Below are 57,362 nucleotides of genomic sequence, written 5' to 3'. Positions count from 1 at the left end.
CATTCGCAGCGGGCGGCCGGCCCAGCTGGTCCAGCGCACCGGCACCGGACGCCGGGTCATCGCCCAGGCCCATCCGGTATTCGAGGGTGACCGGCTGGTGGCGGTGGTGAGTCGTTCCATGGACCTGACCGATTTGCAGCTGCTGCAGCAGGAGTACGCGCTGTTGCAGCGCCGCTTCAGCGAGCACTTGCGCCGGGGCCATGCGTTGGAGAGCGACAGCGAAGCGCTCGAGGCCGAGCTCGATGATCTCGAGGTGAAAAGCCAGTTGATGCGCGAGGTGGCGCTGCTGCTCAAGCGGGTCGCGCCCACCGACGCCACGGTCTTGATGCTGGGCGAGTCCGGGGTGGGCAAGACCGCTTTCGCCCGCCAGCTGCACCGTTGGAGTTCTCGCCGCGATGGCCCCTTTATCGACGTCAACTGCGCCGCCATCCCCGAAAGCCTGTTCGAATCGGAGATGTTCGGCCACGAAAAGGGCGCGTTTTCCGGCGCGGCCCCCGGGGGGCGCAAGGGGCTGATCGAGCAGGCCGAGGGCGGCACCCTGTTTCTCGACGAGATCGGCGAGCTGCCCCTGGCGGTGCAGACCAAGCTGCTCAAGACCATCCAGGACGGCAGTATTACCCGGCTTGGGGACAGGGCCCCGCGACGGGTCGACTTTCGCCTGGTGGTGGCCACCAATCAGGACCTGTCGGCACGGGTCGAGCAGGGCCTGTTTCGCCTGGATCTGTACTACCGGCTGAACGTGATTCCGGTCACCCTGCCGCCCCTGCGCGAGCGCCGCGAGGATATTCCCGGCCTGGTCGAGCGCCAGCTACAGCGCCTCAATCGGCGTTATGGACGCGACAAGATGCTGGCGCGAGACGTGTGGCAGGCGCTGATGGGCTGGGACTGGCCGGGCAATGTGCGTGAGTTGGAAAACACCCTGGAAAGGGCCTGGTTATCCAGTGACGATGTCATCCAGGGCGATCTGCTGGTGCCGTCCACGGGGGCCTCGGTAGGGCAGCTCGGCGGGCAGCAGCGTGAAGCGCAGCAGACGGCGGCGTCCCTCACCGGAGACTCCGCTGCGCTGGCTGATGGCGCTATGTCACCCGCGACACCATCCGCACCAGGTGCAGCGCGACCCGAGCTGCCGCTTGCCCGGGGCGAGGGCCTGAAGGCCGCCCTGGCCCGGCGCGAGCGTGAGATTCTTGCTGACTGCTGCCGTGCCCTTCCCACCACCTACGCCATCGCCGAACACCTGGGCATCAGCCAGCCAAGCGTGGTGCGCAAGCTCAAGCAGCATGGGTTGAAGATTGGATGACCGGTAGCGGGGAGCCGAGTTCTGCGGCACTTACTGACGAAAGACGTAAAAGAACCCGACCCAGGTGGCCAGGATCAGCAGTGGCTTCAGCACCAATACCGCACCGCTGGTGGAGCCCCGTTCGTCGTGCTCGGTGTCGCTGGACTCCCCGGGCTGCATGGCGAGTACCACCGTCAGCAGCAGGTTGGCGCCGGGGACCAGCAGCATCAGGCTCCACAAGCCCGCCTGGCCCAGGTCGTGCAGGCGACGAGTGCCGTGGAGCACCAAGGGCTGAAGGCTGATGACAACCCACCAGATCCCCAGCAGGCCTGCCTTGATCGTCAATGCGTCTTCGAGGGCGGGGGTGGTGATGGTGGTTGCCCACAGGGCGGCATAGTAGAACGATAGCGCCAGGGTAGCGTTGAGGCAGAAGTCGAGACGGCTCTCGCGCCCCGCCAGGCTGTCGAACCAGTAACCCGGCAACACTCGCCTGAGCTCGAAGGCCTGGGGCGATGAGTGACCGGGGGCGACAGGGTCGTGAAATCCGGGAGCAGTAGGGCGATGCATCGGTATCTCGTCCTGTAGATCCAGCGTGATGCCGGTGTGCAGTTGAGGGAGACTGGTTCGATAAGCTGCGTCCTTCCGACTTGAATCCTACCCATTTTCTCCCTTGGTCTAGATAGGCGATCACGTAGTTTCTAGTACGAACCGCGTAAATAGTGCTGGTTCATAAGTCTGGTGGGCGACCTGCTTCCGAAGGATGGAAGCGTTCGGCCTCTGCCTGGTCCTTGAACACCAGGGTGCGGTAAGGGAAGGGAATCTCGATATTGGCCTCATCGAGCGCGCGCTTGATGGATGCCACCACCTGATCGCGGGAAGCGCGGATGTCGACGGGGCGGGACCCGGTCCACCAGGCCACCTCGAAGTCGATGGAACTGGCGCCGAAGGCCTTGGCGAAGACCTGCACCGCACGCACGTCGCTGCGCACCGAGTCCACCTCGGCGACCGCGCCCTGGATGATCTCGCGAGCCTGGTCCACGTCCTCGTCGTAGGCGACGCCAACGATGATGGAGGTACGCCGGATATCGCGGTTGGTGCGAACGATGACCGGCTGCTGGAACAGCAGGGCGTTGGGCACCACGATCATCTGGCCGTCGGTGCGGCGGATACGGCTGTCGCGCACCGTGATCTGCTCTACCTGACCTTCCACGTCGTTGGCCTCCAGGGCGATGTGGTCGCCGATCTGGAAGGGTTCTCGCCACAGGATCAAGAGGCCGGCGAGGAAGTTCTCGAACACGTCCTTGAAGGCGAAGCCGATGGCGATGGAACCGAGGCCCAGGGTGGTAAGGGCCTTGCCGGGAGTGACGGTGGGGAAGATCAGGGTGATGGTGATCAGAAGTCCCCCGAGCCAAAGACAGAGCCCCGTCAGCATGGTCAGGACATCGCGCAGATTGCGTCGGAGCTTGGCCTTGTCGGCCACCCGCGCCACCAGGGCGCGGCCGAATCTCGCCACCAGCCAGGTCACCAGGATCAGCAGCAGGCCGGCGGCCAGTCGTGGGCCAGCAGAACCAATGTCTGACAGGTAGGCCTGAACCTCTCCCAGCAGCAGCGACACGAAGGGTAGTTGTTCCAGTTCTTCCATCGCATCCTCCCGGGCCATGTTCAGGCGGCGGGCGCACTATCCTGCGCCCTTGTTGCTGAGCATAGCGGGGCGCCAGGCAAATCGCGCGACACCTGCCAACGCTGGCAGTCCGGATACCTCGTCGGTTCCGACTTGACCCTCTATTTATCATGATAAATACTTTTGTTCATCTGGAGGTGGCCGCGATACGCTCGCGGCGTCACTCCATCGCCAGGCCTTCTTCGACAAACGATCCAGAACGGTTCTTCCACAACAAGGACAACTCCATGAGTGCCCACGACCAGACGCTGAAAGAGCGCAAGAAGTGGTATCGCACGGTGCCAGACCCGATGGTGCTTATCTTCCTGATCCTGCTCGCCACCTATGCGCTGACCTTCATCATTCCCGCCGGCGAGTTCGAGCGGGTCATGCAGGATGGACGCACCCGCGTGGTGCCGGACTCCTTTCATTATCTGAGCGACGTGGCGGCGATCTCGCCTTTCGACATCTTCGTGGCGATTCCCAAGGGCTTGAACGCGGCCTCGCTGTACCTGTTCATCGTGTTCATCGCCGGCGGGCTGTTCCATATCCTTCAACGCACCGGCGCCCTCGAGAACGCCATCGGGGTGGCGGTCAATCGCGTCGGCGTCGAACGGCGTAACGTCATCATCACCGCCGGCACCTTCATCTACGGCTTCTTCGGTGTGGCCGTCGGCTTCGAGAACAATATTGCGCTGGTGCCCATTGCGGTGCTGATCGCCAGCGCGGTGGGCTGCTCCAGCCTGGTGGGCACCACCATGGCGGTGGGTGGCATCGGCGTGGGCTTTGCACTGTCGCCGATCAATCCCTATACCGTGGGCGTGGCCCAGGGCATCGCCGAGCTACCGACCTTTTCCGGCGCCTGGCTGCGCGCCTTGCTGGTGCTGACCTCATTGGGCCTGTTGTCCTGGTATATCTGTCGCTTCGTCACCCGCATGGACTTCGAGGAGCCCAACGACGCCAAGGCCATGAGCAAGTCGCTGGACGAGTACCACATGAGCAAGCGCGACAAGCTCACGCTGGTGGTGTTCGTCGGTGGCCTCGCCGCCATGCTTGTGGGGGTCTTTACCCAGGGCTGGTACATCAATGAGATTGCCGGCATGTTCCTGCTGATCGCCATCGTGATCGGCATCGTCAACGGCCTGTCGGCCAACGAGATCGTCAAGCAGATGATGGAGGGGGCATCCGGCGTGACGGCGGGCGCCCTGGTCATCGGCCTGGCCGCCTCGATCCAGGTGATCCTCAAGGACGCCCAGATCATCGACACCATCGTCTACGCCTTGAGCGGTCTGATTCAGGACATCCCGGGGGCGCTGTCGGCGATCATGGCCAGCGTCGTCCAGGGGGTGATCAATCTGTTTGTGCCATCCGGCTCTGGCCAGGCGCTGGTGACCATGCCGATCCTGGTGCCGGTGGCTGACCTGGTCGGCATGAGCCGCCAGCTGATGATCACCGCCTTCCAGGTGGGTGACGGCCTGACCAACCTGATCGTGCCGACCTCCGGTGGCACCCTGGCGATGCTGGCGCTGGGCCGGGTGTCCTACGAGAAGTGGCTGAAGGCTATCCTGCCCTTCATGGCGCTGGTCTACCTGCTTTCCTGGGGTGGGCTGGTGATCGGCCATATGGTCGGCTACTAGGTCGCGCCATGACACTGTCGCTGCTGCATGTTCATCCGGCTACCGGCACGGTAGCCGCCCTCACCGCCACCGGAGGTGTGGCGGTGGGAGGCTACGTTCACCATGTGTGGCGTGGCGTCGGCGCCTGCGTGACCCAGGGGCGGGTTACCCACCCCTGGTATCCCGACGGTGTCCGCCGGGCGCTGGAACAGGGGGAGGATGCCCGCGGTGCGCTTGCCCGACAGGTCTACGCCGACAAGGGGGCCTCGTTGCGCCAGTGCCTGGTGATGGATGCCCGGGGGCGCGCAGCGCTGCATAGTGGTGCCGACAACCTCGACACCGTCGCTTCCTGCTGCTACCCCGGCGTGGCCGCGGCGGGCAACCTGCTGGCCAGCGCCAAGGTGGTCGAGGCCCTGGCCCACGCCTTTGTCGATACCTGTTGTAGCAACGCCGACGCAGTACGCCAGGGCGCAACGCCCGAGTACCGCGACGACTATGAGGCGTACCTGCTCGAGGGACTGATCGACGCCCTGGAGGCCGCCCTGGCAGAGGGGGGCGACGTCAGAGGCACGCGCTCCGCCGCCCTGCGTATCGAGTCGTTCTCCCAGGCCCCCCTCGATCTGCGTGTCGATTGGTGTGAGGGCGATATCGCGGGCGAGTTGCGCGCCCTGGCCAGGCGTGTGCGCGCGCCAGCCTTTGCCGACTTTCTGGCGTCCCTGCCGCGTCGTTGACGCCATTCCTTCGTTATTCCGGTGCCTCAAGGCACCCGATCTGGAGATATCATGACCGCTGACCACGAGACCATGACGCTCGGCGCACAACTGCTCGAGCGCCTCGACGAGGCTGCGTGTTTCTCGGAGCCTGGTGCCGGCGTGACCCGGCTGTTCTGCTCGGAGCAACACCGCCAGGTACTCGAACTTATCGCCGATTGGATGCGCCGGGCCGGACTTGAGCCCGAACTGGATGCCTCCGGGAATCTGGTTGGGCGATGCGACAAGGCGCGCGCCGGCGCGCGTACGCTGATCATGGGGTCACACCAGGACACCGTGGTCGAAGGCGGCAAGTATGACGGCATGCTCGGCGTAGCGCTGCCGCTGCTGGCGCTGGAGCGATTGAAGAAGGATGGGATCGAGCTCGACTACGGCGTCGAAGTGGTGGCCTTCGGTGATGAGGAGGGGACCCGCTTTCAGTCGACGCTGATCGGCAGTCGTGCCCTGGCCGGTACCTTCGATCCTGCCAGCCTGGAGGCCAGGGATGCCGATGGCGTCAGCGTGGGCGAGGCGCTTCGGGCCTTTGGTGGTGATCCCGAGAAAATCCCCTCGTTAGCCCGAGATCCTGACTCGGTGCTGGGCTTCGTCGAGGTCCACATCGAACAGGGGCCAGTGCTGGAATGGCGCGATCACGCTCTCGGCGTGGTGACCTCCTTGACCGGGATCGAGCGTCACCGGCTGACGGTGGCCGGCAAGGCAGGCCACGCCGGCACCACGCCGATGCCGGGCCGTCGCGATGCGCTGGTGGGGGCTGCCGAGATGATCGCCGAGGTCGACCGCATCCTTAACGCCACCGAGGATTTTGTCGGGGTGGTGGGTAAGCTGGAGGTACGCCCCAACGCGGTCAACGTGATTCCTGCCGAGGTGGTGTTCACCCTCGAGCTGCGCTCTCCCCACGCCGAGGTTCGGCGTCGTGGTCGCGAGGACATTCTGGCCGCCTGCCGACAACTGGCACAGGCGCGCGAGTTGTCACTGACGGTGGAGACGACCTATGAGGCCGAGGCGGTGGCCTGCGCGGACTGGCTGATCGAGGCCTTGGGGGATGCCTGCCAACGGTGCGATGAGCCGGCTGATCTGCTGTTCAGCGGCGCAGGTCATGACGGTCTGGCGATGTGCGACCTGACCGGTATCGGCATGTTGTTCGTGCGTTGTACCGATGGCCTGAGTCACCATCCGGACGAAGCCATCACCGCGGCCGACGGTGAGGCGGCCACTCGTGTACTGATGCAGTTTCTCAAGGACCTGACTGTGAAGGCGCAATAGGCGTCGTCGAGACTCGCACCTCCGCAACTACTAGGCTCTGTCCGAAAAGTCGACGAGCGAAGGTTTGACAAGGCAAAAATCGGTGAGAAAGCGCAGTTTACGGGGTGTAAATGAGCATTTTGATCCGATTTTTAACGCCGTATTACCGAGCGCAGGCACTTTTCGGACGAGCCCTAGTGGTTAACCTTCGTTGAGAAACCCGCGTCTTACCTGCGCCTCGTTGTCGTGCATCACCGCCTGGGCTTCCAGCAGATGCTCGCGCATCAGGATGCGGGCGCGTTCTCCGTCGCCGGCCTCGATGGCGTCGAGCAGCCAGGCGTGATACTGGCAGCCGGCGGGACCGATATGATGGTCGCCGGGCTCGTACAGCCGCCGATAGACGGTAAGGTCTGACAGCACCTGGGCGGTGAAGCGGATGATGAAGGACAGCAAGGGGTTGCCGCCGGAAAGCTGCGCCAGTTGTTCATGAAAGTCCAGCGAGTCGATGTGCTGCTGGCGCTCGGCGTCCAGGTCACAGGCGGGCTCGGCGTAGCTCGCTAGCGACTGGCGCAGCCTGGCGATGTCTGAAGCCTCGACCTGCCCCGCCAGCGAGGCGACCAGTTCCGGTTCCAGCGCCAGACGGATCTGGTAGATATCGCGGATCGAGATGTCCTTGAAATAGAGATAGTGACTGAGCAGCGAGATGGCGCGGGACTCGCTCATTTCCCGGATAAACACGCCGCCGCCGGGGCCGGTGCGCGTCTCGACCAGCCCCTGGGCTTCCAGCACCCGGGTGCTTTCACGAACGGTGCCCTTGGAGGCGCCGAGAATCTCCATCAACTCCGCCTCACCGGGCAAACGATCACCCGGTGACAGCTCGCGTTCGACGATCCACCCCTTGATGGTCTCTGCCAATTGATAGGGTCGTCTGCGAGGTGTCGATCCAGTCATGATGGTCTCTCGTCGGTGATGAAAACACAGCATATCAGAGCGCATGACGGACTGGCCGCCACCTCGTCAGCCAGGGTTAGCGCGACTGTACGAGGAGACCCGGCAAAGATTTTGTGAATATTAGTTACATTTAGTAACAGTGTGGCTATTCTAGAAGGCTCAGGGTGAGGCTTGCCCCTGAAATGGCCTAAGCCGGCTGGGCCGCAGTGCCCGTGAGGCGTTAACGGGTGACTTTTCTGCCACTCTGTATACAGCGTTGGGTGGTGGTGGCGCCATCGACAATCTGTGGAGGCCTTTCGATGTCCTTTCGTGCTCGGCTGTTGCTGGTGATGCTGGTCCTGACCATCGGGATCCAGCTGGTCGTGTCATGGGCGGTACTCAGTGCGCTCAAGACGACCGCCATGGAGCAGGGCGAGAAGGAACTGGGCGTGGCTTCCGGCGTGGCGCAAGCCCTGCTCGATGGCTGGGGCCAGCAATTGCTGCACAGTGTGGATCTGCTGGTGGAAGATCCCCGTTTTCGCGAGGCCATCGACCCGCTCGACAGCGCGGTACGGGTGGACGTTCTTGGCGAGTACGCGGAGCGCATGGGTGCCAACCTGGTGAGCCTGCTCGATGATGAGGGCCGGGTGACGGTGTCGAGCCATCATGAGGCCGGGGCCACGGATGCTTTCCCCGACCTCCGGGATCAGGCGAGACGTACCGATGGGGCCATCACCCTGTTCATTCATGATGGCGAGGCCTTTCAGCTTGTCCTGCATCCGGTGCGGGGGACGACGTCCGCGGGCTGGCTGGTCATGGGGTTTCGCCTCGACGAGGACATGGCGACGGCGCTGTCGGCGCTGATTCGCAGCGACACCCATTTCGAGGTGCAGGTGGGTGAAGGTGAGGACGTAGGCCTTGTGGGGAGCGAGGGTCTGCGCCAAGCCTCGACGCTGTTCGAGGATGCAGAGGGGCGTATCCAGCTCGTGGTAGAACGTTCCTACGAGACTCTGCTGGCCGACTATCAGGCGATAAAGCGCCAGTTGGCTATCATCCTGGCGATCAGCCTGGCGCTGATGCTGGTGGCCGCCATCTTGATCGCTCGAGGCGTGAGTCTGCCGCTGTTGCGGCTGGTAGGGGCGACCAAGAGTGTGGGGCGAGGGGAACCTCTGGATCTCGATCGGCTTCCCCGCAAGGGAGAATTTGGGCTGCTGTCCTCGACCATGCTGAAGATGCAGAACGACCTGGTGCGCCGGGAAGCCGACATTCGCAAGCGCTCACGCCAGGATCAGTTGACCGGGCTCGGCAATCGCCAATGCGCCAACGAGGATATCGAGGCTGCCATCGCCACCGGGCGTCCCTTTACCCTGCTGCGCCTGACCATCAACCATATGCGCCGGATCAACGACACCTTCGGCCATGACTTCGGTGATCAGGTACTGAGTACGCTGGCCGGACGCCTGGCGGATCTGCCGGCACCCAAGGCAGGGGCTTACCGTCTCAGTGGCGACGAATTCCTGCTGCTGCTGTCGGTGTCTCACCTCGACCCGCTGTGGCTTGAGGATACGCATCGTCGACTGACCCGGGCGATCCGTCTGGATGGGTCGCCGGTGACACTCGATTGCGCCATGGGCGAGGCGCGCTATCCGGAGCATGGCGGCGAGGCCAACCTGCTGCTGCGGCGGGCCGAAATCGCACTGGATCGAGCACGTCAGCTACGCCAGTCCTACCAGTGTTACCTGCACGGCCAGGACGAACGCCATCTGCGCCATCTGTCTCTGGTGCGCGATCTCCAGCACGCCGCCAGCAACGGTGAATTCTCGCTGCGCTATCAACCCCAGGTGTCGGCCCTGACCGGCCGGGCCCTCGGCATGGAGGCACTACTGCGTTGGGATCACCCCAGGCTCGGGCGCATTCCTCCGGATGAATTCATTGCCCTGGCCGAACGCTCGGGGCTGATCCACCAGCTGACCCAGTGGGTCATCGACACCGGCTGCCAGCAACTGGCCAGGTGGAGCGAGGCAGGGCTCAATGTGCGCCTCGGGGTGAATATCTCGGCCATGGACCTGCAGCAGCCAGGGTTGATCAAGCGGGTCGAGCGGGCGCTGGACCGCCATGGCCTGCGCGGTGAGCGTCTGTGCATCGAGCTCACCGAGAGCGCGCTGATGGAGTCGCCGGAGATGGGGGCGCGCAAGCTGCAGTCATTGCGCGCCATGGGGGTGGAGCTGGCCATCGATGACTATGGAACAGGCTATTCGTCGCTGGCCCAGCTCAAGCGTATGCCGGTCCAGGAGCTGAAGATCGACAAGTCTTTCGTCATGCAGCTGGTGAAGGGGTCCGAGGACGACGTCATCGTGTCCTCCACGATCGAGCTTGCTCACCACCTGGGGCTCAGCGTGGTCGCCGAGGGGGTGGAAGACCAGACGGTGGCGGACCACCTGGCGGAGCAAGGCTGCCATATGCTGCAGGGCTTCCTGATTTCACGACCAATGACCGCCGAGGCTGCCACCGAGTGGCTGCGCAGTCGCGTCGGGGACGGCATCCGCGACGCCGCCAACGAAGAACTGCGCTGAGCCTTGACGACGCTGCTTCAGGCGAAGCCGCCGTTGGCGCGGATGACCTGGCCATTGATCCACTCGGCCTCCGGGCTTAGCAGGAAGGCGATCACTGCGGCGATGTCTCGCGGTTGGCCCAGTCGCTCCAGTGGTGGCATATGGGTGAACCTTTCGATCTGTTCCTCGGTCTTGCCCGAGCGGAACAGTTCGGTATCCACCGGTCCCGGCGCTACCGCGTTGACGGTGATCCGCCTGCCGCGCAACTCGCCGGCAAACACCCGGGTCAGCGACTCCACCGCGGCCTTGGTGGCGTTGTAGAGCCCGTAACCAGGCAGATTCAGGGCCAGCGCGCTGCTCGACAGGTTGACGATTCGGCCGCCATCCTCCAGCCGCGAGGCGGCTTCCCTCAGGGTGTTGAAGGTGCCGCGCGTGTTGGTCTCGAAGTGCGTGTCGTAGTCGTCGTCCGCCGCCTCGGCGAGGGGCACTGCCTTGAGCACGCCGGCATTGTTCACCAGCGCATCGACGCGACCGAAGTGCTGCATGGCAGTGTCGAAAAGCTGCGCCACTTCGTCGGTGCGTGAGATGTCTGCCTGAACGGCCAGCGCCGCGCCGCCCTGGGCCAGGATCTCCTCGACCAGGCCGTCGGCGACCTCGCGGTGATGGGCGTAGTTGACGATCACTGCATAGCCATCGTTGGCCAGACGCCGACTGATGTCGGCCCCGATACCGCGTGAGCCACCGGTGATGATGGCGACCTTGTGAGAGTCGGATTCGCTCATGCTTCAGGCCTCTGGGGGTGCGTCGTAAACCTGGGGGCGCCGCCGATGGGCAAGCCGAAAGCGGCGGCATGTGAGCAGTGATTCAGCGCAGGGCGATCGGTGGATCATCGAGCCCACGTACGCCGGGAAGCGCTTCGCTCAGGTCGAACAGGAAGGTGGCGCCGTCCTGGCGGCCTTCCTTGTGTTCTCGCTGTCCTTCGGTGGCGGTGGTGATCAGCAGGGTGGTCAGCTCACGCCCGCCGAAGGCCGGGCAGGAGGGCTGGTCGGCGTTGACCCTGACATGACCGACCTCCTCGCCATCCGGCGCCAGCCGGGCAACCCGCCCTGAACCCCATAGCGCCAGCCACATGTAGCCATCGGCATCGATCACTGCGCCGTCCGGGTTTCCCGGGTCGTCGTTGAAGTCCGCCCAGGGTTCGGGCTCGGCCAATTGTTCGGGCCTTGCTGCTATCCCGTTCTGAAGGAAGGCGCCGCCATCCTGGCGCAACGGGAAGCCCTCGGCATCGAGCGCCCAGCGCATGACCACCCCGGTGGCGGTGTCGGTGAAGTAGCCAAGGCGACCATCCGGTGAAAAGCACAGGGCATTGGGGATGGTGATGTCTTGCTTCAGGCAGAAGACCTCGCCGCGGTACAGGCGATAGAGGCTGCCGGCTGCGGCTTCGGCGGCCTTGCCCATGGTCGAGAACCACAGTCCGCCGTGGCGATCGATGCGCGCATCGTTGCTGCGTGTCACCGGGTTGTCAGCCTCGACCTCGCGCCAGGGTGACACGCCGCCGTGGGCGTGGTCGCGTTCCTTGAGGCCGTGTTCGGTGACCAGCAGATCATCACCGCTGGTCAAGGGGGCGGCGAAGGACACCAGCTCGTCCAGCGCCTGGGACTGATGATCGCCGTCTTCGAGGCGGTAGCGATGGAAGTGGCGCCCGAGGATATCGAGCCAGCGAAACTCGCCACGCCGGGCGTCCCAGCTGGGGCCCTCGCCGAGTTCGCAGGGTGCCTCGACGATGGCGCGAGCCTCGCCAAGGCAGGGGGATGCGGAACGGGACATGACGTCTCCTCGAACTTGGCGGATGGCTCCTTGGGGCGCGCATCCACCAGGACTGTTGTCATTGTTCGGCAACGCGATCAGCCGTCGCTCACCACTCGGCGACGGAGCCGTCATCGTGCTGCCATACCGGGTTGCGCCAGCGGTGCCCGACCTTGGCGCGTTCCTCGACGAACGCCTCGTTGATCTCGACGCCCAGGCCGGGCCCCTCAGGAATGGCACAGAAGCCGTCTTCGATCGACAGTGCGTTCTTGTCGACCAGGTAGTCGAGCACGTCGTTGTCCTTGTTGTAGTGGATGCCCATGCTCTGTTCCTGAATAAAGGCATTGTGACATACCGCATCCAGTTGCAGCGACGCCGCCAGGGTCAGCGGACCCAACGGACAGTGGGGCGCCAGCGCCACATCGTAGGCCGAGGCCAGGGTGGCGATCTTCAGCCCTTCACTGATGCCGCCGCAGTGAGACAGGTCCGGCTGGACGATGTCGACCATATTGTCGGCGAGCAGGTCACGGAAGGCGAAACGGGTGTGCAGGCGTTCGCCGGTGGCGATCGGGGTGGCCAGATCCTGGGCGATGGTCTTGAGCACCGGCAGGTGCTCGGGTGCCACCGGCTCCTCGATGAACATCAGGTGATAGGGCTCGAGCTCGCGCATCAGCGTCTTGGCCATGGGCCGATGGACACGGCCGTGGAAGTCCACCGCGATGCCCACATCGGGGCCGACGGCGTCGCGAGCCTCGGCGACTCGGGCCACCGCCTTGTCGATCTTGCGATGGCTGTCGACGATCTGCATCTCCGGGGTGCCGTTCATCTTGAAGGCGGTAAAGCCCTGATCGGTCAGGGCCTTGGCACCGGCTCCCACATCGGAAGGACGATCGCCGCCGGTCCAGGCGTACATGCGCATGCGATCACGCACCTTGCCGCCCAGCAGTTGATGCACCGGCACGCCGAGTTCGCGGCCCTTGAGGTCCCACAGCGCCTGGTCGATACCGGCGATGGCGGACATCAGAATCGGGCCTCCGCGATAAAAGCCGGCCCGGTACATGACGTTCCACAGATGCTCGATATTGCGCGGGTCCTGGCCGATCAGATAGTCCGACAGCTCGTGAACGGCGGCTTCCACAGTGGCGGCCCGGCCCTCGATGACCGGCTCGCCCCAGCCGTAGACGCCCTCGTCGGTCTCGATCTTCAGAAAGCACCAGCGCGGCGGAACCTGCCAGGTCTTGAGTCGGGTAATCTTCATGGTCGATGCCTCTTGTGGGGCCAGCTTGGCCCGATGTCGATGGGGTTGGGTGAAGCGGGCAGACGGGCTTAAACGCGTCGCGGCGCAGGTGTCGTGATGCCACTGGCCGGGAGCGTCTTGTCCAGGTCTCGGGCGGTGCGCTCGAGCAACAGTTCGGTGGCGCGGCGGGCCTGCTCGGGCTGTCTCAGGCGAATCGCCTCGAGTAGCTGGCGGTGACGTTCCAGGCTATCGCCGAGTCCACGCGCATGGCCATCTGCAGCGTCGTCCGTGTGTCCGTCAGCGGAGCTCCCGGCATGGCGCTGCGAGCGCTGGATCAGGGCGACGATGGAAGGCCTCAAAAGAAGCCCCATCTGGCGCCAGACAAGGTTGTGGCTGGCGCGATAGATGGCGTCGTGAAAGGCCACATCGTGCTCGGCGTGGGCCAGTCGCTGTGAAGCCGCATCGGCGGTCTCTTGCATGCCGCCAAAGGCGCGCTCGATGCGTGCCAGGTCGTCGCCTGAGGCGTTAAGCGCCGCCAGCTCGCCGATATAGGGTTCCGCTGCCAGGCGAAAGGCAAACACTGCCTCGACCAGTTGCGGGTGGGGCGCGTCCAGGCTGGCCATCCAGCCGCTCATCTGTGGATCCAGCAGATGCCAGTCGACGATATCGCGCACGACGGTGCCGCGACCGGCGGTGCGCTCGATCAGACCCGCCGCGCTGAGTTCGCCCAGGGCGTTGCGCACCCGATTGCGGCTGGCCTCGAAGTGCTGGCACAGATCCAGCTCCCGAGGAAACAGATCCCCCGGCTGCCAGTGCCCCGACAGAATCGCCCTGGCCAGCACCTCGGCCAGTGCCGCGGCACCGCGACCCTCGGCGGGCCTCGGGAGTGAAGCGAGAGCGTCCATCCAGGCCTCCATAATGTTCGACGTTACTATAGTTAATGTCTGACATTTTAGGCAAGGCAGGAATGCCACGAATGGGGTAGACCTTGGTGGAAGGGTCGATAGCGAGGTGCAGCGTCTCGTCTCGCGCTCGTTGGCATCGTAGCTCGCTGAATCGTAAACATGTCGAGGCATGCAACATCGCCGTCGTCGTGGGCGAAGTTCTGCAGTCGATCTGTTGGGCAACGTGGCGTGAGAAAAAGCGCTGGAGAATGGATTTGAAGCTGAGAAACATCGGGCCAGTCAGTGCCCGCCAGGTCGGATTCCTCGTCGATGCAATGGCGGGGAGCATCGTCTGGCGGTTGTTGCCTAGGCGAGAGGAGGTCCTGTGGGCCTGACGAGTGTCAGCCTCGAGCGCATTTTGATTTTCTGGATGTGCTCCTTCCTGGTGTGAAGTGATCGGCAAACGGATGCAGCATCGTCAGCGCCAGCCACCAGTGCCTCATTCAACAGTTCAGCCAGGGAGAGGTCGTGGCGGTTGGCCACATCGATCATGACGGCCAGGCGGGAATGGCCGATGCGCTTGAGGGCTTCCGGCGAGACGACAAGCAGGGCGCCAGACACTTGCTGACCGATGCTCCGCTTGAGCATGACAGGGTCAACATCGATCCGGGCCTTCTGACAGAACGACCACATGGAGCTGTGGATCTGCTCAACCATCTCCTGCATATGTCACCTCGAGAATAGTGAAACGACTTTACCCGTTGCGTCACCCTCGAGCGGCTCGGGCTCGTTGTAAGGGTACCTGGAGCCTTGGTCATGGTAGAGCGTGAAGGCTACCCCTGTCGGGGTCATATCCTCGAGCAGAGCCTGCCCCATGTCCTTTCTCGGCAGACCTGCTTGGTAGCTTTGAAGCAGGTTGACGAACAGGTCACTCAGTAAACGAGGGGGCAGGTTATCGATGGCCCAGGGCGTGAGCACATCCCCCATGACATCCAGGAAATAGTTGATCGACCGGTCCCTGCCGGCGAGACCCCCTTGTACCTTGTGTTCGATAAAGGCAAGCCGAAGTGTGCGTGTAGCCTTTTCCATTGGTGTATCCATGGTCTTGTAGTCCCTTTTCTTCTCACTAAATGTTGGCCGGACCATGACTGCCAGGATTTCTACGCGGATACGCGGGCGCGGTGCCGGCAGGAAATGGTGCATCGATACCCTGGTGGCATTCAGAGAGGGAGTGCCTTTGGTTGTAGTCTATCCAGAACGATATCCCTGCGTTGAGCGATTTGACCTGAGTTTGACGAGGATCGTTAGTTGGGCTGACCGATGCCTGAAGGGTGTTAACGCCATTTGCCACAAGACTTTCTGAAATGCCAGGGAAAGGAGCCTCAAAGCCGTTTCCTTTCAGCATGTATTTCGACAACTCCACTTAGATTGCTCCGTACGTATCACTTTTTTGGCTGGTCTTTGCCGAGATCTTCTCGTGCGCTGGAGCTCTCGAGGGGCCCACGTCATTGTCTGGTTCAGGATGCATAAATGGACCAGCCTGCCATGCGTGATAGACATGATCAGAGCTACAAGCTGCTCTTCAGTGAGCCCAGGGTGATACGTGACCTCTTGACCGGGTTCGTCGAAGGGGAGTGGGTCGAGCGGCTGGACCTGGATAGCCTGGAGAAGGTCAGCGGCGGTTTCGTGACGGATGATCTTCGCGACCGCGAAGGCGACGTGATCTGGCGGGTGCGTTCTGGTGATGACTGGCTGTACCTTTATCTGCTGATCGAGTTTCAGAGCAGCGTCGATCCCTTCATGGCGCTGCGCATCATGACCTACGTGGGGCTGCTGTATCAGGACCTGGTAAAGCAGAGAAAGTTGGCCAGCGAGCGCAGCTTGCCGCCGGTACTGCCCATCGTCCTCTACAATGGAGAAAGGCGATGGAGTGCCGCGAAGGAGCTCTCCGAACTGATTCATCCCGCAGCGGCACAACTGGCTCGCTACCAGCCCTCGCAGTCCTATCTGCTGCTGGATGAAGGTGCAATCGTCGCCGACGAGCGCTGGCCTACGGACACCCGCAACCTGGTTGCCGCCATCTTTCGGCTGGAGTATCACCACAGCCAACAGGACGTGATCGACACCATCGGCCAGTTGGTGGAGTGGTTGAAATCACCCGGGCAGGCTCGGCTGCGGCGCCACTTCGCGACATGGATCAAGCGCGTCCTGCTGCCCAACTGGGTGCCGGGCGGGAAGGACGACCACGAGCAGTGGCAGGCGCTCAATGACCTTGAGGAGGTACACACCATGCTGTCGGAACGTGCCAAACGATGGCCCGAACAGTGGAAGCAGAAGGGACTCGAGGAAGGTCGCCAGATAGGCTGGCAGATAGGTCGCGAAGAAGGTCGCGAAGAAGGTCGCGAAGAAGGGCGCGAGGAAGGGCGCCTGGAAACCGCGCGTAATCTGCTAACGCGCACTTCCATGGATGACCGCGAAATCGCAGAAATCTGCGGACTCGACTTCGAACAGGTGGCGGAGTTGAGAAGAAAGGAATGAGCTGAGCCGGACCGGCTCGCAAGATGGAGGTGTGTGCCATGCTGCCGCATCGCTTGATGGCCAGGGTGGTGGCGTGGCCGAGTGCGAGACGCCTTCTCGATTTAGGGTTGCGCATCACGTAAGGCAATGTAATGCAGGTGTACGTATGTAAGAGTCTAACTTTTGTTAACTCTATGTATAAGGTTTAACTTGCTGATATAGAAGAGGTGTTTCGTTTCTTTGCATAAAAGGGTGCTTCGATGAAGGTTTGAGAGTTGCAGATCTCTTGCCTATAAGGGAATGGCTTGTTTGGCGGTGTGACTGGTAGTTGGCGCCGACCGGACCGATGACGGCCCACGCCTGGTGGCGTGGAAGGCTCATTTCCCGAGCAAACAACGGAGTGTTTGTCATGGCGAAGAATCCGTACACCCAACCGAATCGAGACGAGGCTCATGACACTGAGCGTCGTACCGACGCCAACAGCAAGTCCGACAATCTCGAGACCTACCGCAGTGATGCGACCGGGCATGACCTGCGTACCAACCAGGGCACCCGGATCGCGGACAACCACAATTCGCTGAAGGCCGGCGAGCGCGGCCCGACGCTGATGGAAGACTTCATCTTCCGCGAGAAGATGAATCACTTCGATCACGAGCGCATTCCCGAGCGTATCGTCCATGCCCGCGGCGCGGCGGCCCACGGCTACTTTCAGCCCTATGAGGCGGCGGCAAGGTACTCCAAGGCGGGACTGTTTCAGGATACCGGCAAGAAGACGCCGGTATTCGTGCGCTTTTCCACCGTGCAGGGCGGCCGCGGCTCCAATGACACCGTGCGCGACGTGCGCGGCTTTGCCACCAAGTTCTACACCGATGAGGGTAACTGGGACCTGGTGGGCAACAACATGCCGGTGTTCTTCATTCAGGACGCGATGAAGTTTCCCGACCTCGTGCACGCGGTGAAGCCCGAGCCCCACAACGAGATTCCCCAGGGACAGTCGGCCCACGACACCTTCTGGGACTTCGTCTCGCTGATGCCCGAGAGCGCCCATATGGTGCTGTGGACCATGTCCGACCGGGCCTTCCCGCGGCACTACCGCTATATGGAAGGCTTCGGCGTCCACACCTTCCGGCTGATCGATCGACAAGGCAAGGCCCGCTTCGTCAAGTTCCACTGGAAGCCGCTGGCGGGCACCCACTCGCTGATCTGGGACGAGGCCCAGAAGCTGTGGGGTCGTGATCCGGACTTCAACCGCCGCGAGATGTGGGGAGACATCGAGAATGGCGATGCCCTGGAGTGGGAGCTCGGCATTCAGGTGGTCGAGGAAGAAGACGAGCATGCCTTCGACTTCGATATCCTCGATCCGACCAAGCTGATTCCCGAGGAGCAGGTGCCGGTGACTCCCATCGGCAAAATGGTGCTGGATCGCAACCCGGACAACTACTTTGCCGAGACCGAGCAGGTCGCCTTCAACCCCGGCAATGTAGTGCCCGGCATCGACTTCAGCAACGATCCGCTGCTTCAGGGGCGCCTGTTCTCTTATCTGGATACCCAGATGCTGCGCCTGGGTGGCCCGAACTTCCATGAGATCCCGATCAACCAGCCGGTGTGCCCGTTCCACAATCACCAGCGCGACGCTCCGCACCGTCAGACCATCAACAAGGGCCAGGTTTCCTACGAACCCAACTCGATCGAGGATGGCTGGCCCCGGGAGACCCCGCCGGCGGAAGAAAACGGCGGTTTCGAGAGCTATCAGGAGCGCATCGATGCCCACAAGGTCAGGGCGCGCAGCGAGTCTTTCGGCGACCACTACTCCCAGGCCAGGTTGTTCTGGCATAGCCAGAGTGACGTCGAGAAAGAGCACATCATCGCCGCTTACGCCTTCGAGTTGTCCAAGGTCGAGCGTCCGTGGATCCGTGAGCGGGTGATCAAGGAGATCCTGCCCAATATCGACATGGAGCTCGCGCGACGGGTGGGCGAGGTGCATGGTGTCAAGCCGCCGGAGCATCCGCCGGCACCCTCGGAAGAGTTGGGCACCACGTCGCTGGACGCCTCCTCGGCGCTTAGTTTGATGCATCGCGGTCAGCCGGATATTCGCTATCGCAAGGTGGCGATCCTGGCCGCCGACGGGGTCGACGGTGACCAGGTGGAAGCGCTGCAGAAGCGCCTGGAAGCCGAGGGGGCCCAGGGGCTCATCATCGCGCCGTCGATGGCGCCGGTGGCGACCGTTCAAGGCGGCACCCTGACCCCGGATGCCATGCTCAACGGACTGCCGTCGGTGACTCTGGACGCCGTGGCGGTGGCCCCTGGCGATGACAGTGTCAAGGCGCTGGCGGGTTCCGGCCTGGGGCTTTACTACGTGCAGGAGGCCTACAAGCACCTCAAGCCGATCGCTGCACTCGGCGACGGTGCCAATGTGCTGCAGGCGGCTGGCATCGAGGTGCCGGAAGACGGCGTGTTCTCGGCGCAGACCGTGGACGATCTCTACGCCGATTTCCAGGAGGCGATTCGTGGCCACCGGGTCTGGTCGCGCGACGCCAAGGCCAACGACATGCCGGCCTGAGGTCCGGCGATGGCAGACCCCTTTGAATAGGCGGTCAGCACAGCAGCCCCCGAGGAGACTCGGGGGCTTTTTTTGGGTTCATCGCATTTTGCCGGGAAATGCGGCGCGGATCTTCAGGAAGAAGTACGCCGTGTCGCGGTATCCATAGGCCATCCGCCGATCGGACTTGATCCACGGCTTGCTGTTGGGGCTATTGGCCGGTCTTAACCATGCCCTGTATTCGTGGACGGCACGCCGCCTCATGCAGCGGGGCATCGCTCCCCAGGCCGCCATGAGGGCCACCTTTGACCACCTTTGGATTGGGTGGCCTGATCTGAAGCCTGTCCTCATGGTCGCCGAGGCCTTATGACTCCCAGACTTGCCAGCTGAGCCGAAACCAATCATTATTCGGCTCACAGTGCGGGCCGAATACCGTTGTCATTCGGCTCCTCCGCCTTCTTGGAGGCCTGGCATGACCGATCACGCCTCGACATGGATCTGGCAGCATCCTGACTGGCCGAACTTCACCTGGCACGCGGCCGAGATTCAGCCGCGGGTCCAGGCATGCTGGAGGGATCTCGGCATCTTGCTGGGACGCTCGTGGGCTCTGACATCCGTGGATGATCAGGACGCTGAGGCAAGAGCCGCCCTGGATACGCTACTGCAGAGCATCGTTACCTCTTCGGCCATCGAGGGAGAGCGTCTGAACGTGGCGTCAGTTCGCTCTTCCTTGGCCCGACGCCTTGGTGTGGAGGAGCAGGAGGGGGCTACCTCACCACGTGCTGAAGGCCTGGCGGAGTTGGTGCTGGATGCCACCTTCAAGCCTGACACGCCGCTGGACACCAACAGGCTGTTTCAGTGGCATCGGTGGTTGTTCCCTGATGCTGACGCGGGGCTTACGACGCTAAGGCCCGGGCAGTGGCGCGGAGTGGAGCCCATGCAGGTGGTCTCGGGTCGCCTCGATCGACCCAAGGTGCATTTCGAAGCGCCGCCGCGAGAGGGGTTGGAACATGAGGTTGATCAGTTCCTCACTTGGTTCGCGTCCAGCCGTCATGACCCCGAGTTGGATCCCCTGGTTCGAGCGGGCCTGGCACACTTCTGGTTTGTAACACTGCATCCATTTGAAGACGGCAATGGTCGAATTGCCCGGGCTATCGCTGATCGCGCCTTGGCGCAGGCGGATCAGCAGAGTATCCGCCTGTATGCCATGTCGGCTGCCATCCTGGAGCGCCGCGCTGACTATTATCGGCGCCTGGAAGCGAACCAGTGTGGCACGCCTGACCTGACGGCCTGGCTTGTCTGGTTCCTGGAGACGCTGGATGCCACCTTGTTGGATGTCCTGGGGAAGGTCGATAGGACGTTGGCCAAGGCCCGTTTCTGGCAGCACTTCAGGGCAGCCGGCCTGTTGCCTGAGCAGGTGAAGGTGTTGAACCGCCTGCTGGATGGCGGTGAGAGAGGCTTCGAACACGGCATTAGTGCGTCGCAGTACCAGAAAGTCGCCAAGGTCAGTAAGGCAACTGCCACCCGTCATCTCGCTGGGCTGGTCGAGAAGGGTTGCTTGGTGAAGCTTCCAGGAGGTGGCCGCAGCACGCGCTATCAGGTACCGGAACGGTTTCATCAGGACAGCGGGGAGTAGGTGTCCGCCGTAATGACACGAAGAGAAGGAGTGCCGAGCCATACTGCTGAGCCCCGCGGTTGCGGGTAACGGTAGGACGGGGTGCCGCCCTCTCGACCTCGTTAAGACGGGCGCGGTCGGCAACGAATTGCTGGGCTGCGGCGGCATCATCGGCTCTGCCATCACTTCAGAAGAAGCATGCCAGATCAAGCGGGGTTCCTGTGGCCGGCTGGCCGAACATGGGATGAGCAAGATGGGAAGCGACTCGGTCAGCTGCCGGCGATGCTGGCGCCCCGGCATGCCACCGGGCCAGCAGTGCGTGCCGTCCTTGAGCCACTCCATTCAGCGCTTTAGCCAGGTCTCGACCTAGAGTCGCATGCAATTTTAAACTTCCAGGACTCAAATTAAAAAGAAAGGAAGGGCCTCCGCCCTATAGGGCGGAGGATAGATCAATGGTTTTGTCCAAACTCTTTTAGATAGGAAATCATTTCCACTAGGTTGTTTTTATAGGCAATTTCTGCGGCTCTTCTTTCCTTGAGCAACGTGGTGTCGAAATTGGCCCATGTCCCATCTGTAGTAATGACTCTAGACGCGACGAGGTTTCCTTCGTTATCTTGCACTGTGTATTTTACAGAAACCTCCCTCGTTACGCGGTATATGTTTCCATCACATCCTGAGAACAGCTCGCCACAGCTACCATCGCTAATCACCTCAGCATTTACTTTATATTGTCCATTTTCACCAAAAAGATTGGCTTCATCAAGTGCGCGGTTAATAACAGCGCCAGCTCTTTCTGCAGAGAGGTTTGGCGATGTGTTAAACGTTAATATTATTATGGAAGTCCCAGAGAACCCCGACATTTCGCCAGCGCGCAGTGATTGGTAGAACCTATTGTCAGGTGTGGCTTTATCATACTCAACATCCTGGACTATCATTTCTTCTCTTGGCTCACCGGTTATGGTGACACACCCATGAAGAGTTAGGAGTGATATGGCCAGGATGAAGGTCGAAAAAATTCTTATAGTCATAAATGAATTTCCTTTTTTTACTATTTCCTTGCGTATCTTAGTGCTTCATTATGTAAAGCGAGATCGATAGATCAACATTTATTTGAGCTATTTTTATCTAAGTAACTTCAACCCTCCATTCTAATTATTTTTTCGCGCTTAATACTACGCGCATCAAAGTGGAAAATGAACATTAGATTTGAAAAAAATATATAAGTGTGTGCGCTTACATACATGGCATGCACTGCGGAATGGGAGTTATATTCAGCACCATCTAGGCTATACAAGGCCTCTGAGCATAGACTCAGCCTGTGTGCGGGATTTCATGAGCGAACCTCAGATATGGCTGATGCTCTGTTCAGTGGGTAACGCTCTGATAACCTATGGCTGACACCCAATAAAAGATCGAGACCCCTTCATGCTCAATGCTCCTGCGGACATTCTCCACTCTTGGCGTCTTGTCGAGTGGCTGACACCGACTTCCTTTCCAAAGGCTGCGCCTAATCGGGATGCTCCTGAGCCGGTCTACAGCATCCGCCCGCCGGAGCCTATGCCTTGGGATGCCGAGCACCCACATTTCCGTCACCGCTGCTCACAGGGCATGCCGCGCCTGACGGCTGACAACGGGAATGAGGAGTGGGCCTATGGGGTGTATGCGGGCCCGATAGATATAAATGTCGCCCGTGAAGAGATCGAAACCTGGCTCCAGGATCCGGTCTCCCATGTAGTACGTGACGAGCGGGCTCCCCAGGGCACAGCAGCGATCGGCTTCCAGGTCACGTCGGAGGGGCGCGTGGTTGCAAGCTCTCTTGAGGTGTCTACCTTTGCTTGGGCGTATGGCCTACTGCGCCACCACAAGTCCCAAGGGCATGAGAGTGTTCCTTTCAATGCCTTGTCGGTCGATGCCTTCGAGGCAGCGAAAGAGGAAATCGAAGAGCGTTTCGCTGCGGAGCTCGCTGGTGCTCTCTTGACGGGTGGTGAACTGGACCAGTTTCTCGAGTGGCTGTTCGAGCGCCTTTCCCTACCCATGTCACTGCTGGCGAAATTGAGGTGCCGCATTCAGTGTGTGCGCCGGCCGGCAGTGTTGCGTGATCCGCCAAACGAGGATGGCGAGAATAAGGACGATCTAGGTAGCGACGACAACTCAGACGAAGCGCTTCCGCGCCTGAGCGCCGCCTTGGAGATGCTGAACAGCCTGTTCCTCAAGGATCTGGCGCGAGTCGAGTCGGCAGTGCGTGAAGGCAGTATGGGGACAGCCCTGGCGCAGTATCTGGGGCGGTCTCCGGAGCGTCACATCGACCTACGTGCCGATCGCCAAGAAGCCTGGCGGTTACTCCATCCTGCGCTTTATCCGCGTGGGCGCTGGCCCGGGAAGGGGCGCTACCCGCTGGTGTTCAGTCAGCAGGTCGCCGTGAATCAAGCCTTTCGCAGCCTCGGTGGCGACCAGGGCGGTTTGATGGCGGTAAACGGGCCGCCCGGTACCGGTAAGACCACTCTGCTCAAAGATGTCATTGCCGAAGTCATTGTCCAGCGTGCTGAGGTGCTGGCCACGTATAGCACCCCGGCCAAGGCATTCCAGTCGAGAGGCAAGGCGTGGGAATCCGGTAACTGGACACAGTGGTACGCTCCGCTTGCCCCAGAGCTTCATGGATTCGGTATCGTCGTCGCCTCGTCAAACAACGGTGCCGTGGAGAACGTCACTCTCGAGCTTCCCAAGGCGTCCGATGTGGATCCCGTCTTGTCGGAACGACATAGCCCGTTCACAGAAATTGGCTCAGCCTTGCTACCTGACGAGGACGAGGCCTGGTCGTTGTTGGCTGCCGTTCTCGGGAAAGGGGAAAATCGTTCAGCGTTTGTTGAAGCCTTCTGGGGGTGGGAGTCGAACGAGGTGGATGGACACTATCGTGCCCACCATCTGCTCAAGGGTGACAAGCCTGAAGGGATCCTGAGTTGGGGTGAGGCCGTTACCTTATTCCGGGCGGCGCTGGCGCATGAAGCGGAAGTGCGGAAGCAAAGGGAGGCCCTCTATCATCGAGTGACCATGCTGGCGCAGTGGCAACAGGAGCTCGAGGAGACATCAGAGAAGTTGAGCCGCACTCGTGAATCCATGGCGAAGTTGGCCGATCGGCTGCATGGTGCCGAAGCGTCCCTAGCTGAGGCTCGGGAGATCTTCGACAAGGCGAGGGATGCTGTCAGCGTAGCGATCAAACAGGAAGTTCGGAAAGCCCAGCAGGCTGCTGGCGCGGCCAGGTTAGCCCATGACGAGGCGAGAGAGGAGGCTGTGCGGTCGCGTCACACTCTGGAAGAGCTCGAGGACCAGGCTCCAACAACGCTGATGCAAATGATCGACCGTCATGTTTGGCGGCGACCGAAGGTGCGGGACTGGAAAAAGCAATACGCTGATCAGAAGATCTTGGTGCAGCAGAAAGCTGAAAACCTGAGTCGTTGCACGACAGAGCTAGCCAGGGCCGACGCCGCGGCAGCGTCGGCAGAGAGTGAGGCCCAGGAGCAATTGGAAGAGGGGGTGCGTGCTGAGCGTCAGGCGCTGCAATCCGCACAGCACCTTGCCAGGAGCCTCGAAGAGAAGCGGGAAGCCATAGACACCGCCAACAGGGAGTTGGAGGCGAATCGACGGAAGCTCCTGGCTCGGGTCACCGAGGCTACGCAGGAGATGCAGGCATACATCGAAGCGTTCGGTGCATCGTGCTGTGTCACTCCCGAAGTCCTGAAGAAATCGCCTGCCGAAGTGGAGGTGTTGGCCCCTTGGGGGGATGAGCGGTGGGAGGCTGCGCGAGTCGCCGTTTTTATTGCGGCGCTCGATCTGCATGACGCTTTTGTCTATGGTGCCGGCGCTCCCTTGCAGCATAACCTGCGTGGGATGATCCAGCTGCTCCGAGGAAAAGCTCCCAGTGATCTTCCCAAGGGGGTTGCCCAAACGCTGTGGTCGAGTTTGTTCTTGATGGTCCCCGTGGTGTCGACCACGTTCGCTTCCTTCTCACGGCAGTTTGACCAGCTTGGACAAGAGACCATCGGATGGCTATTAATCGATGAGGCGGGGCAGGCTGCACCTCAGTACGCTGCTGGCGCTCTGTGGCGTGCACGCTCGAGCCTGGTGGTGGGTGATCCGCTCCAACTCAAGCCTGTGGTGACGGTGCCCGATCGGCTGCAGGCAGCGCTAGCAGAGCTGTGTGGTGTAGGTATGGAATGGCGCCCTGGCGCGACCTCTGCTCAGATGCTGGCTGATCAAGCCTCTCAATTTGGTAGCTGGATCAACGAAACGTGGGTGGGCGCCCCCCTATTGGTCCATCGGCGTTGTGACTCACCGATGTTCGAGATCTCCAATGCAGTTGCCTATGACAATGCCATGGTGCACGGCAAGCCTCCAAGTGATTCTCCGTTACCCCCGAGCGGCTGGCTCCACGTGCCATCAAATAATGCCGAGGGGCATTGGATCCCAGCTGAGGGAGATGCGGCCTCCTGGCTGATCGATCAGCTCTTAGAGCTTGGGCTGGCGCCTACGGAAATCTTCATGATCTCGCCTTTCCGTAGCGTGGTGGCCAAGCTTAACAAACTCGCCGGCCGGCGCCCTGGGATTAAGGCAGGGACAATCCATACTGTCCAGGGCAAGGAGGCCAAGGTGGTCATCTTGGTCCTTGGGGGAGATCCCCAGCGACAAGGGGCTAAAAGCTGGGCTGCGGAAGCCCCTAATCTGGTCAACGTTGCCGTCAGCCGTGCCAAGACACGCCTGTATGTGATTGGTGACCAAGAAGCCTGGAAGCAGCACCCGTACTTCAAAGAGTGCTCAATGCTGCTCTCGGCGCCAGCATCGGTCCCGGCGCAGTGATGTGCCTTTGATCCTGGACTGCATCACGGCCATGCGAGGGGCTCCCAGGGGGAGGCCCTCTTCTTGTTGAACATGGCCCTGAGTTGAGTGCTGTTTAAAAAAGTTCATCGCACTTTGCCGGGAAATGCGGCACGGATCTTCAGGAAGACGTACGTCGTGTCGCGGTATCCGTCGGCCATCCACTTGATGGCTTTGATTCGGTTATTCATGCCCTCCAGCACACGGGTGTTCAACCGGTGCCAGGAACTGAACAGGATCAGGGAGCCAATTTCCTGGCGAAGCGATCCAGAGCCTCAATACCACTGCTGATGGCCATCTCGTGCCACTCCTGCCAGGCGTTTCGGGCGGTAGTCTCGTCATCGGCAAACCAGAGGGTCTTGAGCTGATCCTTGAGTAGATGCGCTGTGGTCAGTGACGCATTGGCTGCCAGCAGCTCTTCCAGCTTCACCGCCTGCTCAGGTTTGAGGTTGTTGGCATTGCGCAGCAGCAGCCAGCGGCTGCCCTTGATGATCTAGCGGGCCGCCTTGTCATCGCGCAGCTGGTTGGCCTGGTCGACGCGCACCCGATCCATCACCTCGCGTCCGTATTTGGCCACCACGTGGAAGCGGTCATAGACCACCTCGGCGTTGGGACATTGGTCCTTCACCTCGAGATCGAAGGCCGAGTTCATGTCCATGGCGACGGCCTCGATCTGCTCTCGCGCCTCGCCCAGCCACGCGAAGAATGGGCGGATCGCTTCACGGGAGCGGCCTTCCCCGGTCCATACCACCTGCTGGGTGTCAGCGCAGGCGACCACGGTGGCGTAGCGCTGCCCCTTGTGCAGGGCGAACTCGTCCGTCATCAGGCGTCGCACCGGGACGTCGAGCTCTACTCGGTTTACGGGCGCGCCGGCGATACACGCCGTGCACCAGGAAACAGGCGTGGTCGCAGCCGCTACAGACCGGCAGAATCCGGTCATCGGGCTCCACGTTTGAGCATCCAGGAACTCGTGGTGGGTGACGGTAAAGCCTTCCCAGAACAGGCAGAGCGGGGTAGTATCCATGGCAACGGCGGTGTCCGTAGGCTGACGTTTTGGCGAATATCAGCTTACTCGGATTTACCGCCGTTTCTCTATCCTGCCTGTCCTCACGCGCCTTGCCCGTTTCACGCTAATCTGCGATGAACCCTTTTTTTGCCTTCGACTCCGCTCAAGCGCACCACTGGTGACCCTGAGTTCAAGCATCAGCCGGTGTAAGCGTCATCTGGATGAAAGGTGTAGGAGTAAAGACGGTTCCCTCAAGCTAAATAAATTGCCTGAAGTGCGCATCATTGCCCGATCTGATATCGACCTTGGTTGAGTCATCAGGAGATGTCTTGCAGGAGATGTCGGCGATGACGTACTGATCGGTGAGACGTTGTTTTTTCTGCCACCGCCACTTTCACGAAGTTGGCGGTTTTTTATTGCTGTTTCCGTTAGTTACTTATTCAAGTGACTCACTATGTGGTGGATTGGTTGACTATTTGACCGTGTATGGGGCCTTGCCTTGAATGGGATGAATCAAGGAGGCGCCATGGATGAACTGATTCCCCCAAAAGACCGCTCCGGCACCCAGACCCTGAGTCGAGGGCTCGAAGTGCTGCAGTGCGTCGGGCGTGGTATTTCCACGATCAAGGCGCTGTCCCAGGCGATGCAGCTCCCCCGCAGTACGGTGGCCCGTTCCCTGTCCTGCCTGGTCAGAGACGGCTACCTGCACAAGGTGCCCTACAAGGGCTACTACCTCGGGGCGAAGTTGATCGAGCTGGGCGAACGGGCGGCGGAGCAGCAGCCCCTGGTCGATATTGCCAGGCCGTACCTGGAGGCGCTGGCCGAACAGACGCGGGATACCGTGCACTTCGGGGTGCTCGACGGTGGCGATGTGCTCTACCTGTGCAAGTTGCCGGGCAAGCGGACTCTTGAGATGCGCTCGCGCACCGGAGGGCGCATGCCGGCGCTGGCCACTGCCCTGGGCAAGGCAATGCTGGCATCGAAGGATCCCTCCAGCTGGCCCGCCTACTATGCCGCCGTGCAGCGGGTATCCAGGCCTCGCGAGGATGCTCCTGCACTCAAGTCATTCGCGGAGGTCCGTCGCGACCTGAAGGAAGCCGACGTGCGCGGCTGGAGCTTCGACTGGGAAGAAAACGAGTACGGCATCCGCTGTGTCTCGGCACCGGTCAAGAATCATGTCGATAACGCCGTGGCCGCCGTCAGTGTCACCAGTGTCATCAGCTTTATGCCGAGAGACCGCATGGCAGCCCTGGGTCCCCAGGTCAAACGCACCGCCGACACCATCTCGCGGGCCCTTCGTGGTGAAAGTTAGCAAGCAGCATCGCGTCCAGGCGCGGTCGCGCGTGGCGCTCTGTACCTGGCAGCCACCACCCACACCGGAGCGTGAGATGGACGTATTGGTCGATACCGGCCCCTGCAGCGCCAGGGATGACATGAAAGGACCACCGATGATGCTGGCATCAGCTGTCTCTGACGATGTCAGAGAGGCCCTTCCGCCTGTGGACAGTGGTTGCCTGGGATCTTGAAAAGGACACCTGCCATGAACATTGTCTTCTCCGATCTGGATCACGCCGATCATGACATCGAGCAGGACATCCTGGCTTCCGCCGGATTCGACGCACCGATGCTGGCCTGTCGCAGCGAGCAGGATCTGGTCGATCAGCTTACTGACGTGGACATCGCGCTTAACCAGTACGCCCCCTTCACCCGTCGGGTGCTCGAGGCACTGCCACGACTCAAGCTGATCGTGCGCTACGGTGTCGGCGTCAATAACGTGGACCTCGAGGCGGCCACCGACGCCGGGGTGCAGGTATGCAACGTACCCGACTACGGCATGAACGAGGTCTCCGACCATGCCCTGGCGCTGACGCTGGCGCTCACGCGCAAGCTGGTGCCGATGAACCTTGCCTGTCACCAGGGTCGCTGGGACTACGTCGAGGCCATTCCATTGCGGCGGCAGTCGACTCAGACGGTGGGTCTGATCGGCCTGGGGCGGATCGGTCGACTGTACGCTCGGAAAGTCGACGCCCTCGGTTTCCGTGTCATCGGCTACGACGCCTTCTACCGCCCCAGTGCCGAGGATGGCACCGACCATATCGAAGCCGTCGAACTCGATTCACTTTACGGCCGGGCCGATGTGGTGGCGGTGTTCTGCCCGCTGACGGAGGACACCCGTCACCTGATCGACGCAGGGGCACTGGCCGCGATGAAGCCCGGGGTCTTTCTGGTCAACACCTCACGAGGCGGGATCATCGACGAGGTGGCACTGGCCGAGGCGCTCGCCTCCGGTCACGTTGCCGGGGCAGGACTCGACACCACCGAACGGGAGCCGCTGGAACCCGAGAGCCCGTTGTGGGCCCAGCCAAGCTGTCTGATCACACCGCACATGGCCTGGTATTCCGAGGACGCGGCTGCCGAGCTCAAGCGCAAGGTGGCCGAGGAGGCGGTGCGCTTTGCCAGAGGGGAGGCGGTGCACTGGGCCGTCAATCGGCTCGCGTGACGAACCCTCGAGAAGCGGATGCAGGATCGCTGTGACGACGGGCGCCTTGGTGCCCGTGCTCTTCAATGCCAACAACGCCAACAAAGGAAGACCTCATGCCAAGACTCACCAGAATGAAGCTGTCCCTGATCGCCGCGGCACTGGCGATGACCCCGGCGCTGTCTCAGGCCGAAACGCTGCGCATGTCCAGCGTGACCTCGACCTCGGCCAAGGACGCCAGTGTCGAGTTCAAGCGCCTGGTTGAAGAGCGGACCGACGGCGAGCTCGAGATCACGCTGTTCCCGGATAACCAGCTAGGCGATGACAGGGTGGTGGTGGAAAGCACCATCTTCGGTGATATCGACATCGGTATCTCCTCGACCAGTCCGATGGCCACGCTGTTTGCGGACCTGTACGTGTTCGATGCTCCCTTCCTGTTCCTGTCGACGGAGGCCACCTACAGCGCCCTGGACGGCGAGGTCGGCGACAAGCTCCTCGAGTCGCTGGAAAGCAAGGGCCTCAAGGGGCTGGCGTTCTGGGAGAACGGTTTTCGCAACTTCACCGATAGCGGCAAGGTGGTGGCCGAGCCGGCTGATCTGGACGGCATGAAGGTGCGGACCATGGAGAATGAAGTCCATCTGGCGGCCTGGCGCGCCTACGGTGCGAATCCGACACCGATGGCCTTCACCGAGCTGTTTACCGCGCTGCAGCAGGGGACCGTGGACGCCCAGGAAAACCCGCTGGGCATCATCGACGGCAATCGCTTCCAGGAAGTGCAGGACCATGTGTCGCTGACCCAGCACGTCTATACGCCCTACCTGGTGTTCATGAACCTCGACAGGTACAACGCCCTCGACGAGTCCCTGCGTGAGGCGCTCGACGCCACCATCGACGAGATGACGACCTACCAGCGCGAGCGCTCCCAGCAGGTGGAAGGCGAGATCCTCGACAAGTTTGCCGATCAGGGGGTGACGGTGACCGAGATTACCCCGGAGCAGAAGGAGCTGTGGCGTGATGCCGCCGTCGAGGCCGACATCTATTCGCTGGTCAAATCGAAGATGGAGCATCCCGAGTACCTCGACGAGCTGTTGAAGCCATGACCCGATGAGGCCAGAAGGCGCCCGCCGCACGCGGGCGCTTCGCTGTAGTCTTGCCGACTTCTGTCATCACCCCGCTGCCAGGGAGAGAGCGGATGAAACTTGTGAGATGGCTCGATGAGTACGCGGAGATCTCGATCTGCGTGGCGCTGATGTCCGCGATGACGCTATTGCTCGCGGTGCAGGTGTTCATGCGATACATCATGGGCGCGTCGCTGTCCTGGTCCGAAGAGCTCGCGCGCTACTTCTTTATCTGGTTGATTTATCTTGGGATCAGCTACGGCGCCCGGGAAATGCGGCATATCAAGATCGACGCGGCGCTCAAGCTGTTCCCGCGCTCGGCGCGTCACTGGGTGGTCATCCTGGGGGACCTGCTGTTTCTGGCCTTCGCGCTTTATGTGGTCTGGACCAGCTGGGCGGTCATAGAGCGCCAGCTGATGCTCGGCCAGGCCTCCCCGGCCATCGGTGTTCCCATGTGGGTGGTCTACGCGGCGCCTTTCGTCGGCTTTGCGCTGACCACCCTGCGCCAGGTGCAGAGCATTCGCTGGCGGCTTGCGCATCCCGACGCCGTACACGACAAGGAGGTGTGAGATGACCGCGACGGTATTGTTCTTGAGCCTGGTCGTATTGTTGATCCTGAACGTCCCTGTGGGCATCGCCATCGGTCTGTCCTGTGTGGTGACCATCCTGTCCTTCGGCACCCTGTCCGAGCTCTATGTGGCCCAGACCCTGGTATCGGCCACCGATAGCTTCCCGATCATGGCCATACCGCTATTTATTCTGGCCGGCGACCTGATGGGGGCCGGCGGCGTGTCGCGGCGGATTCTCGGGGTGGCCTCCGCCTTCTTTGGTCGCTTCACCGGGGGTCTTGCCATCGTCACCGTGGTGGTGTGCATGTTCTTTGCCGCGGTATCGGGCTCGGGCCCGGCCACGGTCGCAGCGGTGGGGTCCATGGTGGTGCCGACCATGCTCGAGGCCGGCTACTCGAAGTCCTTCGTGCTGGCGCTGGTGGCGGCGGCCGGCAGTATCGGCGTGATCATTCCGCCTTCGATCCCGATGGTGCTGTACGGGGTCTCCACCGGGACCTCGATCTCCAACATGTTCCTCGGCGGTGTCCTGCCGGGACTGTTGATTGGTCTGGTGCTGATCGCCTACGCCTACTTCTATTCCCGCAAGATGGGCTGGAAGGGCGATGATACCCCCTTCGATGGGCGCAAGACCCTGTGCCTGGTGTGGGAGGCCAAGTGGGCGCTGCTCAATCCGGTAATCATCCTGGGGGGCATCTATGCGGGCATCTTCACTCCCACCGAGGCGGCGGCAGTGGCGGCGGTGTACGCCTTTGTCTGTGGGGTGTTCATCCATCGCGAGCTGTCGCCCCGGGATATCTTCAAGACCATCGCTGGGTCCTGCGCCACCACCGGCACGGTGATGGTGATCCTGGGCTGCGCCTCGACCTTCGCCCGCATCCTGACCATTGAGCAGATCCCGGTGGCGATCGCCGACTTCATGCTGCAGTTCTCGTCGAGCCCTGCGGTGTTGCTGCTGGTCATCCTGGTAATGCTGCTGCTGGTGGGCTGCGTCATGGATACCACCCCGGCGATTCTGGTGCTGTCACCGATTCTCTATCCGGTGGCGACCTCCATGGGTATCGATCCAGTGCACTTCGGCATCGTCATGGTGGTCAGCCTGGCCATCGGCTTCATCACGCCACCGCTGGGGATCAATCTGTTCGTGGCCTCGCGCATCGGCAATGCCTCGCTTGGCACCGTGATCAAGGGCATCGTGCCCTTCGTGATCGTGATGATCCTGACCTTGCTGGTGATCGCCTACGTACCGCAGCTGTCGCTGGTATTGCTGTCGGTGTTCAACGGCTAGCCGCCGCTGGCGGGAGATGAAGGAGCAGTCTTGCCCTGGGGCATCTTCAGGCTCAGGGCAAGGTGCTGTCTGGAGCCTCAGCGGTCCAGATAGTTGCGATAGATACGCGCCATGCGCTTGCGGTCGCGGTAGCCCCTGAGTTGTTGCGTTTCCAGGTGGTGGGGGCGCGCCTGTCCGTTGTCGTCGAACACAAAGGAGCGGCTGGCCCCCATGATGCCGGGGGCGGAGCTGTAGATGTACAGGACCAGCAACTCGAGCACGTAGTCGCTGTCTTCACCCTCACACAGGGTGTTGTCTTCGTCCTCGATGTCGGCGGCGCGTGCCCGGCGCACCAGACTATCGATTTCGCCGGCATCCAGGTGGGCGTTGGATGGCAGAGGACCCTGCAGCGTCCCCCTGGAGATGGAGGTGGGGGTATCTCCGTTTTCGTCGGTATCCACCTCCGACACGGTGCAGCGTCGTATTCCGCACTTCTCGTGCAGCCACACCTGGACGGTCTCGATATGGATGCCCTCGGCGCTCATGTTGCTGATCAGGCAGCGGCCCTGGGTGGACAAGCCCATCACCTGATTGATGACCACCTTGGGGCGCCGCTGGCGACGGAAGCCGGCGTAGAGCAACTGAGCGTAGAAGATCCAGACCGCCAAAGTGCCGAGGCTGGTCATGAATTGCAGAAAGGTACCGTGGCTGGAGATCCATTCCATGGGAGAGGTCCTTGTCGGTTAGGGGAGGGCGAGATCGAATCCATGATCTCCACGTATGACGCTGCCTTTATTGTGCAGCGTCGAGCATCTAGAAAGAGTGGGTCAGCGGTGACGGACTTGCAAGACGTGGGGAGGTGAAGGGGGGCGTGCAACGAAAAACGGCCACCGCTCTGATGAGCTAAGTGGCCGTCTTTACTAAATTCTTGGTCGGAGTAGCAGGATTCGAACCTACGACCTCTGCCTCCCGAAGGCAGCGCTCTACCAAGCTGAGCTATACTCCGATGTTTGAGGTGTGTCCCTCAACGGATGCGTAGTATACGGATCCGTGTGGATGATGCAACCCTCGCGAGCCCGAGTCAGCCACTTTTTTCCAGCTTCCCCGTCACTTGAGGGCACTTGCCCGGTGATTTTCAGGTCTTGCGTTCCACCGCCAGGCGGGCCAGTTCGGCCATGCTGTCGCGGTAGGGCGAGGGCGGCAGATGGTCGAGTTCGGCCAGGGCCTTGGCGGCCATCTCTTCGGCCTTCTGGCGGGTGTAGTCCAGTGCGCCGGTGGACTTGACGATGGCCAGCACCTCGTCGAGGTGGTCGAGTCCGCCCTTGCGGATGGCGCGACGCACCAGGCGGGTCTGGTCGGGGGTGCCGGCGGCCATGGCCTGGATCAGCGGCAGGGTGGGCTTGCCTTCGGCCAGGTCGTCGCCGACGTTCTTGCCCATGGCCTTGGCGTCACCTTCGTAGTCGAGCAGGTCGTCGACCAGCTGGAACGCCAGACCCAGGTAGCGTCCGTACAGCGCCAGCGCCTGTTCCTGGCGTTCGTCGGCGCCGGCCAGGATGGCGCCGCTGTGGGAGGCGGCCTCGAACAGCATCGCGGTCTTGCCGAGGATGGTGTCGAAGTAGGCGGCCTCGTCGGTGTCGGGATTGCCCACATTGGTCAGCTGCTGAACCTCGCCCTCAGCGATGGTGCAGGTGGCGGCGGACAGCACCTCCATGATGCGCATGGAGCCGACCTCGACCATCATCTGAAACGAGCGCGAATACAGAAAGTCGCCGACCAGCACCGAGGGCGCGTTGCCCCAGGCGTCGTTGGCGGTGGCCTTGCCGCGACGCATGTGCGACTCGTCGACCACGTCGTCATGCAACAGCGTCGAGGTGTGCATGAACTCGATCAGCGTCGCCAGGGTGATGTGACGATCGCCCTGATACTCCAGCGCGCGTGCCGCCAGCAGCACCAGCAGAGGGCGCAGACGCTTGCCGCCGCTTTCGATGATGTACTGGCCGATGGTCTCCACCAGCGGGATGCGCGAGGCGAGCTGGTCGAGGATGGTCTGGTTGACGGCGGCGAAGTCGTCGGCGACCACCGCGTGAATCGGCGAAGGAGCTGCTGATGGTGACGGGGTGGCGTTGACTGACATGAAGGCGGCTTCGACTGGAGGTGAGGGAGGCCGTGGGCCTTGGGTTGCCGGTCATGCTATGGGCCGCCCATGGGGGCGTCAAGACGATTAGCGCCCGGCGGCGGCCTCGCGCGGGGTTTTTTCCGGTCTCGCCACTTGACGCTGGTTGTCGGGTTGTGCCCACGCGAGGGTGTCGCTATAATACGCGGCCCACTCATCCATGCTCCCTGTCAGATGGCTGCCAAAAGGGGCGCCACTCGAAGCAGGTCGATCAAGAGCCAACCCCGATGAGTTTCTGGAGAAACAGCATGTACGCAGTGATCAAGAGCGGTGGCAAGCAGTACCGCGTTCAGGAAGGCCAGACTCTCAAGCTCGAGAAACTGGAAATCCCCACCGGCGATACCGTCGAGTTCGACGAGGTTCTGCTGGTCGGCAACGATGACGACGTCACCGTTGGTGCCCCGCTGGTCGAGGGTGCCAAGGTCAGCGCCGAAATCGTCGCCCACGGCCGTGGCGAGAAGGTGACTATCATCAAGTTCCGTCGCCGCAAGCACAGCATGAAGCGTCAGGGCCACCGTCAGTGGTTCACCGAAGTTAAAATCACCGGAATTTCTGCCTAAATACGCCTCGCCCTCGGGCGAATGCGTAGCGGACTATTCCCTCAACGAGCGAGGACTTTGCAATGGCTCATAAGAAGGCAGCCGGCTCCACACGTAACGGTCGCGACAGTGAAAGCAAACGCCTTGGCGTCAAGCTGTTCGGTGGCCAGGCCGTGACCCCGGGTAACATCATCGTGCGTCAGCGTGGCACCCGTTTCCACGCCGGCACCGGTGTTGGCATCGGCAAGGACCACACCCTGTTCGCTCTGGACGAAGGCGTGGTCAAGTTCGAGACCAAGGGTCCGAAGAACCGTAAGTTCGTCAGCGTCGTCTCTGCCTGAGACCGCCCGAACGCCATGGGCCGCCGGCGAGCGTGACTCGCTTGCCGACAGGTCCCGGAAGGCCCCGCCAAGCGCGGGGCCTTCTTGTATCATGGTGGAAAGCATCCGCCAGGAGAGTGATAGATGCAGTTCGTCGACGAAGCCTCGATCATCGTGGAGGCAGGCAACGGAGGTAACGGTTGCCTGAGCTTCCGGCGCGAGAAGTACGTGCCCAAGGGCGGCCCGGATGGCGGCGATGGCGGCCATGGTGGCAGCGTCTACCTGATCGGTGACGATGCCCTCAATACGCTGATCGATTTCAAGTATCAGCGCTTCTACAAGGCGCAGAACGGCCAGCCCGGCCAGGGTCGCCAGATGAGCGGCCGCGCTGGCGAGGATCTCCACGTCAAGGTGCCCGTGGGTACCACGGTGATCGACGAGGATACCCTCGAGGTGATCGCCGACGTGACCGAGATCGGCCAGGTGGTGCAGGTGGCCCAGGGCGGTCGCCGTGGGCTCGGCAACATTCACTTCAAGTCCTCCACCAATCGGGCACCACGGCGTACCACGCCGGGCACCGAAGGTGAGCGGCGCAACCTGCGCCTGGAGATGAAGGTGATGGCCGATGTCGGTCTGCTGGGCCTGCCCAACGCCGGCAAGTCGACGCTGATCCGCTCGGTGTCGGCGGCCAAGCCCAAGGTGGCCAACTACCCCTTCACCACCCTGGTGCCGAACCTGGGAGTGGTGAAGCTCGGCATGCACGAGCACTTCGTCATGGCCGACGTGCCGGGGCTGATCGAGGGCGCTTCCGACGGTGCCGGCCTGGGGCTGCGCTTTCTCAAGCACCTGACGCGTACCCGCCTGCTGTTCCACGTAGTGGATGTGGCGCCGTTCGATGAGTCCGATCCGGTGGAAGCCGCCGAGGCGATCATCCATGAGCTGGGCGAGTTCTCGCCGACCCTGGCCGAGCGCCCGCGCTGGCTGGTGCTCAACAAGCTCGACCTGCTGCCCGAGGACGAGCGCGAGGCTGCCGCCGACGAGATCGTGCGTCGACTCGGCTGGGAAGGCCCGGTCTTTCGTATCTCGGCGATCTCCAACGTCGGCACCGAGGCACTGGTGCAGGCGGCCCATCGCTGGCTGACCGAGCAGCGCACCCTCGAGAACGAGGATGAAGAGGCCATGGAGCGCGAGCAGGAGATGCGCCGGCGCATGGAAGATGAGGCGGTGGCCAGGACAGAGGCGCGCCTGGGTCGCCGTCGCAAGCGTGACGAAGACGACGATGACGATCTCGATGACGACGACTACGACGTCGAGGTCGAATACGTTCAATAGCGGTCGTCAGGGGAGTCGACAGCCTCCCCGTTCGGCCAGAGCAGCGGGGCGAGAAAAGGATGCACAGCGGAGAGCGGGTCCCGGGGCGTGACGCCCTGTCCAGCGCGCGGCGGGTGGTGGTGAAGATTGGCAGCGCCCTGTTGACCAACGACGGGCGTGGCCTCGATGACCCCGCCATCGGTGGCTGGGTGGATCAGATCGCCGCCCTGGCGAGTCGCGGCATCGAGGTGGTGCTGGTGTCTTCCGGGGCCGTGGCGGCAGGCATGGTGCGTCTCGGCTGGCGGGCTCGCCCGTCATCGGTGCGAGAGCTCCAGGCCGCTGCGGCGGTGGGGCAGAACGTGCTGACCGAAACCTACGAGAATCACTTCGGTCGTCACGGCCTTGTGACCGCGCAGATTCTGCTGACCCACGACGATCTATCCAATCGCAAGCGTTACCTCAACGCGCGCTCGGCGCTGAGCACGCTGGTGGACCTCAAGGTGGTGCCGGTGATCAATGAAAACGACACCGTGGTCACCGACGAGATCCGCTTTGGCGACAACGATACCCTTGGCGCCCTGGTGGCCAATCTGCTCGAGGCCGATGCGCTGGTCATCCTGACCGATCAGGAGGGCTTGTTCGACGCCGACCCGCGCCACGACCCCAGCGCCCGGCTGATCGAGGAGGGGCGCGCCGACGATGCGCGCCTGGCGGCGGTGGCTGGCGGCGGCGGTGCCCTGGGGCGCGGTGGCATGACCACCAAGGTGCGCGCGGCGCGCCTGGCCGCGCGCAGCGGGGCGGTCACGGTGATCGCCAGCGGTCGCCAGCCCCGGGTACTGGAGCGGCTGGCCGATGGCGAGCGGCTGGGCACCCTGTTGACCCCGGACCGGGCCCCCATCGCTGCGCGCAAGCGCTGGCTCGCCGGCCAGCTGCAGGTGCGCGGTACCCTGACCCTGGACGCCGGCGCGGTACGGGTGCTGCGCGGCAGTGGCTCGTCGCTGTTGCCGGTGGGGGTCAAGGCCTCCTCGGGTGACTTTGCGCGCGGCGATATGGTGCTGTGCGTCGACGAGCAGGGTGAGCGGATCGCCAAGGGGCTGGTCAACTACAACGCCGAGGACGCGCGCAAGATTCTCGGCCAGCCCAGCGGGCGCATCTGTGAGTTGCTCGGCTATATGGAGGCGCCGGAGCTGATTCACCGCGACAATCTTGTGGTGCTGGCTTGACCCAGGGCGGTAGCGCGCCTCTTGTTGCTGCTGGCACCTCTCTTTAGGGATATGGTTCCCGTCTTTTCTCCGTGCTCTTATGCGCCGCCGACAGCAGCCGCTGTTGGCGGCGCATGCGCGACATCTGTCCTGTTGCGTGAGCCTTGAAGCTGAAGCGTGCCCTGGTGCGTGGTCTTAGCGGTCTTTGGAGAAGAGGGAGCGTTGTCGATGAAGTCTATTCTGGTAACGGGTGCTGGTTCCGGCGTCGGCTTTGAGGTCGTCAAACTGTTTTTGGAGAAGGGCTTCAAGGTCGGTGGCCTGGATATCAACGTCAAGGCGCTGAACGAGCTGCAGGCGCAAGGGCAGGCGAACCTGTTTGCCTACAAGTGCGATGTCTCCTGTCGTGCCGGTGTGCATGACGCCATCGAGCAGTTCGCCACCGTCTGCGGTGGAGTGATCGATGTCGTCCACTCCAATGCCGGGATTCAGGCGAGTGGCCTGTTCAAGGACGTCGAGCTCGAAAAGTACGAGATGATGAACCTGATCAATGCCATGGGCACGATCTACATCGTCAAGGAAGCGCTGCCCTACGTGATGGCGTCCGAGGCTGGCGCCATCCTGCTGACGTCGTCGGCGTCGGCGATCACCGGGCTGCCGATGTTCAGCGTGTACGGTGCGACCAAGTCGTTCGTGACGTCGCTGGGCGAGTCGCTGAGTATCGAGCTGGAGTCCGATGGCATCTATGTAGGGATCATCGAACCCGGTCTGATCAATACACCGATGAACTCCAACAACCCTGACTCCATGGTGTGCACGGAGCAGGAGATTACTCTGGGCCCGAAGGAAGTGGCGGAGGCCGCCTACCAGGCGATCAGCACTCGCCGTCAGCTCTACTGGCACGTGGGCGAAGAGGCTCATGATCTGGCGGAGGCGATCCAGGGGCTGCGGCTGCAGGAGCGTCAGCGCTTCGTCAAGCAGATGATCCAGTCGAAGCTGAAGTGATTCGAGCGGTGATGGCGGCGGCGACGTCTGCGGTGACCTGAGGCGCCCGTGGCGTCGTGACAAGTGGCGCGATGACCGTTGCGGTGGCCGCCGCTGGCCGGGCACAGGGTCGGTGGAGTGAGCCAGGCGCGCCAGGCCCTAAAAGGCTGGCGCGCAGTACCTTGACATGATAGGATGCGCCATCCTCTCAGACACGGCCCGTAACGATTGCCTCGCGACAGTGCTTGCGATGGCGGTCGGCCAGATGGCCAGGCCGACGGGGATTTTTTATTTCCCTGTTGGATCAATACGTTATCAAGTCATCGTGCGACGGTGACGACAACTTTCTCCAAGGAGACAGTCAGTGGCTAACAGCAAGCAAGCCCGTAAGCGCGCCCGTCAGGCAGAATCTCGTCGTGTCCTGAAGGCAGGCCAGCGCAGCATGGTCCGCACTTACGTCAAGCGCGTGATCAAGGCGATCAACAGCGGTGACCACGCTCAGGCAATGGACGCCTTCAAGGCGGCGCAGCCGGTCATCGACCGCATCGCCGACAAGGACACCCTGTCCAAGAAGAAGGCCGCTCGCATCAAGAGCCGTCTGAACAAGCGCATCAAGGCGCTGGCTGCGTAAGCCGGTCCCGCGCTTTCGGCGTGACGCGGATGCGTCCGTGTCGCGCACGCGAAAAACCGGCTACGGCCGGTTTTTTTGTGCCTGCCAATTGATGACCCGCGGCGCCCCGGTGCCCATTCGTCGCCCTTCTCCGGGCGATGGCGAGCCACAGGGCGGGGACTGTCAGCGTGGCAAGAGGGCCGGACAAACGAGCCGGGAATTGAGCAGGGAACCCGCTAGCAAGGAATCAGTGACGTGACCGACGAGCGTCGACAGCAGGCCTCGGATGAGGACATTGATCAGGCTCTGGAGCAGGGAGCGGGCACCTCGGTGGGGGGCGCCAAGGCGCCAGTGCGTCGGGGCCTGATGCGCTCGGGGCTGGTGGTCAGCAGCATGACCATGCTGTCCCGGGTGCTGGGGCTGGTGCGCGACGTGGTGATCGCCACCCTGCTGGGTGCAGGACAGGGCGCCGACGCCTTCTTCGTGGCCTTCAAGATCCCCAACTTCATGCGTCGGCTGTTCGCCGAGGGTGCCTTCAATCAGGCCTTCGTGCCGGTGCTGTCGGAGTACTCGACCACCCGCACCCGCGAAGAGATACGCGAACTGCTCAATGCGGTGTGCGGTAGCCTGGCGGCGGTGCTGGCGCTGATCACCGCCCTGGCCATCGTCGCCGCGCCCTGGTTGACCTGGGTGTTTGCTCCTGGCTTTGCGCGAGATCCCGACAAGCTCGCGCTGACCACCGACATGCTTCGGCTGACGTTCCCGTATCTGCTGTTGATCTCGCTGACCGCCTTCGCCGGCAGCGTGCTCAATACCTGGAATCGCTTCGCGGTACCGGCCTTCACCCCGGTGCTGCTGAACCTGTCGCTGATCGGTGCGGCGCTGGTGCTGACGCCGATGATGAGCGAGCCGGCCATGGCGCTGGCCTGGGGCGTGCTGATCGCCGGTGCCGCGCAACTGCTGTTTCAGGTGCCCTTTCTGGTGAGGCTCGGGCTGATGCCCCGGCCCTGGCCCAACTTCGCCCACGAGGGTGTGCGGCGCATCCTTCGACTGATGGCGCCGGCGTTGTTCGGAGTCTCGGTGTCGCAGATCAATCTGCTGCTGGACACCATCCTGGCCTCGCTGCTGGCGGCGGGCAGCGTGTCCTGGCTCTACTATTCAGACCGCCTGGTGGAGCTGCCACTGGGGGTGTTCGGCGTGGCCATCGGTACGGTGATCCTGCCGGCGCTGTCGCGGCGCCACGCCGAGGCGTCCTCCGAGCACTTCAGCCAGATGCTGGACTGGGCGCTGCGAGCGGTGCTGCTGCTGGGGCTGCCAGCGGCGCTGGCGCTGGCGCTGCTGGCCGAGCCGCTGTTGATCACGCTGTTCCACTACGGCGCCATGACCGACAACGATATCGTGATGGCGGCGATGAGCCTGCGTGCCTATGCCCTCGGCCTGGTCGCCTTCATGCTGATCAAGGTGCTGGCGCCGGGGTTCTTTGCCCGCCAGGACACCAAGACGCCGGTCAAGGTCGGTATCATTGCGATGGTCGCCAATATGGTGTTCAACCTGATCCTGATCTGGCCACTGGCCCACGCCGGGCTGGCGCTGGCCACCGCGCTGTCGGCCTTCCTCAATGCCGGGATGCTGGCCTGGCTGCTGCGCAGGCAGGGCGTGCTGCGCTTCCAGCCCGGCTGGGGGCGCTTTGCCGTGCAGCTCGGAGGCGGCTGTGTGGCCATGGGCCTGGTGCTTGTGTTGCTGGCGCCGGAGTGGCACCAGTGGCTCGGCTGGGGGCTCATGCCTCGGGCACTTTGGATGGCAGCGCTGGTGGCGGCCGGCGGGCTTGCGTACTTCGCCTGGCTGGGGCTGACAGGAGTCAGAGTCCGCCAGTTTCGGCTCAAGGGTTAGGGCTGGGGTTTGTCAGAAAGCTGTCTGCCCACCCAGACGCCTTCAGACGGTGGGAAGACGCGGCGCCCCGCACTTCGCTATAATCGACTCCCTTTAGGTTCGGTGTGACCCGACTCATGGAAGTAATTCGAGGCCTGCACAATCTGCGCGAGGAGCACCGTGGCACGGTGGCGACCATCGGCAACTTCGATGGGGTGCACCTGGGCCATCGGGCGATCCTTGAGCAGTGCCACGCCGAGGCGGCGCGCAGCGGACTGCCGGTGACCGTGGTGGTGTTCGAACCCCAGCCGCGCGAGTACTTTGCCGGCGACCAGGCGCCACCGCGCCTGACGCGGTTGCGCGACAAGGTCGGCCTGCTCAAGGAGTGCGGCGTCGATCGGGTGCTGTGTCTGCCGTTCAATGAATCGCTGCGCCAGCTGACGGCGGCAGAATTCATCGAACGGGTGCTGCTGGAGGGGCTCGGCGTACGCCATCTGGTGGTGGGCGACGACTTCCGCTTCGGCTGCGATCGTCGCGGTGATTTCGCCCTGCTGACCGAAGCCGGTCGCAGCAGCGGCTTCAGCGTCGAACATACCCTGACCTTTCGCATCGACGATGACAGGGTGTCGAGCACACGGGTGCGCACCCTGCTGGCCTGTGGCAACTTCGAGGCGGCGGCGCGCCTGCTGGGCCGGCCTTACCGCGTCAGTGGCCGGGTGGTGCGTGACCAGCAGCGCGGGCGCACCATCGGCGTGCCCACCGCCAACCTGCCGCTGCTGCCGGGTCCGCTGGTGCTGCGCGGTGTCTATGCGGCGACGGTGGAGATCCACGACGGCAGCGATGGCGAGGCGTCCCAGCGTCATCCCGCGGTGGTCAATATCGGCTGGCGGCCCACGGTAGGGTCGCCGCGTCCGGTGCTGGAGGCGCATCTGCTGGACATGCAGGCGGATCTGTATGGCAAACGCCTGACGGTGGTGCCCTGCGCCAAGCTGCGCGGTGAAGAGACCTTCGCGGACTTCGCCGCGCTGAAGACCCAGATATATGCCGACATCGACCGGGCGCGAGCAGTCTTTGCCCGGGACCCTGACGGCCCACGACCCTATCCTCTGGCATCGGCGCCACGTGCGCGCGAGGCCGCAACCCAGGATTCCCCGGCGGGGCAGGCCCCCGCCGATCATGACGACGGCTGACCCCAGGACTATGAGCGACTACAAGCACACTCTGAATCTGCCAGAAACCGAATTCCCCATGCGCGGCATGCTCCCCAAGCGCGAGCCGGCGCGGGTCGAGCAGTGGCAGAAGCTGGACATTTACCAGCGCTTGCGCGAAGCACGCCAGGGCCAGGAGGTCTTCGTGCTGCACGATGGCCCTCCCTACGCCAACGGCAGCATTCACATCGGTCACGCCGTCAACAAGATCCTCAAGGATATCATCGTCAAGTCGAAGAACCTGGCGGGCTTCGACGCACCCTACGTGCCGGGCTGGGACTGCCACGGGCTGCCCATCGAGCACAAGGTGGAGACCACTCATGGCAAGCACCTGGAGCCTGAAAAGGCCCGGGCACTGTGTCGCGAGTACGCCGACGAGCAGGTCAAGGGCCAGCTTCAGGACTTCGTGCGTCTGGGCGTGGTCGGCGACTGGGACAATCCCTACCGCTCCATGGAGTACGCCAACGAGGGCGGCGAGATCCGCGCCCTGGCCGACATGGTCAAGGGCGGCTACGTGTTCAAGGGACTCAAGCCGGTCAACTGGTGCTTCGACTGTGGTTCGGCCCTGGCCGAGGCCGAGGTCGAGTACGCCGACAAGAAGTCCGACGCCATCGATGTGGCCTTCACCTGCGCAGACGACGCCAAGCTGGCCGCCGCCTTCGGTCTGGACAGCCTGCCCAAGCCGGCGGCGGTGGTCATCTGGACCACTACCCCCTGGACCATCCCGGCCAACCAGGCGCTGAACGTCCATCCGGAGTTCAACTACGCCCTGGTCGACACCGGCGAGCGGCTGTTGCTGCTGGCCGAGGAACTGGTCGAGAGCTGCCTCGAGCGCTTCGGCCTGAGCGGTGAGGTCATCGCCACGGCGCGTGGCGAACGGCTGGAGCTGATCGAGTTCCATCATCCGCTGTATGAGCGTACCGCGCCGATGTATCTCGCCGACTACGTGACCAGCGACGAGGGCAGCACCGGCATCGTCCACTCGGCGCCGGTTCATGGCGTCGATGACTTTGACTCCTGCCGCCGCTACGGCATGGACTTCAGCGACTTCATCAGCGTGGTCAAGGGCGACGGCGTCTACGTCGACGACCTGCCGCTGTTCGGTGGCATGCTGATCTGGAAGGCCAACCCGAAGATCGTCGAAGCACTGTCCGAGGCCGGCGCGCTGATGGCTCACAAGACCATCACCCACAGCTACATGCACTGCTGGCGTCACAAGACCCCGGTGATCTACCGGGCCACCGCCCAGTGGTTCGTCGGCATGGACATCCCTGGCCATGACGGTCGCACCCTGCGCGAAAGCGCGCTCGAAGGGATCGAGGCGACCGAGTTCACCCCGGGCTGGGGCAAGGCGCGGCTGCACAGCATGATCGCCAACCGCCCGGACTGGTGCATCTCGCGTCAGCGCAACTGGGGCGTGCCGATCCCGTTCTTCCTGCACAAGGAAAGCGGCGAGCTGCACCCGCAGACCGTGGAGCTGACCGAGAAGGTCGCCGACCTGGTCGATCGCGACGGCATCGACGCCTGGTTCCGCCTGGACCCGGCCGAGCTTCTGGGCGAAGAGGCCAGTCAGTACGACAAGGTCACCGATACCCTGGACGTGTGGTTCGACTCCGGCACCACCCACCGCCACGTGCTGCGCGGCTCGCACCCCCACGGCCATCAGAGTGGCCCGCGTGCCGATCTGTACCTGGAGGGCTCGGACCAGCACCGTGGCTGGTTCCACTCGTCGCTGCTGACCGGCTGCGCCATCGACGGTCACCCGCCGTACCGGGGCCTGTTGACCCACGGCTTCACCGTCGACGCCCAGGGCCGCAAGATGTCCAAGTCCATGGGCAACGTGGTGGCCCCGCAGGAGGTAATGGACAAGCTCGGCGCCGACATCCTGCGTCTGTGGGTGGCCTCCACCGACTATTCCGGCGAGATGGCGGTGTCCGACGAGATCCTCAAGCGCACTGCGGACGTTTACCGGCGTATCCGCAACACCGCGCGCTTCCTGTTGGCCAACCTCAACGGCTTCGACCCCGAGCGTGACGCCCTGGCCTTCGACGACATGCTGGCGCTGGACCAGTGGGTGGTGGACCGCGCCGCGCAGCTTCAGGCACGCATCGAGACGGCCTACGACGAGTACCGCTTCCTCGACGTCTACCAGCAGGTGCACGGCTTCTGCGCGCGGGAGCTGGGCGGCTTCTACCTGGACGTGATCAAGGATCGCCAGTACACCACCCAGTCCGACTCCCAGGCCCGTCGCAGTGCCCAGACCGCCCTCTATCACGTGGTCCAGGCGCTGGTGCGCTGGGTCGCGCCGATCCTGTCGTTCACCGCCGAGGAGATCTTCGAGAACATCCCCGGCGAGAAGGGCCTGGCCGAAGGCCGCAGCGTGCTGCTGGAGACCTACTACAAAGGCCTGTCCACCCTCAGCGACGACGCCAGCATGGGCCGTGACTTCTGGGAGCGGGTGCTGACGGTCAAGCAGGCGGTCAACAAGTGCCTGGAAGACGCCCGCAACGCCAAGACCATCAAGGGCAGCCTGGCCGCCGAGGTGACCCTGCACGTCAGCGACGAGCTTGACGAACTGCTCTCGCGCCTGGGCGACGAGCTGCGCTTCGTGATGCTGACCAGCGAGGTCCACCTGGCGCCGCTCGACCAAGGAGTCGATGCCGCCGAGACCGAGGTCGAAGGGCTCAAGGTGGCGGTGCGCGCCAGCGACAACGCCAAGTGCGAGCGCTGCTGGCACCATCGCCCCGAGGTGGGCTCACTGCCCGAGCACCCGGACCTGTGTTCGCGCTGCGTCAGCAACCTGCCGGACGGTCCGGGCGAGGTGCGTCACTATGCCTGACGCCACGGATTCCACGACCAAGGAGGGTGACGGGCACATGAGTTCACAGGTGGAACCGATGCGCCAGCCGCTGCGCTGGTGGTGGCTGGCGCTGGCCTGGGTCGTGCTCGATCTGGGCACCAAGGCACTGATGAGCCAGACGCTGACCTACGCCACGCCGGTGGAGGTGCTGCCGTTCTTCAATCTGACGCTTTTGCACAATACCGGGGCGGCCTTCAGTTTCCTGGCCGATCACCCCGGTTGGCAGCGCTGGCTGTTCGCCGCCATCGCGGTGGCGGCCACCGTCGGTCTGACGATCTGGATGCGTCGCCTGCGGCGTGACGAAAAGCTGCTGGGGGCGTGTCTCGCGCTGATCATCGGCGGCGCCCTGGGTAACCTCTATGACCGCCTGGTGCACGGCTACGTGGTGGACTTTCTGTCGTTTCACGCGGCGGGCTGGTACTACCCGGCGTTCAACGTGGCGGATATCGGCATCACCCTGGGCGCCATCGGCCTGATCTGGGAGTCGATCTTCGGCGAGCGCCGCCGCGCCCGGCGCGGCTAATTATCTGTTGCCGGCAGCGACGTATCGGTCCCTGCCGGTCCGTCACTCTTTCGGAGATCCCAATGAGCGACTACCGTATCGACGAGGGCATGGAAGTCACCCTTCACTTCACCCTCAAGCTGGAAGATGGCACCGTGGTGGACTCCACCCGGGACAAGGCCCCGGCGACCTTTCAACTGGGCGATGGCAACCTGCCGCCCGGGTTCGAGCAGCCGTTGAAGGGCATGACCGACGGCGACAGCGGCAGCTTCGAGGTCAGTCCCGAGCACGCCTTCGGTCAGCACAATCCGCAGAACATCCAGCGCATGAAGCGTGAGGTGTTCAATGGCGACGAGCCTGAGGTCGGCACCGTGATGTCCTTTGCCGATGCCAACGGCGACGAATTGCCTGGGGTGGTCACCGAGATCGACGGCGACATGGTGGAAGTGGACTTCAATCATCCGCTGGCCGGGCGCACCCTGACCTTTGAGGTCGAGGTGCTGGGCGTCAAGCCCGCCACCACCCACTAGGCGATTCACGTCCCCGGTGTGCCGGTAAGGCGCAGTACGTGACAACCACGCAATGACCACGCGAATCATCCGCTCAACCAGGTGCCAAGACGGCACCGAGGCAAGGCAAACCATGCAAATCAAGCTGGCCAACCCGCGCGGCTTCTGCGCCGGCGTCGACCGGGCCATCGACATCGTCAACAGCGCGCTGGACGTGTTCGGGCCGCCCATTTACGTGCGTCACGAGGTGGTCCACAACCGCTTCGTGGTGGATAGCCTGCGCGAGCGTGGGGCGATCTTCGTCGAGGAACTCCACGAGGTTCCCGATGACGTCATCGTGATCTTCTCTGCCCACGGGGTGTCCCGGGCGGTGCAGGAGGAGGCCGAGCGGCGCGGGCTCAAGGTCTTCGACGCCACCTGCCCGCTGGTGACCAAGGTGCATATGGAAGTGCTGCGCTACGCTCGCCGTGGCCAGGAGTGCATCCTGATCGGGCATGAAGGGCATCCCGAGGTCGAAGGCACCATGGGGCGTTACGACACCTCCCACGGTGGCCAGATCTACCTGGTCGAGGACGAAAAGGACGTGGCCCGTCTGGAGGTCAAGGACCCCAGTCGGCTGGCTTTTGTCACCCAGACGACCCTGTCCATGGACGATACCGCTCGGGTGATCGATGCCCTGCGCGCCACCTTCCCCGACATCCAGGGGCCGCGCAAGGACGATATCTGCTACGCCACCCAGAACCGCCAGGACGCGGTGCGCGAACTGGCGGCGGGCTCCGATCTGGTGCTGGTGGTGGGAAGCCCCAACAGCTCCAACTCCAATCGCCTGCGCGAGCTGTCCGAGCGAGTGGGCACCCCGGCCTACCTGATCGACAGTGCCGAGCAGATCGATCCGGCTTGGCTTGCGAATATCGGTGCAGTCGGCGTGACCGCCGGGGCCAGCGCCCCGGAGGTACTGGTCAAGGGGGTCATCGACCGCCTGACCGAGCTGGGCGCCGAGGCCCCCGAGGAACTGGCCGGCCGAGAGGAAACCATCACCTTCTCGATGCCGCGTGAACTGCGCGAGCGGGTCATCGTCAGCGACTGATGCCACCAGAGGATTGCCGTGAAGGCATTCCACCGTTCGTTTTTCCAGTGCAGCATCTCGACGCCGCCCCCAAGGGCGGCGTCCTTGTTTTCAGGCGTAGGAGAAAGCCTCAAGTCTGTGCTTAAGCGTGGTGTCGCGACACAACCTTGATCCAGCGCCTGCCGCCCATGGCGGACGTGGGACATACTCGAAGGGAAAACGAGCCGGAGAAGCCCGATGCAGGGAATACGAAAAACGCGAGGCTCAATTTACGCAGAGACGCGCTGGGATGAGCATGGATTCAGTGAGCTGGACCAGAAAGTCAGTGCCGCTTCGACACGGGCTTCGTCACCAGGCCCGATGGAGCGTCAGGGCGGTTTCACCCTGATCGAACTGTTGCTGTGCATCGCCATCATCGGTCTGCTGGCGTCGGTGGCCTACCCCATGTACACCGAGCATCTACGCGAGACCCGTGTCGCCGATGGCCGCGCCTTGTTGATGACAACCGCCTCGTCGCTGGAACGCTGCTACAGCCGTGACCAGGCCTATGATATCGCCGCCTGTGATGGGCTTGAGCGACCGTCGGAGTCCGGTTTCTACCAACTGTCGGTGGAACGCCACCCAGGACGCTATTTTCTCGAGGCCAGGGCCCTCGACGCCCAGTCGGTGAAGGAGGGCTGCGACAGCCTGACCATGGACCAGACCGGCGAACGGGCACCAGATGACTGCTGGTAGCCGTCAGCGCGGGGTCACCCTGCTGGAGCTGGTCGTCTGCGTCGCGGTGATCGGCCTGATGGCTGCGGTGACGGTGCCTGGCCTGCACCATTGGCTGGCCGGCGAGCGTCTGGTGGCGGATACCAATCGCCTGGTCGGCGCACTGACCCTGGCACGCACCACCGCCTTGACCCGACGCCAGGAGGTAAGGGTGCTGGTGGTCGACTGCGCGGGACGCTGGCGGCTCGAGGTGCTGGCGGGAGACGCGGACGCCGGCGGCTGCCAGTCCACTCCAACCGCGCATGGTGATGTACTGATGGTCGATGAAGCAGCGCGCACGGACGGCACCCGGGTATCGCCCGGCGGGGTCAGCTTCGATCTGTTGGGGCGCCTGGATGACTGCAGTTATGGTAGTCCCTGCCGTTGGCAGCTTCGCGGGACAGGAGGCGAGGGTCGCTGGGTGTCGGTGGAGCCAAGCGGAGTGGTGCGCTCCGGCGATGAGGAAGATGCCGCGTGAGAAGGCTGCGATCCCAGGCCGGGTTTTCCCTGCTCGAGGCACTGGTGGCGCTGGTGCTGCTGTCGGTGGGACTTTTAGGGGTGGCGGGGATGCAGTTGCGCAGCTTGCAAAGCGCCCATTCCAGTATCCAGAGATCGCTGGCGGACCTGGCCGCCCAGGATGCACGGGAACTGCTGTGGGCAAGCCTGGTGGCCAATGGCGGGTACTGTCCTGAAGGTGTGCCCGAGAGCCTTTCCCGAGAGCACTGGCGCGAGCACTGGGCCGATTTCCTTCCCGGTCTCATTGCCCTGGACGAGGCGGTGATCGCGCGGGACGACTGCGCCTTCGAGCTGCGTATTGGCTGGAAGGACGAGCGTTTCACCGAACCCAGCCTGTTTCAGTACTGGGTCAAGCTGCCCGCTCGGAAAGCACCATGAGTCCGGACCGCGTCCTTTCCCCAGGCAAGTCGTTGCATCGCCAGCGCGGCGTGTCGCTGGTCGAACTGATGGTGGCCATGGTCGTCGGCAGCCTGGTGATCCTGGCTGCGGGCTCGCTGTTTCAGGAGGTCAACGCCAATGCGCGCGAGGTGCTGCGCCTGGCCGATCGCCAGGCGGTTCTGAGCTACGCCCTTGATACCATCACCGCGGCGGTGCGCCGGGGCGACGCCTCCCCCGGCGATTACGTGCTGCGCCCGGCGCCAGATGGCGAGACCTGTACGCTCCACGAGGTCGACAGCGGCGAGCCTCTGGTCGATGGCCTGGCCTACGATGGTTCCTGCGAGGACGATCAGGTGCTGGAAGATCTGGGTGGGGGACTCTATCGCATCACCCTGAACCTGCCCCACGCCAGGACACCGATCCGGCTGCACGCGGTGGATCGTCTTCAGGCCGTGTCCGCGGCGGAGAATGCCGAATGAAGGCGCCAGCGAGGCAGCGAGGCGCGGCGCTATTGGTGGTGCTGTCGCTGGTAGCGATCGCCTCGGTGGTGGCCATGGCCGGGGTCAAGTCGGCGCTGGTGGACGAACGCCTGGTCGGCAATATGCGCGCCATGGCCCAGGCCCAGATGGCGGCGGATTGGGGTGGGGCCGAGAGGCTAAGTGAAACGCCTGAATCGAGCGGGCTACTGGAGTGTGCCGAGATTCAAGACCGAGCGGAACAGGGCGGCGTATCCGCTGATTGGTCGGACGTACACACACTGACCAATAGCGACACAGTGGGCTATCGACATATCGACTGTATAGAACAGGATGTTGTCGTGCAGCTGATCATGGGGCAGGTCAGCGATGGTGAGCAGGTATTGGCAAGGCACTTTCTGATGGTGGGGCGAGAGAAGGAAAGCTCTGGATTGGAATTGCCCGATCTCATCCCTGACGATTGCATGGTCTATGCGGGGGGGCCTGTGGTGGCACATCCTGAGCTGGATCAGCCCGCCAACTGCCAACTAAACGGACTTGCCCACCCCGGTAACGACTACGGTCCAGACAGCTATATCGATGAGGTCGCCAAAGACTTCGAGGATGCCGACTTTGGGCCGGATGGCTGTGCGAGTCACCAAGGGATCGTCTATTGCGACGCTAGAACTCACGGGTTTGATGGCAGTCTGAATCTAGCGGATTACCCTGATGCGGATCAGATCGTGATCGTGGTGGATCCTGCCGATCCGAGCCAGAGCGTGACAATCGAAGCCCCAGCTGGGAGCTATGACACCTCGATCGTTGTTTCTGGAGCGCCAACGCTCGCTCCTCACGGACAGGTGGAACTCAATGGAGACATCTGGAGTACCGGGTCTATGGCGATAAGCGGGGGCGGGGGGCTCACGATCAATGGCAGACTAGTTGCCGAAGGTCCCGTCACGATAAATGGCAAGGTCGAAATCAGCCCCGATGAAGGTGGAGAAGGTGACGGCGGCGTAATCTGGATCGATCGTGATGACTAAGGCGGAAACGAGGGTCCAGCACACCGACCCTTTTCACTTCTGATCCTTCCAAAATTGCTGAGTACCAGCCTAGCGCCCGTGTTTTCTCGCGCGCAGATATCGAAAGTCCCGTTATGTCCACTGGCGCGTCCATTGGCCAGAAAACGCACGGGCTTTGCATCCTCGCGAAAGCCGATGCTTGAGAGCCGGCTTGGCGCAAAGACATGAAGTGTCGCGCCCTCCCAACTCGGCGCTCCAGCCTTGATCAACAGCTTCCCCCTCCAGTCCTCGCCGCAGTGCACGCCGTCGTCGCTCGGGCACAGGGTGACGGGTCTTGCCCGGGTGATGGCCGTGCCCCGGGCCAGCATCAGGGCGCCTTCTAGTCGCGAAAGCTCGCTGGCGATATCCTGTCGGGCGGCCATTGCCCGGTAGCCCGGCAGGGCCACGCTGGTCAGAAGGCCTACAATAGCCACCACCAGCAACAGCTCCAGCAAGGTAGTTCCGGACTGGCGGAAAGCGATTCGATGAGGTTCGGGATGGCAAGACTTGGGGCGGTAAGGTTCGGGGTGGTGAGGTGTGTGCCAGTAAGCTCGGGACATGCAGACATGACGGGGGCGTCGGGCGTCGTCGTCCATGGCGAACGCTTCCTTGTGGTTGTTGTTTGAATTCAGGGTTCCTTGAGCCTAGCTCGGAGAAGGGAGAGCAGACGTTGGAGAAGCGCTTTGAGTGATTTCCTGGTGATTGGCGGCGGCGTCATAGGGCTGATGACGACACTGCAACTGGCCGATGCCGGTCACAGTGTGACGGTGGTCGAGCGAGGCGGCTGCGGTAGCGAGGCCTCCTGGGCCGGTGGCGGGATCGTCTCGCCGCTTTATCCCTGGCGCTACAGCTCGCCGGTATCGCGCCTGGCGAGCTGGTCGGAGGGGGCCTACCCCGAACTGGCCCTGCGCCTGCTGGAGGAGACCGGGGTCGACCCGGAGTATCGTCAGAAAGGGCTTCTCTACCTGAGGGTGGATGACGAAGCGCGCGCACTCGAGTGGGCGCGGGAGGTTGGCAAGCCGCTGTCGCGGGTAGGCGCTGAAGTGATCCGCCGAAAGGAACCCAACGCCCGCCGCGATATCGACGAGGCGCTGTGGATGCCGACCCTGGGCAGCATTCGTAACCCCCGTCTGATGCGCGCGCTGAGGTCCCGACTGGAAGACATGACGTCGGTGACGTTGCGCGAGCAATGCACGGTCACCGGGTTCGAGCGGCAAGGGGAGCGGGTGGCGGTGGTGAACACCGACCAGGGCAACCTCAGTGCCGATCAAGTGGTTATCTGTGCCGGCGCCTGGTCGGCGGGGCTTGCCGACATGGCCGGGCTCGATCTGCCGGTACGCCCGGTCAAGGGTCAGATGATTCTGTTCAAGGCACCACCCGGACTGGTCGAGCGGGTGGTGCTGATGGATGGACGCTACGTGATTCCTCGCGGCGACGGGCGGGTCCTGGCCGGCTCCACCCTGGAAGACGCCGGGTTCGACAAGGGCACCGACGACGACGCCCGTAGCTCACTATGGCGTAGCGCTACCGCCATCATTCCGGCATTGGCCGACTGCGAGATCGAGCACCACTGGGCCGGGCTGAGGCCAGGATCACCGGACGGGGTGCCTTATATCGGCCAGGCCCCCGGCTGGGACAACCTGCACGTCAACGCCGGGCACTACCGCAATGGGCTGGTGCTGGCGCCGGCCTCGACGCGACTGTTGGTGGATCAACTGCTGGGAAGAGAGCCGATCATTGATCCCGCGCCCTATCGGTTGCAAGGACGTGTGTAAGAGCGCCCAAGCTGACCGGGAGTGAGGCGATCGAAGCAGGGGCAGGGTGAGGTAGCAATGGGCAGCGGGACGTCGGACAACTGGGCGTCGGCGTGACTGTCGGGGCGTCTAACGCCCCTGGGTATCATCGCCGTTATCGCCGTCAGCATCGTCGCCTTGGCGGCTTTCGGTGATGAACTTGTCACGATGGTCACCGCAGCAGAACCACTCGCCCTTTTCGCGCAGGGCGTCCTGCTCGGGCAGGTGTACCTTGCACCAGGTGCAGCGCACCATTTTTCCTCCCTCGTGGGAGGTGGGGCCTTGATCCTGCTGCTCAAACTTCCACTCGCGGTACATGCGATAAAGCTTGAGCCCGGCAAAGAACACCACGGCGAAGATCAGAAGGCGGATTATCAAGAGGTTCATCCTTACTCCACACGGATTGGAGGCGGCCTTTGCCTGTTGGCGGCCCTTGCGGGACAATGGGGGCTGATCCCCCCGATTCTCGAGAGATTTCTCCGCTCATGCAAGACCTGACTCTGGTGATGGCGCAGCTCGACCCCTTGGTCGGCGACATCCCCGGCAACGCCGACCGGGCCATCGAGACCGTACGCGAGGCTTTCCTCGAGCACGGCGCCGACGTGGTTGTTCTGCCGGAACTGTTCTTGACCGGGTATCCGCCCGAGGACCTGTTGCTGAGGCCGTCGATGGAGACCCGCCTGCGCGAGGCGCGTACCCGTATGGCGGAAAAGATGGTCCGCGACGTCATGGTCATCGTGGGCTATCCCGGTCGCCGCGAGGGCGCGCTGCACAACATGGCCGGCGTGCTCTACAACGGCCAGTGGCTGGATGAGTACGCCAAGCAGGCCCTGCCCAATTATCAGGTATTCGATGAGCAGCGCTACTTCCAGCCCGGAGACACGCCGCTGGTGGTGGAACACAAGGGCGCCAGGCTCGGGATTCTGATCTGCGAGGATATCTGGCAGGAAGCGCCGGTCCGCCAGGCTCGCGACGCCGGTGCCGATATCCTGGTCACCCTCAATGCCTCGCCCTACCACCAGAACAAGCCGGCCGAGCGGCTCGAGCTTCTCGAGCAGCGTGCCAGTGACGTCGGCCTGCCGCTGGTCTATGTCAATCAGATCGGCGGTCAGGATGAGCTGGTGTTCGACGGTGGCTCCTGCTGTGTCGACGCCGTAGGCAAGCTGGCGGTGCAGGCGCCGCACTGGGATATCTGGCTGAGCCCGGTGCACTTCGTCGAGGAGCAGGGCAAGTGGACCCCGCGCCAGGGCGAGGTGGATCTGGACGTGGCGCCGGAGGAAGACCTCTACAGCGCCCTGGTCACCGGTCTGCGTGACTACGTCAACAAGAGTGGGTTCAAGGGCGTGGTGCTGGGGCTGTCTGGCGGCATCGATTCGGCCCTGTCGCTGGCCATCGCGGTGGATGCACTCGGCCCCCAGCGGGTCCATGCGGTGATGATGCCGTATCACTACACCGCCGACATTTCCAAGGAAGACGCCGCCGAGCAGGCCCGTCTGCTTGGGGTCAGCTATGAAGTGATGCCGATCGCGCCCATGGTTGAAGCCTTCATGGACACCCTGGCCGAGAGCTTCGAGGGTACCGAGCGCGATACCACCGAGGAAAATCTCCAGTCGCGTTGTCGCGGTGTACTGCTGATGGCGCTGTCCAACAAGAAGGGCCTGATGGTCCTGACCACCGGCAACAAGAGCGAGATGGCGGTGGGCTACGCGACCCTCTATGGCGACATGGTCGGCGGGTACAACGCCATCAAGGACGTCTACAAGACCTGGGTGTATCGCCTGGCGCGCTGGCGCAACACCGAGAACCTGGTGATCCCGGAGCGTGTCATCGAGCGTCCGCCCTCGGCGGAACTGGCGCCGGACCAGCAGGACAGCGACTCGCTGCCGGACTATGACACCCTGGACGCCATTCTGGTGCGCTACATCGAAGGCGACATGAGCGCCGAGGCGATCATCGAGGCGGGCTTCAGCGCCGAGGACGTCTACAAGGTGGTCAAGCTGGTGGACCGCTGCGAGTACAAGCGCCGCCAGGCACCGGTAGGCGTGCGCGTGACCCAGCGCGGCTTCGGCCGTGACCGTCGTTATCCTATCGTCAATGGATGGCAACCGGGCCTCTGACGAGACCTGCTTCTTTCCTCTTGTCGGTACCCCACCCGTCGGGCCAGATCGGCTCGGCGGGTGGCGATGTTATGCCCACCCTTCGCTGTTTGTGACGTCACTTCCCGTCGTTGGTCATGATTTCTTGGGCCGGGGTTTCTGTTGCGCTCGCTAAAGCCCCGCGACCATTAGATGGCATTTGCTTTGATGCGTACGCCGTTTTTACACGGTGATCGACGTCACTTTTTATATTCGTCGGAAGAGATGATTTAAGCCTTCATGACTGAAGCGCCAATAGGCATCGTAAAGGTAGTGGAGAAGAGTGCGCTGATAGGTGTAGGCGATATCGCAGTTCTTGCTGAACTAGTATGGTTGTTGGCAGTGGGATAACCGAAGAACTCTTCCTTGTCTTTGTTTTCTCATGGGGTTTTTTGAAATCATATGTGCCTAATTAAATTAATTTTTAATAGTGGTTTCTGGGTGTGTATAGACCAATGTCCCGGTAAATAAAGCGCGACATTTCAATGTTGGGGCGACTCGATGGTGCTAAGGTTTTTTAGAACAGGAACCTATAACGCCGGCAGAGGGAGCGCGAATGATGACGTCCTTTCGAGTTAAAACCGCTTGTGCGCTGGTGATGGGGGGTGGGGCGGTGTTTGCCCAGCATGGCGTGGCTGCCGAGTTGACCATTGCCACGGTGGATAACCGGGACATGCTGTGGATGCGAGAGCTGAGCGAGGACTTTGTCGCGGGGAATTCCGATATTCAGCTCAACTGGGTGACGTTGGACGAGAGTACGCTGCGCCAGCAGGTCACCACCGATATCGCCACCTCCGGGGGGCGCTTCGACATCGTTACCATCGGCACCTACGAAGCCCCCATCTGGGCGGAGCGTGGCTGGCTCGTACCCATCGCCGACATGCCTGGCGACTACCAGCCCGAGGATCTGCTGCCCACCGTGCGCCAGGCGCTGTCCTATCAGGATGTTCTCTACGCGGCTCCCTTCTATGCGGAGTCTGCCTTCACCATGTACCGCACGGACCTGTTCGAGGATGCGGGCCTGAACATGCCCAGGGCGCCGAGCTGGGACTTTCTGGCACAGGCGGCAGAAAAGCTCTCGGGCTCCGATGAACACTACGGCATCTGCCTGCGGGGCAAGCCGGGGTGGGGCGAGAACATGGCCCTGTTGACCGCCATGGCCAACGCCTTCGGCGGTCGCTGGTTCGATGAAGAGTGGCAGCCACAGCTCGAGGGAGGTGGCTGGCGCGATGCGCTGGATCTCTATCTGAGCTTGTTGGGAGAGTACGGCCCGCCGAATCCGGAAGACAACGGCTACAACGAGAATCTCGCGCTGTTTCAACAGGGCAGGTGCGGCATCTGGGTGGATGCCACCGTGGCCGCATCCGCGGTGACCGATCCCGAGGCCTCCGAGGTCGCAGATCGCGTGGGGTTCGCCCTTGCGCCTGATAACGGACTGGACAAGCGCAGCAATTGGCTGTGGGCCTGGGCGCTCGCAATTCCCACTAGTTCCGAGCAGAGCGAGGCGGCCAAGCGCTTTGTCGCCTGGGCCACCTCCCGGGGCTATCAGGAACTGGTAGCCGAGCGAGAGGGCTGGTCCCAGGTGCCGCCGGGGACCCGTGCCTCGCTTTACGACAATCCGAGTTACCGCGAGGCCGCGCCCTACAGTGAGCTGGTGCTGGAATCGTTGAGAAGCGCCAATCCGGATGACCCGACGGTACAGGCGGTGCCCTATCGAGGCGTTCAGTACGTGGCGATCCCCGCTTTTCAGGGTATCGGTACGGCGGTGGGTAACCGCTTCGCCAAGGCGTTGGCCGGAGACATCTCCGCCGAGGAAGCCATCGAAGATGCTCAGTGGGTCACCGAGAAGGTGACCGAGCAGGCACGCTTTGCTCAGCAGTAGTGGCGATCGGCTCCTCGAAGGAAGCCGGCGGAACGGGTGAGCCCGCAGGTGCGACGTTCACCCGCAAGCGAGATGAGTGACACACAAGGAGGCGCCCATGGCGACATCCGGATTTGTCCCGCAGCAATCTCTAGACAGCGTCGACGATGAACAGCTGCCGGTTCCGCCCCACAAGCAGCACGGTGCCAAGCACTTTCTCGGACTCTATGCCGCAGAACACGTGGCCGCGACCGAGTTCGTGATCGGTGCCACCTTCGTCGGCCTCGGTGCCGGCATCTGGGATATTCTGATCGGTCTGGTCATCGGCAACACCCTGGCGATACTGAGTTTCACCCTGATCACCGCACCGATCGCCGTCGGCACCCGGCTCAGTCTTTTCGCCTACCTGGAACGCATCGCCGGCAACGTCATGGCGAAGCTCTACAACGGCGCCAATGTGGTGATCTTTGCTGCCATCTCGGCGGCCATGATCACGGTCTCTGCCACCGCGGTGCGGGTGCTTTTCGATGTGCCACCTCAGGTGGCGCCCTATCCCACCGACATGGCCTTCGTCATCATCGCCTTTGCCGTAGGGGCCATCGTGGTGCTGGTCGCGGCCTTCGGCTTCAACGCCCTGAGCGAGTTCGCCAGCATCTGTGCACCCTGGCTGATGGTGATGTTCACCGCCGGCGGCATGGTATTGATACCGGCGCTGTCGGAGTCGGTGACCGGTTTTACCACCTTGACGAGTTTTTCGGATTTCGTCGCCATCGCCAGTGCCAGCGTATTCACCGGCATCAACGCCGATGGCGAACCGGGGATCGGGCTGTGGGAGGTCATTGGCTTCGCCTGGGCCGCCAATACCTTCGCCCACTTCGGACTGATCGACATGGCGCTTCTGCGCTATGCCCGCAAGAAGCGCTACGCCCTGGCCACCAGTACCGGCATGATGTTCGGCCACTACGTTGCCTGGATCTCGGCGGGCCTGATGGGGGCGGCCACCGCCGCCACCATGAAGCTCAGTATCCTGGTGGTCGACCCCGGCGATGTGGCGTTCTACGCGTTGGGAATGTCCGGCTTCGTGATCGTGATCGTGGCCGGCTGGACCACGGCGAATTCCAACCTGTACCGCGCCGGTCTGGCCGCCCAGGCGCTGATGCCCGAGGTCAAGCGCTGGAAGGTGACCATGCTGGTGGGGCTCGGGGTGATGGGCGCAAGCTGTTTCCCCTTCGTCTACCGCAGCATGTTGCCGCTGCTGACTTACGCCGGCCTGATCCTGGTGCCGGTGGGCGGCATCGCCTTTGCCGAATA

General features: G+C 62.8%; 49 protein-coding genes, 1 tRNA gene and 1 pseudogene (2 of these 51 only partly in view). 35 read left to right on the top strand and 16 right to left on the bottom strand.

Translation table 11 applies throughout. The features are described from left to right. Window positions 1-1,297 carry the 3' portion of a sigma-54-dependent Fis family transcriptional regulator gene (locus NKF27_RS18060; protein WP_253554054.1) on the top strand. Its footprint begins 206 nt before the window's first position, so the window shows 1,297 of its 1,503 coding nt (coding positions 207-1,503); the start codon falls outside the window, past its left edge; it ends in the stop codon at window positions 1,295-1,297. A gap of 30 nt (window positions 1,298-1,327) precedes the next feature. Here the strand turns inward: NKF27_RS18060 and NKF27_RS18055 are convergent, their stop codons facing one another. Continuing rightward, the gene (locus tag NKF27_RS18055) at window positions 1,328-1,843 is read right to left on the bottom strand and encodes a DUF805 domain-containing protein (protein ID WP_253554051.1); all 516 of its coding nucleotides are present in this window, start codon (window positions 1,841-1,843) and stop codon (window positions 1,328-1,330) included. Window positions 1,844-2,003: 160 nt separating this feature from the next. Then, window positions 2,004-2,918 carry a mechanosensitive ion channel family protein gene (locus NKF27_RS18050; protein ID WP_108449236.1) on the bottom strand — a complete coding sequence of 305 codons (915 nt, stop codon included), beginning with the start codon at window positions 2,916-2,918 and terminating at the stop codon, window positions 2,004-2,006. Window positions 2,919-3,184: 266 nt separating this feature from the next. Here NKF27_RS18050 and NKF27_RS18045 point away from each other — a divergent pair, with 266 nt between their 5' ends. From NKF27_RS18045 to NKF27_RS18035, 3 genes are read left to right on the top strand one after another with little or no spacing between them, the layout of a single operon-like run. Beyond that, complete coding sequence (locus NKF27_RS18045; RefSeq protein WP_045993637.1) at window positions 3,185-4,573, top strand: YfcC family protein; 1,389 nt, start codon at window positions 3,185-3,187, stop codon at window positions 4,571-4,573. Window positions 4,574-4,581: 8 nt separating this feature from the next. Beyond that, complete coding sequence (locus NKF27_RS18040) at window positions 4,582-5,283, top strand: DUF1028 domain-containing protein (protein WP_253554037.1); 702 nt, start codon at window positions 4,582-4,584, stop codon at window positions 5,281-5,283. A 51-nt stretch (window positions 5,284-5,334) separates the two neighbouring features. Beyond that, window positions 5,335-6,585 carry an allantoate amidohydrolase gene (locus NKF27_RS18035; RefSeq protein ID WP_253554027.1) on the top strand — a complete coding sequence of 417 codons (1,251 nt, stop codon included), beginning with the start codon at window positions 5,335-5,337 and terminating at the stop codon, window positions 6,583-6,585. Between the two features lie 180 nt (window positions 6,586-6,765). Here the strand turns inward: NKF27_RS18035 and NKF27_RS18030 are convergent, their stop codons facing one another. Then, a complete protein-coding gene (locus tag NKF27_RS18030; protein ID WP_253554013.1) occupies window positions 6,766-7,515 on the bottom strand; it encodes a FadR/GntR family transcriptional regulator in 750 nt (249 codons plus the stop codon). 299 nt (window positions 7,516-7,814) lie between these two features. Between NKF27_RS18030 and NKF27_RS18025 the strand changes: the two genes are divergently transcribed. Beyond that, window positions 7,815-10,067: a bifunctional diguanylate cyclase/phosphodiesterase gene (locus tag NKF27_RS18025; RefSeq protein WP_253554009.1), complete on the top strand. Its 2,253-nt coding sequence runs from the start codon at window positions 7,815-7,817 to the stop codon at window positions 10,065-10,067. Window positions 10,068-10,084: 17 nt separating this feature from the next. On the opposite strand, the gene NKF27_RS18020 is transcribed toward NKF27_RS18025, so the two are convergent. From NKF27_RS18020 to NKF27_RS17995, 6 genes are all read right to left on the bottom strand, one after another. Continuing rightward, window positions 10,085-10,828 (bottom strand): SDR family oxidoreductase, encoded by a 744-nt coding sequence (locus tag NKF27_RS18020; RefSeq protein ID WP_253554006.1) that lies wholly within the window; start codon window positions 10,826-10,828, stop codon window positions 10,085-10,087. 82 nt (window positions 10,829-10,910) lie between these two features. Next, window positions 10,911-11,873 carry an SMP-30/gluconolactonase/LRE family protein gene (locus NKF27_RS18015; RefSeq protein WP_253554004.1) on the bottom strand — a complete coding sequence of 321 codons (963 nt, stop codon included), beginning with the start codon at window positions 11,871-11,873 and terminating at the stop codon, window positions 10,911-10,913. Between the two features lie 88 nt (window positions 11,874-11,961). After that, a complete protein-coding gene (gene dgoD, locus NKF27_RS18010; RefSeq protein ID WP_253554002.1) occupies window positions 11,962-13,110 on the bottom strand; it encodes a galactonate dehydratase in 1,149 nt (382 codons plus the stop codon). A 68-nt stretch (window positions 13,111-13,178) separates the two neighbouring features. Continuing rightward, a complete protein-coding gene (locus tag NKF27_RS18005; RefSeq protein WP_253554000.1) occupies window positions 13,179-13,994 on the bottom strand; it encodes a FadR/GntR family transcriptional regulator in 816 nt (271 codons plus the stop codon). A gap of 345 nt (window positions 13,995-14,339) precedes the next feature. Further along, window positions 14,340-14,699 carry a hypothetical protein gene (locus NKF27_RS18000; RefSeq protein WP_253553998.1) on the bottom strand — a complete coding sequence of 120 codons (360 nt, stop codon included), beginning with the start codon at window positions 14,697-14,699 and terminating at the stop codon, window positions 14,340-14,342. Window positions 14,700-14,702: 3 nt separating this feature from the next. Continuing rightward, on the bottom strand, window positions 14,703-15,176 hold the full coding sequence (locus NKF27_RS17995; protein ID WP_253553985.1) for a hypothetical protein: 474 nt from the start codon (window positions 15,174-15,176) through the stop codon (window positions 14,703-14,705). Between the two features lie 342 nt (window positions 15,177-15,518). Between NKF27_RS17995 and NKF27_RS17990 the strand changes: the two genes are divergently transcribed. The 3 genes from NKF27_RS17990 (at window position 15,519) to NKF27_RS17980 (ending at window position 20,665) form a co-directional block, all read left to right on the top strand. Then, window positions 15,519-16,511: an Rpn family recombination-promoting nuclease/putative transposase gene (locus NKF27_RS17990; RefSeq protein ID WP_253553983.1), complete on the top strand. Its 993-nt coding sequence runs from the start codon at window positions 15,519-15,521 to the stop codon at window positions 16,509-16,511. A gap of 388 nt (window positions 16,512-16,899) precedes the next feature. Continuing rightward, complete coding sequence (gene katE / locus NKF27_RS17985; RefSeq protein ID WP_253553980.1) at window positions 16,900-19,050, top strand: catalase HPII; 2,151 nt, start codon at window positions 16,900-16,902, stop codon at window positions 19,048-19,050. Between the two features lie 451 nt (window positions 19,051-19,501). After that, window positions 19,502-20,665, top strand: coding sequence for a Fic family protein (locus tag NKF27_RS17980; protein WP_253553977.1), 1,164 nt, complete (start codon window positions 19,502-19,504; stop codon window positions 20,663-20,665). 428 nt (window positions 20,666-21,093) lie between these two features. On the opposite strand, the gene NKF27_RS17975 is transcribed toward NKF27_RS17980, so the two are convergent. Next, window positions 21,094-21,672 (bottom strand): hypothetical protein, encoded by a 579-nt coding sequence (locus tag NKF27_RS17975; RefSeq protein ID WP_253553976.1) that lies wholly within the window; start codon window positions 21,670-21,672, stop codon window positions 21,094-21,096. 397 nt (window positions 21,673-22,069) lie between these two features. Here NKF27_RS17975 and NKF27_RS17970 point away from each other — a divergent pair, with 397 nt between their 5' ends. Next, window positions 22,070-25,495, top strand: coding sequence for an ATP-binding protein (locus NKF27_RS17970; RefSeq protein ID WP_253553973.1), 3,426 nt, complete (start codon window positions 22,070-22,072; stop codon window positions 25,493-25,495). A 104-nt stretch (window positions 25,496-25,599) separates the two neighbouring features. Here the strand turns inward: NKF27_RS17970 and NKF27_RS17965 are convergent. Then, window positions 25,600-26,348, bottom strand: a pseudogene (locus tag NKF27_RS17965) (ISL3 family transposase); the annotation flags it as partial. A 697-nt stretch (window positions 26,349-27,045) separates the two neighbouring features. On the opposite strand from NKF27_RS17965, the gene NKF27_RS17960 reads away from it, so the two are divergent. From NKF27_RS17960 to NKF27_RS17940, 5 genes are all read left to right on the top strand, one after another. Then, window positions 27,046-27,831, top strand: a complete 786-nt coding sequence (locus NKF27_RS17960) for an IclR family transcriptional regulator (protein WP_253028998.1) — start codon at window positions 27,046-27,048, stop codon at window positions 27,829-27,831. A 228-nt stretch (window positions 27,832-28,059) separates the two neighbouring features. Continuing rightward, window positions 28,060-29,019: a C-terminal binding protein gene (locus NKF27_RS17955; protein ID WP_253553970.1), complete on the top strand. Its 960-nt coding sequence runs from the start codon at window positions 28,060-28,062 to the stop codon at window positions 29,017-29,019. 95 nt (window positions 29,020-29,114) lie between these two features. After that, window positions 29,115-30,098: a DctP family TRAP transporter solute-binding subunit gene (locus tag NKF27_RS17950; RefSeq protein ID WP_253553968.1), complete on the top strand. Its 984-nt coding sequence runs from the start codon at window positions 29,115-29,117 to the stop codon at window positions 30,096-30,098. 92 nt (window positions 30,099-30,190) lie between these two features. Beyond that, window positions 30,191-30,685, top strand: coding sequence for a TRAP transporter small permease (locus tag NKF27_RS17945; RefSeq protein ID WP_045993609.1), 495 nt, complete (start codon window positions 30,191-30,193; stop codon window positions 30,683-30,685). A gap of 1 nt (window position 30,686) precedes the next feature. Continuing rightward, window positions 30,687-31,970, top strand: coding sequence for a TRAP transporter large permease (locus tag NKF27_RS17940; protein WP_253553966.1), 1,284 nt, complete (start codon window positions 30,687-30,689; stop codon window positions 31,968-31,970). A 77-nt stretch (window positions 31,971-32,047) separates the two neighbouring features. Here the strand turns inward: NKF27_RS17940 and NKF27_RS17935 are convergent, their stop codons facing one another. The 3 genes from NKF27_RS17935 to ispB all read right to left on the bottom strand — a co-directional run bounded on the left by NKF27_RS17935 (window position 32,048) and on the right by ispB (window position 34,083). Then, window positions 32,048-32,674: a hypothetical protein gene (locus tag NKF27_RS17935; protein ID WP_213230446.1), complete on the bottom strand. Its 627-nt coding sequence runs from the start codon at window positions 32,672-32,674 to the stop codon at window positions 32,048-32,050. Window positions 32,675-32,878: 204 nt separating this feature from the next. Then, window positions 32,879-32,955 (bottom strand) — tRNA-Pro (locus NKF27_RS17930). A 129-nt stretch (window positions 32,956-33,084) separates the two neighbouring features. Continuing rightward, window positions 33,085-34,083, bottom strand: coding sequence for an octaprenyl diphosphate synthase (gene ispB / locus NKF27_RS17925; protein ID WP_045994438.1), 999 nt, complete (start codon window positions 34,081-34,083; stop codon window positions 33,085-33,087). Between the two features lie 287 nt (window positions 34,084-34,370). Here ispB and rplU point away from each other — a divergent pair, with 287 nt between their 5' ends. The 17 genes from rplU (at window position 34,371) to NKF27_RS17840 (ending at window position 50,244) form a co-directional block, all read left to right on the top strand. Continuing rightward, window positions 34,371-34,682: a 50S ribosomal protein L21 gene (rplU, locus tag NKF27_RS17920; protein ID WP_045994439.1), complete on the top strand. Its 312-nt coding sequence runs from the start codon at window positions 34,371-34,373 to the stop codon at window positions 34,680-34,682. Window positions 34,683-34,744: 62 nt separating this feature from the next. Continuing rightward, entirely contained in the window at window positions 34,745-35,002 is a 258-nt protein-coding gene (gene rpmA / locus NKF27_RS17915) for a 50S ribosomal protein L27 (RefSeq protein WP_045994440.1), read from the top strand. Window positions 35,003-35,125: 123 nt separating this feature from the next. Further along, the gene (gene cgtA / locus NKF27_RS17910; protein WP_108133520.1) at window positions 35,126-36,313 is read left to right on the top strand and encodes an Obg family GTPase CgtA; all 1,188 of its coding nucleotides are present in this window, start codon (window positions 35,126-35,128) and stop codon (window positions 36,311-36,313) included. Window positions 36,314-36,372: 59 nt separating this feature from the next. Further along, window positions 36,373-37,515 carry a glutamate 5-kinase gene (gene proB / locus NKF27_RS17905; RefSeq protein WP_108133521.1) on the top strand — a complete coding sequence of 381 codons (1,143 nt, stop codon included), beginning with the start codon at window positions 36,373-36,375 and terminating at the stop codon, window positions 37,513-37,515. A gap of 207 nt (window positions 37,516-37,722) precedes the next feature. Next, window positions 37,723-38,496 (top strand): SDR family NAD(P)-dependent oxidoreductase, encoded by a 774-nt coding sequence (locus NKF27_RS17900; RefSeq protein WP_253553964.1) that lies wholly within the window; start codon window positions 37,723-37,725, stop codon window positions 38,494-38,496. 343 nt (window positions 38,497-38,839) lie between these two features. Then, a complete protein-coding gene (rpsT, locus tag NKF27_RS17895) occupies window positions 38,840-39,106 on the top strand; it encodes a 30S ribosomal protein S20 (protein ID WP_045994444.1) in 267 nt (88 codons plus the stop codon). A gap of 345 nt (window positions 39,107-39,451) precedes the next feature. Next, window positions 39,452-40,975, top strand: coding sequence for a murein biosynthesis integral membrane protein MurJ (gene murJ / locus NKF27_RS17890; RefSeq protein ID WP_253556504.1), 1,524 nt, complete (start codon window positions 39,452-39,454; stop codon window positions 40,973-40,975). A gap of 116 nt (window positions 40,976-41,091) precedes the next feature. Then, window positions 41,092-42,144, top strand: coding sequence for a bifunctional riboflavin kinase/FAD synthetase (gene ribF / locus NKF27_RS17885; RefSeq protein ID WP_108133523.1), 1,053 nt, complete (start codon window positions 41,092-41,094; stop codon window positions 42,142-42,144). A gap of 10 nt (window positions 42,145-42,154) precedes the next feature. Beyond that, window positions 42,155-45,001 carry an isoleucine--tRNA ligase gene (ileS, locus tag NKF27_RS17880; protein WP_253553948.1) on the top strand — a complete coding sequence of 949 codons (2,847 nt, stop codon included), beginning with the start codon at window positions 42,155-42,157 and terminating at the stop codon, window positions 44,999-45,001. Window positions 45,002-45,038: 37 nt separating this feature from the next. Continuing rightward, entirely contained in the window at window positions 45,039-45,545 is a 507-nt protein-coding gene (gene lspA / locus NKF27_RS17875; protein WP_231498700.1) for a signal peptidase II, read from the top strand. 62 nt (window positions 45,546-45,607) lie between these two features. Continuing rightward, on the top strand, window positions 45,608-46,054 hold the full coding sequence (gene fkpB, locus NKF27_RS17870) for an FKBP-type peptidyl-prolyl cis-trans isomerase (protein ID WP_045994447.1): 447 nt from the start codon (window positions 45,608-45,610) through the stop codon (window positions 46,052-46,054). 112 nt (window positions 46,055-46,166) lie between these two features. Continuing rightward, window positions 46,167-47,120: a 4-hydroxy-3-methylbut-2-enyl diphosphate reductase gene (gene ispH / locus NKF27_RS17865; RefSeq protein ID WP_185696479.1), complete on the top strand. Its 954-nt coding sequence runs from the start codon at window positions 46,167-46,169 to the stop codon at window positions 47,118-47,120. Between the two features lie 339 nt (window positions 47,121-47,459). Further along, on the top strand, window positions 47,460-47,834 hold the full coding sequence (locus tag NKF27_RS17860) for a type IV pilin protein (protein ID WP_162816485.1): 375 nt from the start codon (window positions 47,460-47,462) through the stop codon (window positions 47,832-47,834). Beyond that, on the top strand, window positions 47,821-48,330 hold the full coding sequence (locus NKF27_RS17855) for a GspH/FimT family pseudopilin (RefSeq protein ID WP_253553907.1): 510 nt from the start codon (window positions 47,821-47,823) through the stop codon (window positions 48,328-48,330). Before NKF27_RS17860 ends, NKF27_RS17855 begins: the two co-directional genes overlap by 14 nt. Next, window positions 48,327-48,746: a type IV pilus modification protein PilV gene (gene pilV, locus NKF27_RS17850; RefSeq protein WP_253553893.1), complete on the top strand. Its 420-nt coding sequence runs from the start codon at window positions 48,327-48,329 to the stop codon at window positions 48,744-48,746. Before NKF27_RS17855 ends, pilV begins: the two co-directional genes overlap by 4 nt. Then, window positions 48,743-49,225, top strand: coding sequence for a PilW family protein (locus NKF27_RS17845; RefSeq protein WP_253553890.1), 483 nt, complete (start codon window positions 48,743-48,745; stop codon window positions 49,223-49,225). Before pilV ends, NKF27_RS17845 begins: the two co-directional genes overlap by 4 nt. Continuing rightward, complete coding sequence (locus NKF27_RS17840; RefSeq protein WP_253553887.1) at window positions 49,222-50,244, top strand: hypothetical protein; 1,023 nt, start codon at window positions 49,222-49,224, stop codon at window positions 50,242-50,244. Before NKF27_RS17845 ends, NKF27_RS17840 begins: the two co-directional genes overlap by 4 nt. Here NKF27_RS17840 and NKF27_RS17835 read toward each other — a convergent pair. Next, on the bottom strand, window positions 50,241-50,717 hold the full coding sequence (locus NKF27_RS17835; RefSeq protein WP_045994452.1) for a GspH/FimT family pseudopilin: 477 nt from the start codon (window positions 50,715-50,717) through the stop codon (window positions 50,241-50,243). The two genes, NKF27_RS17840 and NKF27_RS17835, sit on opposite strands and share 4 nt — an antisense overlap. Before the next feature lie 228 nt (window positions 50,718-50,945). On the opposite strand from NKF27_RS17835, the gene thiO reads away from it, so the two are divergent. After that, a complete protein-coding gene (thiO, locus tag NKF27_RS17830; protein WP_253553885.1) occupies window positions 50,946-52,037 on the top strand; it encodes a glycine oxidase ThiO in 1,092 nt (363 codons plus the stop codon). 108 nt (window positions 52,038-52,145) lie between these two features. Here thiO and NKF27_RS17825 read toward each other — a convergent pair whose 3' ends face one another. After that, window positions 52,146-52,442, bottom strand: coding sequence for a PP0621 family protein (locus NKF27_RS17825; protein WP_108133534.1), 297 nt, complete (start codon window positions 52,440-52,442; stop codon window positions 52,146-52,148). 98 nt (window positions 52,443-52,540) lie between these two features. On the opposite strand from NKF27_RS17825, the gene NKF27_RS17820 reads away from it, so the two are divergent. From NKF27_RS17820 to NKF27_RS17810, 3 genes are all read left to right on the top strand, one after another. Then, complete coding sequence (locus NKF27_RS17820) at window positions 52,541-54,172, top strand: NAD+ synthase (RefSeq protein ID WP_213230469.1); 1,632 nt, start codon at window positions 52,541-52,543, stop codon at window positions 54,170-54,172. A 574-nt stretch (window positions 54,173-54,746) separates the two neighbouring features. Continuing rightward, window positions 54,747-56,072, top strand: coding sequence for a sugar ABC transporter substrate-binding protein (locus tag NKF27_RS17815; RefSeq protein WP_253553882.1), 1,326 nt, complete (start codon window positions 54,747-54,749; stop codon window positions 56,070-56,072). A gap of 97 nt (window positions 56,073-56,169) precedes the next feature. After that, on the top strand, window positions 56,170-57,362 hold the 5' portion of the coding sequence (locus tag NKF27_RS17810; RefSeq protein ID WP_253553868.1) for a cytosine permease. It continues 574 nt past the right edge of the window; the window shows 1,193 of its 1,767 coding nt (coding positions 1-1,193); the start codon lies at window positions 56,170-56,172; the stop codon falls past the right edge of the window.

The organism is Halomonas sp. DN3 (assembly GCF_024137905.1).
GTDB lineage: Bacteria > Pseudomonadota > Gammaproteobacteria > Pseudomonadales > Halomonadaceae > Halomonas > Halomonas litopenaei.
This window is presented reverse-complemented; position numbering and strand designations above follow the sequence as displayed.

Bases quoted from the DNA above. Each gene is read 5' to 3' on its own strand.
- NKF27_RS18055 (WP_253554051.1), bottom strand. From the start codon at position 1,843: ATGCATCGCCCTACTGCTCCCGGATTTCACGACCCTGTCGCCCCCGGT.
- NKF27_RS18050 (WP_108449236.1), bottom strand. From the start codon at position 2,918: ATGGAAGAACTGGAACAACTACCCTTCGTGTCGCTGCTGCTGGGAGAG.
- NKF27_RS18045 (WP_045993637.1), top strand. From the start codon at position 3,185: ATGAGTGCCCACGACCAGACGCTGAAAGAGCGCAAGAAGTGGTATCGC.
- NKF27_RS18040 (WP_253554037.1), top strand. From the start codon at position 4,582: ATGACACTGTCGCTGCTGCATGTTCATCCGGCTACCGGCACGGTAGCC.
- NKF27_RS18035 (WP_253554027.1), top strand. From the start codon at position 5,335: ATGACCGCTGACCACGAGACCATGACGCTCGGCGCACAACTGCTCGAG.
- NKF27_RS18030 (WP_253554013.1), bottom strand. From the start codon at position 7,515: ATGACTGGATCGACACCTCGCAGACGACCCTATCAATTGGCAGAGACC.
- NKF27_RS18025 (WP_253554009.1), top strand. From the start codon at position 7,815: ATGTCCTTTCGTGCTCGGCTGTTGCTGGTGATGCTGGTCCTGACCATC.
- NKF27_RS18020 (WP_253554006.1), bottom strand. From the start codon at position 10,828: ATGAGCGAATCCGACTCTCACAAGGTCGCCATCATCACCGGTGGCTCA.
- NKF27_RS18015 (WP_253554004.1), bottom strand. From the start codon at position 11,873: ATGTCCCGTTCCGCATCCCCCTGCCTTGGCGAGGCTCGCGCCATCGTC.
- dgoD (WP_253554002.1), bottom strand. From the start codon at position 13,110: ATGAAGATTACCCGACTCAAGACCTGGCAGGTTCCGCCGCGCTGGTGC.
- NKF27_RS18005 (WP_253554000.1), bottom strand. From the start codon at position 13,994: ATGGACGCTCTCGCTTCACTCCCGAGGCCCGCCGAGGGTCGCGGTGCC.
- NKF27_RS18000 (WP_253553998.1), bottom strand. From the start codon at position 14,699: ATGCAGGAGATGGTTGAGCAGATCCACAGCTCCATGTGGTCGTTCTGT.
- NKF27_RS17995 (WP_253553985.1), bottom strand. From the start codon at position 15,176: ATGCACCATTTCCTGCCGGCACCGCGCCCGCGTATCCGCGTAGAAATC.
- NKF27_RS17990 (WP_253553983.1), top strand. From the start codon at position 15,519: ATGCGTGATAGACATGATCAGAGCTACAAGCTGCTCTTCAGTGAGCCC.
- katE (WP_253553980.1), top strand. From the start codon at position 16,900: ATGGCGAAGAATCCGTACACCCAACCGAATCGAGACGAGGCTCATGAC.
- NKF27_RS17980 (WP_253553977.1), top strand. From the start codon at position 19,502: ATGACCGATCACGCCTCGACATGGATCTGGCAGCATCCTGACTGGCCG.
- NKF27_RS17975 (WP_253553976.1), bottom strand. From the start codon at position 21,672: ATGACTATAAGAATTTTTTCGACCTTCATCCTGGCCATATCACTCCTA.
- NKF27_RS17970 (WP_253553973.1), top strand. From the start codon at position 22,070: ATGCTCAATGCTCCTGCGGACATTCTCCACTCTTGGCGTCTTGTCGAG.
- NKF27_RS17960 (WP_253028998.1), top strand. From the start codon at position 27,046: ATGGATGAACTGATTCCCCCAAAAGACCGCTCCGGCACCCAGACCCTG.
- NKF27_RS17955 (WP_253553970.1), top strand. From the start codon at position 28,060: ATGAACATTGTCTTCTCCGATCTGGATCACGCCGATCATGACATCGAG.
- NKF27_RS17950 (WP_253553968.1), top strand. From the start codon at position 29,115: ATGCCAAGACTCACCAGAATGAAGCTGTCCCTGATCGCCGCGGCACTG.
- NKF27_RS17945 (WP_045993609.1), top strand. From the start codon at position 30,191: ATGAAACTTGTGAGATGGCTCGATGAGTACGCGGAGATCTCGATCTGC.
- NKF27_RS17940 (WP_253553966.1), top strand. From the start codon at position 30,687: ATGACCGCGACGGTATTGTTCTTGAGCCTGGTCGTATTGTTGATCCTG.
- NKF27_RS17935 (WP_213230446.1), bottom strand. From the start codon at position 32,674: ATGGAATGGATCTCCAGCCACGGTACCTTTCTGCAATTCATGACCAGC.
- ispB (WP_045994438.1), bottom strand. From the start codon at position 34,083: ATGTCAGTCAACGCCACCCCGTCACCATCAGCAGCTCCTTCGCCGATT.
- rplU (WP_045994439.1), top strand. From the start codon at position 34,371: ATGTACGCAGTGATCAAGAGCGGTGGCAAGCAGTACCGCGTTCAGGAA.
- rpmA (WP_045994440.1), top strand. From the start codon at position 34,745: ATGGCTCATAAGAAGGCAGCCGGCTCCACACGTAACGGTCGCGACAGT.
- cgtA (WP_108133520.1), top strand. From the start codon at position 35,126: ATGCAGTTCGTCGACGAAGCCTCGATCATCGTGGAGGCAGGCAACGGA.
- proB (WP_108133521.1), top strand. From the start codon at position 36,373: ATGCACAGCGGAGAGCGGGTCCCGGGGCGTGACGCCCTGTCCAGCGCG.
- NKF27_RS17900 (WP_253553964.1), top strand. From the start codon at position 37,723: ATGAAGTCTATTCTGGTAACGGGTGCTGGTTCCGGCGTCGGCTTTGAG.
- murJ (WP_253556504.1), top strand. From the start codon at position 39,452: ATGCGCTCGGGGCTGGTGGTCAGCAGCATGACCATGCTGTCCCGGGTG.
- ribF (WP_108133523.1), top strand. From the start codon at position 41,092: ATGGAAGTAATTCGAGGCCTGCACAATCTGCGCGAGGAGCACCGTGGC.
- ileS (WP_253553948.1), top strand. From the start codon at position 42,155: ATGAGCGACTACAAGCACACTCTGAATCTGCCAGAAACCGAATTCCCC.
- lspA (WP_231498700.1), top strand. From the start codon at position 45,039: ATGAGTTCACAGGTGGAACCGATGCGCCAGCCGCTGCGCTGGTGGTGG.
- fkpB (WP_045994447.1), top strand. From the start codon at position 45,608: ATGAGCGACTACCGTATCGACGAGGGCATGGAAGTCACCCTTCACTTC.
- ispH (WP_185696479.1), top strand. From the start codon at position 46,167: ATGCAAATCAAGCTGGCCAACCCGCGCGGCTTCTGCGCCGGCGTCGAC.
- NKF27_RS17860 (WP_162816485.1), top strand. From the start codon at position 47,460: ATGGAGCGTCAGGGCGGTTTCACCCTGATCGAACTGTTGCTGTGCATC.
- NKF27_RS17855 (WP_253553907.1), top strand. From the start codon at position 47,821: ATGACTGCTGGTAGCCGTCAGCGCGGGGTCACCCTGCTGGAGCTGGTC.
- NKF27_RS17845 (WP_253553890.1), top strand. From the start codon at position 48,743: ATGAGTCCGGACCGCGTCCTTTCCCCAGGCAAGTCGTTGCATCGCCAG.
- NKF27_RS17840 (WP_253553887.1), top strand. From the start codon at position 49,222: ATGAAGGCGCCAGCGAGGCAGCGAGGCGCGGCGCTATTGGTGGTGCTG.
- NKF27_RS17825 (WP_108133534.1), bottom strand. From the start codon at position 52,442: ATGAACCTCTTGATAATCCGCCTTCTGATCTTCGCCGTGGTGTTCTTT.
- NKF27_RS17820 (WP_213230469.1), top strand. From the start codon at position 52,541: ATGCAAGACCTGACTCTGGTGATGGCGCAGCTCGACCCCTTGGTCGGC.
- NKF27_RS17815 (WP_253553882.1), top strand. From the start codon at position 54,747: ATGATGACGTCCTTTCGAGTTAAAACCGCTTGTGCGCTGGTGATGGGG.